Annotated in this window: 37 protein-coding genes; 31 read left to right on the forward strand and 6 right to left on the reverse strand. The window is 51.4% G+C overall.

Going from position 1 to position 49384, the window contains the following annotated elements; all coding sequences use genetic code 11:
• Positions 1–160 precede the first annotated feature (160 nt).
• The 14 genes from ispD (at position 161) to Q9292_RS00070 (ending at position 12761) form a co-directional block, all read left to right on the forward strand.
• On the forward strand, positions 161–853 hold the full coding sequence (gene ispD / locus Q9292_RS00005) for a 2-C-methyl-D-erythritol 4-phosphate cytidylyltransferase (protein WP_313983195.1): 693 nt from the start codon (positions 161–163) through the stop codon (positions 851–853).
• A gap of 13 nt (positions 854–866) precedes the next feature.
• Positions 867–1349 (forward strand): 2-C-methyl-D-erythritol 2,4-cyclodiphosphate synthase, encoded by a 483-nt coding sequence (ispF, locus tag Q9292_RS00010; protein ID WP_313983198.1) that lies wholly within the window; start codon positions 867–869, stop codon positions 1347–1349.
• Between the two features lie 6 nt (positions 1350–1355).
• Entirely contained in the window at positions 1356–3185 is a 1830-nt protein-coding gene (locus Q9292_RS00015; protein ID WP_313983201.1) for an ABC transporter ATP-binding protein, read from the forward strand.
• Positions 3186–3372: 187 nt separating this feature from the next.
• Entirely contained in the window at positions 3373–3795 is a 423-nt protein-coding gene (gspG, locus tag Q9292_RS00020) for a type II secretion system major pseudopilin GspG (protein ID WP_275357213.1), read from the forward strand.
• Between the two features lie 5 nt (positions 3796–3800).
• Complete coding sequence (locus tag Q9292_RS00025; RefSeq protein WP_313983208.1) at positions 3801–4973, forward strand: type II secretion system F family protein; 1173 nt, start codon at positions 3801–3803, stop codon at positions 4971–4973.
• The gene (locus tag Q9292_RS00030) at positions 4970–6682 is read left to right on the forward strand and encodes a GspE/PulE family protein (RefSeq protein WP_313983211.1); all 1713 of its coding nucleotides are present in this window, start codon (positions 4970–4972) and stop codon (positions 6680–6682) included. The genes Q9292_RS00025 and Q9292_RS00030 overlap by 4 nt, the downstream gene beginning before the upstream one ends.
• Positions 6663–7505: a hypothetical protein gene (locus tag Q9292_RS00035; RefSeq protein ID WP_313983214.1), complete on the forward strand. Its 843-nt coding sequence runs from the start codon at positions 6663–6665 to the stop codon at positions 7503–7505. Before Q9292_RS00030 ends, Q9292_RS00035 begins: the two co-directional genes overlap by 20 nt.
• The gene (locus tag Q9292_RS00040) at positions 7489–8067 is read left to right on the forward strand and encodes a hypothetical protein (RefSeq protein WP_194747444.1); all 579 of its coding nucleotides are present in this window, start codon (positions 7489–7491) and stop codon (positions 8065–8067) included. The genes Q9292_RS00035 and Q9292_RS00040 overlap by 17 nt, the downstream gene beginning before the upstream one ends.
• Positions 8064–8681 (forward strand): hypothetical protein, encoded by a 618-nt coding sequence (locus Q9292_RS00045; protein ID WP_194747442.1) that lies wholly within the window; start codon positions 8064–8066, stop codon positions 8679–8681. The genes Q9292_RS00040 and Q9292_RS00045 overlap by 4 nt, the downstream gene beginning before the upstream one ends.
• Positions 8671–9300: a hypothetical protein gene (locus tag Q9292_RS00050; RefSeq protein ID WP_313983221.1), complete on the forward strand. Its 630-nt coding sequence runs from the start codon at positions 8671–8673 to the stop codon at positions 9298–9300. The genes Q9292_RS00045 and Q9292_RS00050 overlap by 11 nt, the downstream gene beginning before the upstream one ends.
• Positions 9297–11324: a secretin N-terminal domain-containing protein gene (locus Q9292_RS00055; RefSeq protein WP_313983224.1), complete on the forward strand. Its 2028-nt coding sequence runs from the start codon at positions 9297–9299 to the stop codon at positions 11322–11324. Before Q9292_RS00050 ends, Q9292_RS00055 begins: the two co-directional genes overlap by 4 nt.
• On the forward strand, positions 11324–11830 hold the full coding sequence (locus Q9292_RS00060) for a type II secretion system protein (protein WP_194747436.1): 507 nt from the start codon (positions 11324–11326) through the stop codon (positions 11828–11830). Before Q9292_RS00055 ends, Q9292_RS00060 begins: the two co-directional genes overlap by 1 nt.
• Entirely contained in the window at positions 11817–12209 is a 393-nt protein-coding gene (locus Q9292_RS00065; RefSeq protein ID WP_313983229.1) for a type II secretion system protein, read from the forward strand. The genes Q9292_RS00060 and Q9292_RS00065 overlap by 14 nt, the downstream gene beginning before the upstream one ends.
• A 24-nt stretch (positions 12210–12233) precedes the next feature.
• Positions 12234–12761: a type II secretion system protein gene (locus Q9292_RS00070; RefSeq protein ID WP_313983232.1), complete on the forward strand. Its 528-nt coding sequence runs from the start codon at positions 12234–12236 to the stop codon at positions 12759–12761.
• On the opposite strand, the gene Q9292_RS00075 is transcribed toward Q9292_RS00070, so the two are convergent.
• Positions 12758–13405, reverse strand: coding sequence for a lytic transglycosylase domain-containing protein (locus Q9292_RS00075; RefSeq protein ID WP_313983236.1), 648 nt, complete (start codon positions 13403–13405; stop codon positions 12758–12760). The genes Q9292_RS00070 and Q9292_RS00075 overlap by 4 nt on opposite strands.
• Before the next feature lie 264 nt (positions 13406–13669).
• On the opposite strand from Q9292_RS00075, the gene epsA reads away from it, so the two are divergent.
• The 17 genes from epsA to Q9292_RS00160 all read left to right on the forward strand — a co-directional run bounded on the left by epsA (position 13670) and on the right by Q9292_RS00160 (position 44167).
• Positions 13670–14500: an XrtB/PEP-CTERM-associated transcriptional regulator EpsA gene (gene epsA, locus Q9292_RS00080; protein WP_313983239.1), complete on the forward strand. Its 831-nt coding sequence runs from the start codon at positions 13670–13672 to the stop codon at positions 14498–14500.
• 267 nt (positions 14501–14767) lie between these two features.
• Positions 14768–15595: a PEP-CTERM sorting domain-containing protein gene (locus Q9292_RS00085; RefSeq protein ID WP_275357194.1), complete on the forward strand. Its 828-nt coding sequence runs from the start codon at positions 14768–14770 to the stop codon at positions 15593–15595.
• Positions 15596–15675: 80 nt separating this feature from the next.
• A complete protein-coding gene (locus tag Q9292_RS00090; RefSeq protein WP_313983242.1) occupies positions 15676–17103 on the forward strand; it encodes a hypothetical protein in 1428 nt (475 codons plus the stop codon).
• Between the two features lie 242 nt (positions 17104–17345).
• Positions 17346–19046, forward strand: a complete 1701-nt coding sequence (locus Q9292_RS00095) for a ShlB/FhaC/HecB family hemolysin secretion/activation protein (RefSeq protein ID WP_313983245.1) — start codon at positions 17346–17348, stop codon at positions 19044–19046.
• A 37-nt stretch (positions 19047–19083) separates the two neighbouring features.
• Positions 19084–29424, forward strand: coding sequence for a filamentous haemagglutinin family protein (locus tag Q9292_RS00100; protein ID WP_313983248.1), 10341 nt, complete (start codon positions 19084–19086; stop codon positions 29422–29424).
• Between the two features lie 287 nt (positions 29425–29711).
• The gene (locus Q9292_RS00105) at positions 29712–32795 is read left to right on the forward strand and encodes an ExeM/NucH family extracellular endonuclease (RefSeq protein ID WP_313983251.1); all 3084 of its coding nucleotides are present in this window, start codon (positions 29712–29714) and stop codon (positions 32793–32795) included.
• Between the two features lie 57 nt (positions 32796–32852).
• Positions 32853–33620 (forward strand): PEP-CTERM sorting domain-containing protein, encoded by a 768-nt coding sequence (locus Q9292_RS00110; protein WP_313983254.1) that lies wholly within the window; start codon positions 32853–32855, stop codon positions 33618–33620.
• Positions 33621–33689: 69 nt separating this feature from the next.
• A complete protein-coding gene (locus Q9292_RS00115) occupies positions 33690–35987 on the forward strand; it encodes a 5'-nucleotidase C-terminal domain-containing protein (protein ID WP_313983256.1) in 2298 nt (765 codons plus the stop codon).
• A 70-nt stretch (positions 35988–36057) separates the two neighbouring features.
• Entirely contained in the window at positions 36058–36567 is a 510-nt protein-coding gene (locus Q9292_RS00120; protein WP_313983259.1) for a PEP-CTERM sorting domain-containing protein, read from the forward strand.
• Between the two features lie 156 nt (positions 36568–36723).
• Positions 36724–38400: a DUF2341 domain-containing protein gene (locus Q9292_RS00125; protein ID WP_313983262.1), complete on the forward strand. Its 1677-nt coding sequence runs from the start codon at positions 36724–36726 to the stop codon at positions 38398–38400.
• A gap of 10 nt (positions 38401–38410) precedes the next feature.
• Positions 38411–38821 (forward strand): ExbD/TolR family protein, encoded by a 411-nt coding sequence (locus tag Q9292_RS00130; RefSeq protein ID WP_018986307.1) that lies wholly within the window; start codon positions 38411–38413, stop codon positions 38819–38821.
• A gap of 3 nt (positions 38822–38824) precedes the next feature.
• A complete protein-coding gene (locus Q9292_RS00135; protein ID WP_194747416.1) occupies positions 38825–39229 on the forward strand; it encodes an ExbD/TolR family protein in 405 nt (134 codons plus the stop codon).
• Positions 39230–39238: 9 nt separating this feature from the next.
• The gene (locus Q9292_RS00140) at positions 39239–39943 is read left to right on the forward strand and encodes a TonB C-terminal domain-containing protein (protein ID WP_313983268.1); all 705 of its coding nucleotides are present in this window, start codon (positions 39239–39241) and stop codon (positions 39941–39943) included.
• 93 nt (positions 39944–40036) lie between these two features.
• Positions 40037–41668: a putative porin gene (locus Q9292_RS00145; RefSeq protein ID WP_313983271.1), complete on the forward strand. Its 1632-nt coding sequence runs from the start codon at positions 40037–40039 to the stop codon at positions 41666–41668.
• Between the two features lie 9 nt (positions 41669–41677).
• Entirely contained in the window at positions 41678–42352 is a 675-nt protein-coding gene (locus Q9292_RS00150) for a hypothetical protein (RefSeq protein ID WP_313983273.1), read from the forward strand.
• 49 nt (positions 42353–42401) lie between these two features.
• Positions 42402–43088, forward strand: a complete 687-nt coding sequence (locus Q9292_RS00155; RefSeq protein ID WP_313983275.1) for a CAAX prenyl protease-related protein — start codon at positions 42402–42404, stop codon at positions 43086–43088.
• Positions 43089–43207: 119 nt separating this feature from the next.
• Positions 43208–44167: an EpsD family peptidyl-prolyl cis-trans isomerase gene (locus tag Q9292_RS00160; protein ID WP_228518682.1), complete on the forward strand. Its 960-nt coding sequence runs from the start codon at positions 43208–43210 to the stop codon at positions 44165–44167.
• A gap of 513 nt (positions 44168–44680) precedes the next feature.
• Here the strand turns inward: Q9292_RS00160 and Q9292_RS00165 are convergent.
• From Q9292_RS00165 to Q9292_RS00185, 5 genes are read right to left on the reverse strand one after another with little or no spacing between them, the layout of a single operon-like run.
• A complete protein-coding gene (locus Q9292_RS00165; RefSeq protein ID WP_313983282.1) occupies positions 44681–46078 on the reverse strand; it encodes a DUF4350 domain-containing protein in 1398 nt (465 codons plus the stop codon).
• The gene (locus Q9292_RS00170) at positions 46071–46817 is read right to left on the reverse strand and encodes an ABC transporter permease (RefSeq protein WP_194747403.1); all 747 of its coding nucleotides are present in this window, start codon (positions 46815–46817) and stop codon (positions 46071–46073) included. The genes Q9292_RS00165 and Q9292_RS00170 overlap by 8 nt, the downstream gene beginning before the upstream one ends.
• 14 nt (positions 46818–46831) lie before the next feature.
• Entirely contained in the window at positions 46832–47464 is a 633-nt protein-coding gene (locus Q9292_RS00175; RefSeq protein WP_194747401.1) for a response regulator transcription factor, read from the reverse strand.
• Between the two features lie 15 nt (positions 47465–47479).
• Positions 47480–47833 carry a hypothetical protein gene (locus tag Q9292_RS00180; protein WP_194747399.1) on the reverse strand — a complete coding sequence of 118 codons (354 nt, stop codon included), beginning with the start codon at positions 47831–47833 and terminating at the stop codon, positions 47480–47482.
• A complete protein-coding gene (locus Q9292_RS00185) occupies positions 47820–49208 on the reverse strand; it encodes a sensor histidine kinase (RefSeq protein ID WP_228518681.1) in 1389 nt (462 codons plus the stop codon). The genes Q9292_RS00180 and Q9292_RS00185 overlap by 14 nt, the downstream gene beginning before the upstream one ends.
• Positions 49209–49384: the final 176 nt, after the last annotated feature.

Raw genomic sequence — 49384 nt, forward strand, 5'->3', positions numbered from 1 at the left:
GGTTGTTGATCTGTTGCTTCTCCCTCTTTTACACACATCTTAAAAAATACACAGGCGTATGTCATTGACCCAGGTGGGCTATCAAGAACTCTCGGCAAGAGTTTCAGCGGAATAGACGTGTGAGCATAAAGCCTTAAAAGAGACATGTTAAAATGACACGATGTCTCAATACCATGTCTTAATCCCAAGTGCTGGTCGTGGTTCGCGTATGCAATCATCACGACCGAAACAGTATTTACCATTACATGGTGAGCCGATGTTGAAGCATGTGATCCAGACATTTGAGTCGTTTGCAGCCATCGCTAGCATTTCGGTGGTTATCGCAGAGGATGATCAGGACTGGCAACCCGCTTTACTTGCGGGATGCCAGAAAACACGCGTGCTGCTGTGTGGTGGCGCGACCCGCGCTGAAAGTGTGCTAAACGGATTGCGTGCCCTGAATACTCAAGTTCAGGCGCGAGACTGGATTCTGGTGCATGATGCCGCGCGGCCTGGCATAGATCATGAGATGCTATTACGGTTAATAGACAGCGTAGGTGATGAGGATACGGGAGCGATTCTGGCTTTGCCGCTGGCCGATACGCTAAAGCGTGCCGGGACGCAGACCACGATTGCAGAGACCATCCCGCGTAATCATTTATGGCAGGCTCAAACGCCACAAATGTTCAGATATGCGGAGTTGCAATCTGCGCTCAGTCACTCGATCGAAAAACAACCTACCGATGAAGCGCAAGCCATGGAGTGGATGGGACATCACCCAAAACTAGTCCAAGGTAGCCTTAAAAACATGAAAGTCACTTATCCTGACGACCTGCAAGTGGTTGCTGCGTTGATGCAGATGAGTCAGTCATAGAAAGCAAAAAAGTATGATTCCTGTGAGAATTGGGCACGGTTTTGACGTGCACGCCCTGGTAACCGGGCGGGATTGCATTATCGGTGGCGTGAATATCCCGCACAGTCATGGACTGGATGGGCATTCGGATGCAGATGTCCTGTTACACGCTATTTGTGATGCCTTGTTAGGGGCTGTCGCGTTGGGAGATATCGGTAAGCATTTTCCACCAACAGATATGCGCTTTAAAGACATAGATTCACGCGAGCTTCTGCGGCATGTGGTGCGCTTGCTGCATGACAAGGGTTATCTGGTTGGTAACATTGATGCCACGGTGATATGTGAGGCGCCACGATTGGGTAAGCATACTTCGCAGATGTGTATGAACATTGCCAGTGATTGCGATGTGGCGATTGAACAGGTCAACGTCAAAGCGACGACGACTGAAAAGCTGGGCTTCACTGGCCGCAGTGAAGGTATTGCGGCAGAAGCCGTTTGTACTGTGTATTCCAAGTAGTTGATGATGCGATTGTTTAGCCGTTTTGAAGCACTGGTTTCGCCGTTTCCTGCCGAAATCCTGACGCGTTTACCTACCCGTTTCTGGCCTTTTATGTGGGCCTGTTCGTATGGGATGCGCCGTTATATTTTAATTATGACGCTGCTGACAGCCTGTATCGGCTCGTTTGAGGCTTTGCTGTTTGCCTTGATGGGCAAGGTGGTCGATAAGTTGACAGCCATCCAACCGTCACAATTATGGACGACGCATCAATCTACATTATGGCTAGTGGCGGCGGTATTGGTTGGCAGTACCGTGGTCATTCTGTTCCAGACCTTACTCAAGCATCAGACATTGGCTGGTAACTTCCCAATGCGTTTGCGCTGGCAGTTTCATCAGCATATGCTGAATCAAAGCATGGGGTTTTATCAGGACGAGTTTGCTGGCCGCGTGTCGGCGAAAGTGATGCAGACTGCATTGGCTGTGCGCGAGGTGTGGTTTATTCTGGCCGATATCATGGTGTATGTGTTGCTGTATTTCACTACCATCGTCACGGTGGTGGGCAGCTTTCATCCTTGGATGGTTTTGCCGTTTTTAGGCTGGTTAAGCTTGTATGCCTGCGCGCTGGTTTATTTTATTCCGCGTTTAGCCAAAGTCTCGCAGCATCAGGCAGATGCGCGTTCTCTGATGACCGGCCGGATTACGGATGCCTATACCAATATTTCCACGGTTAAACTGTTTTCGCATGCCGGGCGCGAGGCCAGCTATGCGCAATCTGCCATGCAAGAGTTTCTGGATACCGTGCATGGGCAAATGCGCATGGTGAGCTGTGTCGAGAGTATCAATCACTTTTTAAATATGTGTTTGATCATTGCCAGTGGCAGTATGGTGCTATGGCTGTGGTCACAGGGCCTGGTCGCTGCCGGTGCGGTTGCGGCCGTAATGGCGATGAGCTTGCGCTTAAATGGCATTTCACATTGGGTCATGTGGGAGCTGACCTCGTTGTACGAGCAAATTGGCACCGTACAAGATGGCATGAATACGCTGTCGATTGAAAACCGCGTGCTCGATCAGCCAGATGCCGTCGCGTTAAACGTCCCTAAGGGTGAAGTCGTATTTGAGAAAGTGGAGTTTGCTTATGACAAGCAACCACCCCTGTTGAAGCAGTTTGATTTGCATATCCGCCCCGGAGAGCGTGTCGGCCTGGTCGGCCGCTCTGGCGCGGGCAAGTCTAGCATCGTCAATTTGCTGATGCGGTTTTATGACATTCAGGCCGGGCATATTCGTATCGATGGGCAATTGATCGCCTCAGTGAAACAAAACTCCTTGCGGCAACAGATTGGCATGGTAACCCAGGATACTTCTCTATTACACCGCTCCGTCAGGGAAAATATTTTATATGGCCGCCCAGATGCAAGCGATGAAGAGATGATAGTGGCTGCCAAGCGGGCCGAGGCACATGACTTTATCCTCACCTTGCGCGACGCCAAAGGCCGTACCGGCTATGACGCCCATGTCGGTGAGCGCGGGGTTAAACTGTCTGGTGGCCAGCGGCAGCGCATTGCCATTGCCCGTGTCATGCTGAAAAATGCGCCTATTCTGGTGCTGGATGAGGCCACCAGTGCCCTGGATTCTGAAGTCGAGGTCGCTATTCAACATCATTTGTCGCAGTTGATGGAAGGTAAAACCGTCATTGCGATTGCGCACCGCTTGTCCACCATTGCAGCCATGGACCGGTTGATTGTGCTGGATCAGGGGCGGGTGGTCGAAACCGGCACCCATCAGGCCTTGTTGGCGCAAGATGGGATTTACGCCAAATTATGGACGCATCAGAGTGGTGGCTTTTTGGGCGAATAGCCCGTTCAACTCCCAGACGGTTCCTTTTCTAATATCACGCTTCAATTATCAGGCCATTCGGCCTGATTTTTTTATGTCTGTGTTTGGCATCGCCTCTGTTCAATTGTGACAGTCTGTCATATTACCGCCACTTTTCTGCAATCTAATCTGCTTAGTATTGTCATCAAATTTTCATGGAGTATTTTCGATGGCTAGTCTTGCTGTCCGTTGTAATCGCGGGTTTACCTTGCTGGAGTTATTGGTGGTGATGGTCATTATCGGCCTGTTGGCCGGCTATGTCGGCCCCAAATATTTCCAGCAGATTGGCAAGTCAGAAGTCAAAACGGCCAAAGCGCAGATCGCCGCGCTGGAGCAGGCTCTGGATCAGTTCCGTCTGGATGTCGGGCATTATCCGAGTACTGAACAAGGCTTGACGGCCCTGATGAATAACCCAGATAACCAGCCAAACTGGGCCGGCCCTTATTTGAAAAAAGAAGTGCCCAACGACCCTTGGGGCAAGCCTTACCAATACCGTATGCCCGGCCAGCACGGCGAGTATGATCTCTACAGCCTGGGTAAGGATGGTCAGGTCGGTGGCAGTGACGAAGCGCAGGATATCAGCAACTGGTAAATGCCATGCACTATCAGGCAAAAGTGTTGAATGGCAGCACCCTGACCATGGTGGAGCTGCAAGCCGATGATGAGCAGGATGCTTACGCCCAGTTAAAGGCGAAAGGCTTGTTGCTGGTCTCGCTGCAGGCACAAAAGCAGGGCAAAGTAGCCAAGCGCCAGGCGTTTCCGTTGGCTTTGTTCAGCCAGGAATTGCTGGCCTTGCTCGATTCCGGCTTGAACCTCGTCGAAGCCATTGATGCACTGGCTTTGCGGCAGGATCATACACGCGGTGTTTTACAAGGCATCTTGCAATCACTGCAGCAGGGTAAGTCTTTTTCTGCGGCTTTAGAGCGGCAGTCTGCTGTGTTTCCGCCTCTCTATATCGCCACGGTGAAAGCTGCCGAGCGCACGGGCGACCTGGGCAATGCCTTGTCTCGCTATATCGCTTATGACAATCAGGTGTCATTACTCAAAAAGAAAATCGTCAGCGCGTCAATTTACCCGCTGCTGCTCATCGTGGTTGGCGGCTTGGTCATTGCGTTTTTGATGGGCTTTGTTGTACCTAAATTCAGCAGTGTCTACGAAGGCACGGGGGCAGACTTGCCTTGGATGTCGCAGCTGATGCTGCAATGGGGCAGCCTGATTGCCCAGCATGGCGAGCTGATGTTGACGCTACTGGTCAGTGTGTTGGTCATGCTGGTCGTGTTATTGAAACATCCAGCCATGCGGCAGTGGATGTTACGCACCTTGTGGCGTATTCCTGCCATCGGTGAAAAGCTGCAACTCTATCAATTGGCACGCTTTTACCGCACGTTGGGGATGTTGCTGGCGGGAGGGACCCCAGTGATGGTGGCGCTTGATTCGCTGGAAGGATTGCTGGATAGCAGTCTTGCGCTGAGTCTCAAGCAGGCACAAACCATGATTAGCCAGGGCCAACCCCTGTCGCAAGCCTTCCAGGTCAACGGCATGACGACGCCGATAGGCGAGCGCATGTTGCTGGTGGGCGAGCGCGGGGGTAATGTGGCACAAATGATGGACCGCATCGCCAGCTTTTATGATGAAGAGCTGGCACGCTGGATAGACTGGTTTACCCGGCTGTTTGAGCCCTTGCTCATGCTGTTTATTGGCCTGGTGATCGGCGTGGTGGTGCTGTTGCTGTATATGCCCATTTTTGAACTGGCAGGACAAATTCAATGAACCAGCCTCTCCCCAATCAGCACGTGCCTGCTCAGCCACTACAGTCGCTCTCTGCAGAACTATTATCGCAAGCACAAACGCAGGCCTTGCAACAGCAACGGCGCGTGATCGAGGTGCTCGAAGACCTGCTCCCGCTGGACACTGAAATTCTGGTGAGCCAACTGGCTGACTTGCTGCATTACCCGGTCGCCACCATGCGCGATATGCGCGAGTGGCAGGTAGCTTTTGAGGTCATCAGTTATAACGAAGCGCAGCAAAAAGAGTGTCTGGCGTTTTATGACGCGCAAAAAACACTCATTCTGGTGTTTGCTGACCCGTTTAACCGCCAATTGCCTTTGTGGGTACAGCATGCCGTAAAACAGCCGTTTGTCTGGCAGTTGGCACATCGGCTGGAGATTAGCGCCTACCTCGCCGGCGAAGAAGAAACCATGCGCGCCATGGATGGCGTAGGTTTGCCCAGTGAGCAAATGCAAGAAGGCGAGGACGAGCTGGTCATGCAGCTCTCGCTCAAGTCCATTCACGAAGATGCCAACCCCATCGTCAAGTTGATTAACTCCACCTTATATGATGCCCTCAAAACAGGCGCCAGCGATATCCACCTCGAAACGCATGCAGGGGGGCTGGCCGTGAAATACCGGATTGACGGGGTGATGGCCAGTATCGCCAATAGCCCCGGTCTGGACAGTGCCGAGCAGGCTATTTCGCGGATCAAGGTCATGGCGCAACTCGATATTGCCGAACGCCGGATTCCGCAAGATGGCCGCTTTAAAGTGCATGCTATGGGCCGCCTGATTGATTTCCGTGTCTCTATCATGCCCAGTGCGTTTGGCGAGGATGCCGTACTGCGGGTACTGGACCGCAAGGCCTTGACCGAGCAGGCGCAAGGCTTGAGTTTGAAAGCGCTGGGCTTTGATGCCGATGTAATTGCCAGATTCCGCAAATTAGCCAGCGAGCCGTATGGCATGGTGCTGGTCACTGGCCCGACCGGCAGTGGTAAAACCACCTCCTTATATGCCGCCATCTCAGAGGTGAATACGGGGTTTGACAAGATCATCACCATTGAAGATCCGGTTGAGTACCAGTTGCCTGGCGTGTTGCAAATCCCGGTCAATGAGAAAAAAGGCCTGACCTTTGCGCGCGGCCTGCGGTCAATTCTGCGGCATGACCCGGACAAGATCATGGTGGGTGAAATCCGCGACGCCGAGACTGCGCAAATTGCCGTGCAAGCGGCGCTGACCGGCCACCTGGTGTTTTCTACCGTGCATGCCAACAGTGTGCTCGATGTCATCGGCCGCTTCATGCATATGGGCGTAGACCCTTACCACTTTGTGTCGGCCGTCAACGGCATTATTGCCCAGCGCCTGGTGCGCGCCTTGTGCCCGCATTGTGCCGAGCCGTTTGTGCCGGATGCTGATTTACTGAGTGCCTCTGGCTTAAGCGCTGAGCAGGCCGCCAGCATGCAGTTTATGCATGCCAAGGGCTGTGGCCATTGCCGCGGCACGGGGTACAAAGGCCGTAAAGCGGTGGCCGAAATACTGGTGCTTAATGACGAGTTGCGCGAGATGATTATTGCCCGCCAGCCGATCCGCCAGTTGAAAGAGGCGGCTGCCAGAAATGGCATGCGTACCATCCGCGAGGCGGCGATCAGCGCCGTGGCTGAAGGCATGACCAGTTTGCAGGAGGTTAACCGTGTCACGTTTGTTGCCTGAGTTCAGCTTACTTGGCCTGACGCGGATCCTGGTGTTGTCTGACCAGTTGCAGGCCGAACATATTCCGGCGGGCTTTGCTTCGTCCCCTGTCTTTGCGACGACTGCCTGGTCAGGCGCAGATGCGCTTGCGTTGCAGCCAGCATTACAGGCAGTGCTGGCACAGTTGCCAGCCACACGCTGGCAAAAGATAGAACTCTATCTCGCTGACCAGCATGTGCATCTGATGCGCTTGCCTGCCATGACCCAAGGTCTGCAGGCATTTGACTGGAGCGGGCAGGATCAGCAAGCCTATGCGCGCGCCATGCTTATGCAAACTTATGGTGAAGCCGCACGTAGCTGGCCTTTCCGCTTACAGGATGTTTGCCAACCACAAGATAGCCTGCTGGTGGCGATCCCGGTGTTGCAGACACTGGATTGGACTGCGTTGTTACGTCCGTATGCCCTGCAATGGCAGGTGCAAGCCTATGCTTGCGCCTTGTGGGCCAACACTAGGCTGCCCAAAACCGGCACCGTGCTAACCGCAGAGCCGCAAATGCTCAGACTGTTGCAGCTTGAGCAAGGTCGTATCATGCATGTGGCCGGGCTGGCGACCTCTCTGCAGGCAGTGGAAACCATGGCAGACTGGGTGTTGCGTGAGCGTACCTTGCTGGGCGTGCAGGCGTCAGCGTGTTACTGGGTAACCGAGCCCGGCAACCACAGGGCGTTAAATACCGGTCATCGCCTCAAACAAGCTTTGGCGGGCCAGGTCAACTGGCAGCTGTTGCCATCAGCGAGACCACTCACTCAGTTGCGTCAGGAGGTCAGTCATGTGGCCGCAGCCTGAGTATCATATGGATTTTGCGCGTCCGTTATTTGCCTGGCAACGTGTGCGTTGGCCAGGACTGGCGCTGGTGGCAGCATTATTGATGACGGTATGGCTCACCTATGCCGAAGAGGCCGAGCAAACCTCTCACTTGCAGTTACTCACAGCGCGGCAGCAGCAACTGACCGAGCAGCAGTCCGCAATGCAGGGCGCTGCACCGCGTACTGAGCAACACCCACTGAGTCAAGCTAACATCAAGCCGGTAGCGGTATTAAGCCAGCCGCAACAAAAGGCGGCGCAAAAAATTGTGCAGCAACTCAATGTGCGCTGGTTTGACTTGTTGCAGGCGCTAGAAGCGAGCCAGGTCGCCGATATCGCGTTGTTGCAATTGACCCCTGATGCCAATCGCGGCCAATTTGTGTTGTCGGGCGAGGCGAAGAGCTACGCGGCGTTATTGAATTATGTGAGTCACTTGCAAGGCCTGACGACGCTGCATGAGGTGCATTTGCAAAAACACCAGGTCAATGACAGCCATCCGCAGCGCCCGGTCAGCTTCGAAATTCAAGGGGGCTGGCAACCATGAAATCGGCACGTATGTTCTCGGCCCTGACTATGGTCTGGCTGCTACGGCGTGCGGCTTGGTATCTTGGCTGGCTGCCCATGCTGATGAGCGTCTTGTTGCTCATCTTATGGGGCGTGTTGTCGCAGCAGCAGTCTGCCACAACGGCGCAAATTGCCTTGCTCACGCAAGCCATCCAGCAGCTTGAGAGTCAAGCGGTAGCACCTGTGGCCCCGGTCTCAACCGTCATTGTCAAACCGGAGGTGAGCGAAAGTGCGCCGGAATACCTGGCCGCCTTATGGCAGCAATTACCAGAGTTTGCCGACCTGTCGCCACGCATGATGCAGATTGCGCGCCTGGCGCAAAAACGCCAGATGGCCTTGAATGTGGGCGATTACCAGTGGCAACTGCATGCCGCCAGTGACGCCACGCAGGAGATTCAGCAATATGACATGCGCTTCAATATTCAGACCGATTACCTGACTTGCCGGCAGTTTATTGTCGATGTGTTGCGGCAATATCCTGCCATGGCCTTGACTGGCCTCGAGTTGCGCAAAAACGAGACCATGCAGCCGATGCTGGACGCGACGCTGACGTTTTCAGTGTTTATCCGGGGAGGGCGCAAGCATGGCAGTTAGCGCCAAATCCTCGACTTCGCCCGTGATTTGGCTGGCCTTGCTGTTGACGTTGGGCCTGGTCTACTGGCAATGGTCGGCAGCGCCTCAAGCGGAGCTTGATCTGGTTGCGGTCAGACCTGCCAAGAAAGTAGCAGTGGCTGAGTCTGTGCCAGTCAGCGCGGATACGCATCAGCCGTCAGCGCGTGTGGCGAGCAGTCAAACTGCCAGCCCTCAAGTGGAAACCGCTGCCATGCCAGAGGCCGCGTATTTCAAGCGCCATTTACCCGCGGGCAAGCCTGCGCATGTGCTATTTGCGGCGCATGAATGGTTACCGCCCCCGGTCAAGCCGCCCCCACCGCCTCCGCCGCAGGCGCCGCCTTTGCCTTATAGCTATGTCGGTAGTCTCAAGGAGATGCCGGGGGGCGACTTGGTGATTTTAATGCAGCAGAAAAAGATGTTGATGCCCAAACTGGGCTCTCAGGTCGATACGCAATGGCGCTTGGACCGCGAGGATATGCAGGCGGTGTATTTCACCTACCTGCCATTAAACAAAGGGGTGGTGTTGAGTAAAAGCAAAGCCGCAACCACGCGTCAGGTTGAGCCAGAAAACAATCCAACAGAAGAAATGTTAAACCAATGAATGTTTTGAATCCAAGTCTGCGATCATGGTCAAGCGTGCCACGCAGTTTGTCTTTCGCTGCCTGTACGCTGGTACTGTCATCGTGCGGCCTGTTTCCGCCCAAACTGACGGCGACGACCCCGGAAGGCAAAGTCCAAGAGCTGGCCCAACAGGTGGCAGAGCATCCTGCGGATGTGACTTTGCGCAACCGCTGGTTTCGCGAGCGTGAGCTGGCAATCAACGCCTTGCTGGCGGACGCCGCTGCGGCAGATGCCAAAGGCGATATTGCCACGGCCAAGCAAGCTTATGCCCGCATCCTGACGCTGGATCCTTATCAACCTAAAGCGCTGGATTATGCGCGTGCCAGTGATCGTGAAATTGTGCTGCGCAAGCAGTTAGAGATTGCCAAGCAGCATATCAACCAGCCCAAGCAGGCACTCAAGGAAGTGCGGGATATTTTGTTGGAGCAACCGACCAATAGCGAAGCCCAGGCGCTGGAAAAGCAACTGATAGCCATGGAGCCGCGTGCACGTGCCAGCCTGCCGCAATTGCAAACCGCCATCAACAAACCGGTCACGCTGGAATTGCGGGATGCCAACATCAAGGTAGTGTTTGAGGCATTGTCCAAAGCCACCGGGATTAATTTTGTGCTGGATAAAGACATTAAAGCCGAGACCAAGGCCTCGGTGTTCGTCAAGAAAATGCCAATTGAAGAAGCGGTGGAAATGGTGCTGGCCAGCAACGGCTTGCAGAAAAAAGTGCTGTCCCCCACCAGTGTGTTGGTGTATCCGGCCACCCAGCAAAAAAACAAAGACTATCAGGACCTGTTGATCCGTAACTTTTATTTTGCCAACACCAGTGCCAAGCAGTGCGCGGATATGTTACGGACGATTCTAAAAATCCGTGATGTGTATGTCGATGAGCGTCTGAACATGCTGGTGTTGCGTGATCGGCCGGAAGTGTTGGCCTTGGCGGAAAAAATGATCAAGGCGCAGGATATTGCCGACCCTGAGGTCATGCTCGAAATTGAGGTGATGGAAGTCACGCGTGGCAAGTTGCAACAACTGGGCATCAGCTATCCCACCTCACTCACGGTGCTCAATAGCCCTTTGACACTGGAGGCGCTCAAGAGCATCAAGTCGAGTGATATTGGCGTAAGCCCTAACCCCGGCGTACAGTTCAAAACCACAGACAGTGATTTGAATCTGTTATCCAATCCGCGTATCCGCGTCAAAAATAACGAAAAAGCCAAGGTGCTGGTGGGTAACAAGGTACCAGTGATCACCACTAACACCACGGCCAATGTGGGGACCTCCGAGAGCGTGTCCTATGTCGATGTTGGCCTCAAGCTCGAGGTCGAGCCGCGCATCATGCTGGATGATTTTGTCAGCATCAAGGTGAACCTCGAAGTCAGCTCACTTGGGGAGGCTGTGACCTTGAGCAATAATTCCAAGGTTTACAATATTGGTACCCGTAATGCCAGCACCATCCTGCGGCTTAAGCATGGCGAAACGCAGATCCTGGCCGGCTTGATCCAGGATTCCGAGCGCAAGAACGCAACCAAATTACCTGGGCTGGGCGAAATCCCGATCTTGGGCCGCCTGTTCTCCAACAATACCGATGACAAGAGTAAAACAGAAATTGTGCTGGCGATTACGCCCAAGGTTATCAGTAATGTCACTTTGCCAGAAGCCACCTTCTCTGAGTACTGGAGTGGCACCGACAGCGTGATTTCAGACAAACCACTGATGAACAGCATGCCTGTTGCGCCTACCCTCACGCGTAGCCAGCAAATCCGTGAGCTGCAGTTACAGCGGCAAAATGAGTTGAATGAAGGCAGCAACACACCTGCCAATGAGCCCGCCAATGATACGCCTGACGCTGCGCCGCCGCCCGAACCGGCCTTACCCGCGCCAGACACGGCACCGGCGAATTCAAACGTCGCGCCACAAGCGACGCCCGCAGCGGATGGTCTTTCAAACAATATCAGGGACTTGCCCGAACAGGGCACGACCAGTTTGCCAGCGCCCAAGGAGATCCCCTGATGCGCCAACGCGCGTGCTTGCAGTCTAGTGCTTGCCCAGGCTGTGGATTCACGTTGATTGAGCTCATGGTGTCGCTGGCGATTATCGCCATCATGGCCAGCATTGCCACGCCCATGATACAAGTCACGGTGCAGCGGCAAAAAGAACAACAGTTGCGTACACATTTGCATGATATCCGCCGCGCGATTGATGCCTATAAAAAGGCTGCGGAGGATGGCCGGGTGAAAAAAAATTCAGATGCCAGCGGTTACCCGCCCAACTTGCAAGTGTTGGTCGAGGGCGTCGACGATCTCAAAGACCCCAAGCATAAAAAATTACGTTTTTTAAGGCGCATCCCTTTTGATCCCATGCTCAACAAGCGCGATGACACTGCGCCAGTGGCGGCTTGGGGCTTGCGTAGTTATGACAGTCCACCCGACCAGCCGCGCTATAACCAGGATGTCTATGATGTGTATTCACTGAGCCCGCGCATCGGCCTGAATGGAGTTCCCTATGCGCAGTGGTAATCGTTGGCGGCGGTGGCGTGGCTTCACGCTGGTGGAGTTATTGGTGGTGCTGTCGATTTTAGCCTTGCTACTGTCGCTGGCACTACCGCGCTATTTTTCTGGTGTACAACGCGCCAAAGAGCAGGCGCTCAAACAACAGTTAATCACCACGCGCAAGGCGCTGGATGAGTTTTATGCCGATCAGGGGCAATACCCGGAAAGCCTGCAGGAGCTAGTGGACAAGCGCTATCTGGACAAATTACCTTGGGACCCTATCTCGGAGCATAACGATACCTGGGTAATTACACCGCCAGAGCTGCCTTTGCTGGGTGGCGTTTATACCTTGCATAGCAGTGCGAACGGCCAGGCTTCGGATGGCAGCGCCTATGCCGACTGGTAATGGGCCAGGGCTATGTCGCTTGATATGAGGCCTGTTAAACCAGTAGTCATCTATCCACGTGGCGGCGTATTCCTGCGCGGCTTTTCGTATTTAGGCATCATGGTCACGCTGGCGATTGCCGCCATTGCCATGCAGGGCGCGGCCAGTCTTTGGCAGCAACAGTCCCAGCGTAGCAATGAGGCCCTCTTGCTTGAAGTGGGAGAGGCTTACCGGCTAGCAATCGGCCGCTATTATGAATCTACGCCGCAAGCCGTTAAACAATACCCGGCGAGTCTGGAAGAGCTGTTAGAAGACAAACGGTTTCCTGTGCCTAAAAGACATCTGCGCAAAGTGTACGTAGACCCTTTTGCGGTCAAGCAGGGCATGCGTCTGATCCTCAGGGATGGGCGCATCATCGGCGTTTACAGTCCGTCTACGCTTGTGCCCATCCGTCGCAATGGTTTTCAGGATGCGCAGGCCGACTTTCAGGCGGCCAAGCATTACAGTGACTGGAAGTTTGTATACGAGCCGAATAGTCTGGCCAGTTTGGAAGAGGCCTGGGCCAACCGCTAATGCAGCGGCTGGATGAGTTTGGACTTAAATACCTGATAGTAGCGCAATACTTTAGGCACATATTGCTGTGTCTCTGCATAAGGCGGCACCGTCCGCTGATGCGATTTGACCGCTTGCGGCCCGGCATTGTAAGCCGCCAGTGCCAGCACCACATCGCCTTCAAACAAGTCCATGAGTTGCTTTAAATAGCGGGATCCCCACAAGATTTGCTGTGAGGCTGACCAGGCACGCACCGGGGTAGGGGTCAGCGTTTTGGCAGTGGCAGGCATCACCTGCATCAGGCCATAAGCACCTTTGGGTGAGGTGGCTTTGGCATTGTAGCTAGACTCGGCAGCAATCACGGCATGAATCAGTGCAGGCTCCAGTTGTGTGACTTGTGCAGCGGCCTGTACTTCTGCCTGATAGGGCAAGTGCGCTGTCGACCAACGAGACCCCGTCAAGGTTTTGCGCCCGTCGTCTGCAATTACTGGCTCGGTTTCTGTGTCCGTCTCCCCGGTATTGCTGATCACAATTTCTGTGTCATCAGAAGGGTCCAGTACAATTTGTCCGGCCAGGTGTTCAATCGTTTCAGCCGCGTGTGCTGGAATGCACACCAGTAAGGTGAGCACAAAAAATACACGCAATTTGACTACGAGGTTTGGCATCTCTCAATAGTCTCATGCGCAAGTGACATTCTTAAGACACATAGACTGGTTATATTGTTAATGAGCACTCATTGCGTGAATGCTTCTATCACCATTGCTGTTGCTTGATGGCTGGTTCATCTAATGAATTTTTCTCTTCGTAAATAATAGTCCGCGTATTGATCCATTGTCATTAATTCATCAACAAACTGACGCTGTGCAATCATTTTTTTGTCACAAATTTTGAGCACACTTGCTGCACATTAATATCAATGTGTGCAACACATGGACACCACAATCACAGGGATCGATCAGGCCAATGATCAATGGACGTTGGCACTGAATGAGGAACAACGCACGCTATTTATGGAGGTGATCGAGGAATCACTTCGTCTGCAAAATCGTGCACATTTATTTAACTGGTTGCAGCGTGGTTTTCAATGCTTGCTTGCCCATGAGGTTGTCATTATTGCAGTCCGTGGCATGGAGCGCGCCAGTTATGATTACGAGTATCTGACCTCTAGCCGCTATTTCGGCGATAGCCAGTTTGATCTGGTATTACACGAGCAGGAAGGGCTGGTGAATCAGGCTTTTACACAATGGGCAAAGCTAGGTACACCATTGTTTTATACCACTGAGCATACCTCACAGGTGCATACGCACTATGCGATAGAGCAAGTGGCCGCCGAGCCTATGCTGTTGTCTGAGCTCAAGCGTTTCGTTGTGCATGGGTTTGGTAATGAACATAGCCGGATTGCCACCATGGTGATGTTTGGTCGTTTAAGTTCTCCGGCGAATGCGCGTAGTGCGCATCTGCTGGAATTGCTAATGCCGCATTTGCACTGTGCGATTGTCAAAGTCACTTCCAATAAGTCTCCTGCCATCATGTCAACCAGTAAGCATGGCAGGGTCAAACCGCTCAGTAAGCGCGAGGTGGAGGTGTTGGAGTGGTTACAGGCAGGCAAGACCAATTGGGAGATTGGCAATATTATGCAGGTCAGCCCGCTCACAATCAAAAATCATGTTCAGAACATCTTGCGTAAGCTAGATGTCGAAAACCGCAGTCAGGCCGCCAGTAAAGCGCTTAAGCTGGGGTTGATTAACCGCAAGCAATAAATCTCTCTTCTCTATTCTTTCTTCTAATACTCTTATTTCATAGTCCGATAGGACTAGTCCTTGTTCAATCGTTGTCATCTGCCTCTCTTAAAATTTTTAGGATGATTTGATCGGCATTTGTAGCGTTGGTCGCGACTAGTCTTGATGGACTACTAAGTTATCGCATCTCTGTCATGCCAGCCTGTCACCATTTTTATGTTGTGTTTTGAATCGCCATTAAGTGGTTTGTTCTTTCAGCTGTTTTAAATAATTTTTTAGGAGAGGTTTATGAAATTTCAATACAAAGCATTGGTTGCTGCCTTGGCATTATCCGCAGCAACTATTCCAGCGCAAGCGGCAATGACATTTGCAACAAGCGGCAGCTCTAGCATGATTCTGACTTTGCTGGACTTCAACAGCAACATGTCAGCAACATTCGATCTGGGCTACAGCTATGACACTTTCCAAACCATGGTGACTGACACACACAAAACTGGTGTGCTGTCTGCCGACGGTTTGACTAAGACCATGTCTTTTGATTTGGCTGGTGGTAATTACGCAAATGCCTGGAGTTCATTCTGGAGCGTAGCTTCTACATCAACAACCAAATGGGCTATTTACGCTGCCGATGGTACAGGTAGTGGCGCAGGTGCACGCGGTATTATCTCTACATACAAGTCTGGTGCTAACCTGACTAACTCTAATCAGTTGCAAACTTCAGTCGCTAACTTTAATAGCTACATGACCAATAACAACGCCTTGGATAACCACAATTCTGTTGAAGATGGTGCTAGCGTTGTGACTACAAATACTTCACAAGCTTACGCTGGTCGTGCAGTGGCTTACGGTGCAACAGGCCGTATCAATGCTCAAGGTCATGTTTCCATGAACAATATGGACCAGTCTATGACTGTGGTTCAACAGCTGACTGGTGCAACTGCTGCATCACCAGTTGCTTTTAACGTTTTGAGCGGTCCAAACGGTGATTACACATTCAAAATGACTTCAACTGGTTTGTTGGAGTTTGTGATCCCAGTGCCAGAAGCTGATAGCTACGCAATGTTGCTGGCTGGCTTGGGTGTGATTGGTTTGGTTGCCCGTCGTCGTAAGGCTTAACAATATCTAAACAAAAGCCATGAAAAACGGCTGGTGTGGTCACTGGCCGTCATTCAAACTTTTATCTAAGGAAGCGAAAAATGTTTAAGTTTAACAAAGTATTTCTGGCTGTGGCTGCAACCCTGTTTGCTGGTCAAGCATTGGCAGCCCCTGTGACTCAGGCACAAATCAATACTGCACGCACTGCAAATACATTGAAAGAAACCTGGATTTCCGGTAACTCTGCCCCTACCTATAACGTGTTCCAGGGCTTTGCAGCAGGTTGCGATGCAAACACGCTGTCAGTATTCAACAATGGTTCTTCAACAACAGCAGTAAGACCAGGTGCTTCTGCAGCCAGCAACTTTCTGGCTTATGCCTGCGTGCGCGGTGGCAATGTTTCAGTGGTTTACCATACCATCGACGGTGGTTCATTCAATGCATACGCACCACATATTCCAAACGATGTAGACGGTGATGGCGTATTCGGTACGACTAATCTGCGTCGTATTGCTAAGTTGGGTGCAAACTCTGCTTGTGTTGCACAAACTGGCACATTGTCTTTGCCTAACCAAACTGCGATTCCTTCCTACCGTTCTTGCGCTATCGTAACACCAGCCACTGCTCCAGATGGCGCAACCGCTTTGCCAGCAGGTGGTTTCTCCGACGTTGAAGCCGCGCTGTTCGGTATTTCAACCGATGGTTACGGTACTGAAGCCAATGCGAACGTTGGTCAAGTATTCGGTATTGCTACCTCTACTTCCCTGTACCGCGCAATGCAAGTTGCACAAGGGATTTACGCAAGCGTTGGTGCGGCAAATACGGCTGACCCAGACTATCTGCCAGCCAATGCACCAAGTATCTCCCACGCACAATATGCTTCTATCGTGAGTGGTACCGCCGCTGATGCAAGCATTGTTGTTCCAGGCTCAACAGCAGCTTTGAACTTGGCTCGTCGTGTTGCAACATCCGGTACACAAGCTTCTTCAAATGCAACCTTCTTGCGTAACCCATGTAACGGTGACGCAGTAATCGGTGGGATTTTGGCCCCAGTTCGTGCAGCTGATTCTACTTCTACCTTGATCATCACTGAGGGTTCAGGTACTGGTAACGCCAAATCAGCATTGTCTACCTCCGGTTTTGCTATCGGTGTATTGTCCCTGGAAAACAACTGGCGTACAGATACGTCTTCTAACGGTTACCGTTATATCAAGCTGGATAACGTACACCCAGAAGCCCCTATCGCTGGTTCTGGTCAAACTGTGGATGCCAATGCGCGTTACACAGCGGCTCAAGGTTTGTATGACTTCCACATGGAGATGAAATCTTTCGTGGCTAATTCAGCTGCCGGTACATTTGGCGAGACTGTGATCAACGAGATTGTTGGTGCATTTACAGGTTTGGATTGTGCTGAAGTTCCACGTGGCCTGACAGTCAACCCATTCGCAGGCTCTTCTTGCACAGTGGGCCAAGTAGTAGCAAAAGGCTCACGCAACGGTAACAACTGCCAAGCTCAGCAATTGTTCTAATTTCAGTAAATAGCAGCCAAAAGCTGCAAGTTCTGATTAAAAGCACACCCTAACCGGGTGTGCTTTTTTATTTTTTAACACAAAAACAGCAACACAATTTGTGCCTTGAAAGTCTCGCTGCAATGACCCATAAGGACTAATGAAAATAGGTAGTGGACTAGTCCGTATTTCATCTTTGTGACACGCAGTGCTTTCAAAATGGCAAGCCTCAGTAAGTGCCTCTGGCGATTAAAAGTAGAAAGGTGTTGCAATTGTTGCTTCGTGTGATGAGTTGTGTGTGTGTCTTGTGGTCTTTTGCAGTCTGTGCAGAGGAGGCCGAGTCATCTGCACCACAGCCCGTCAATGCCTGGGGGGCAGAAGTCAGTGATAAAACAAAGTTGGAAGAGACTGCAGCCAAGGATCAGTTTGATATTTTTGAATATGTCGTCAATGGTAATACGGTACTTAGTGTCACTGAGGTAGAAAAAGCGGTTTACCCCTATCTGGGTGAGCATCGTTCGATTGAGGATGTCGAGAAGGCGCGTAGTGCGCTTGAGCAGAGCTTTCATGAGGCGGGCTACCTGACGGTATTTGTGACCATCCCCGAGCAAGAGGTTAATGCCGGCGTCGTCAAGCTGGATGTGCTCGAGGGCAAGGTGGAGCGCTTGACTGTGGTTGGTTCCAAGTATTACTCACTGGGTAAAATCAAGCAGCGTGTGACCGAGTTTAAAGAAGGGACTGTGCCGCACTTCCCCACGGTGCAGAAGCAAATTGCTTCGGTCAATATTAATCCTGATCGCGTGGTCGCACCGGTGCTGCGTCCAGGCAAGTCCCCAGGCATGGTTGAAGTCGATTTAAAAGTGGACGACAAATTGCCTCTGCACGCCAGCCTCGAATATAACAACCGCTACACCCCTAACACCACCAAAACCCGTTTAGCGGGCAATCTCAGATACGACAACCTCTGGCAAAGCGATCATAGTGTGAGCTTCGGCTTTCAGGTGACGCCAGAAGATACCAATGAAGTCAAAGTGTTTTCAGGCACTTATGTGATCCCTTACGCTGGAGACTATTGGGCAGCATACGCCGTGATGTCAGAAAGTGATATCAGCGCCGTGGGCGACCTGAATGTGATTGGTAACGGTAACATTTATGGTTTGCGCTACATCCATCCTATGACGAGTCCCGTTAAGTCATACAACCATAATCTGACCCTCGGTGTGGACTACAAGGACTTTAAACAAAACACCCGTCGATTAGGCGCAGACTTAGATAGCAACCCTATCACTTATTTACCATTCTTGATTGGTTACACAGGTAGTCTGATTACGCCAGAGAGTACTACCAAGCTTGATCTGAACTTTATCTTCGCGACTAAAGGATTGGTGAGTGATGACAGAGAGTTTTTCGCCAGAAGATCCTTCGCGCGCCCAAATTATTCTTACTTGCGAGGCCAGTTTGAGCATACGCAAACTTTGCCGCAACAGTGGCAGTGGTATGGCTCTTTAGGCGGACAGGTAACAGGCGATGCGTTGATTTCAAATGAGCAATATTTCATCGGTGGTCTGGATACGGTACGCGGATTTCAAGAGTCTAGTGCTCTGGGCGATGTCGGTGCCAATTTCACGACTGAGCTGAGGTCGCCCCCTTTGCAAAAATATGCCGGTCCCTGGGTTAAAGAAATGCGCTTGTTGGCTTTTTATGATTACGGTCTGGCTAGAACCCGCAATCCTGATATCCAGCCAGATGACAGGTTCTCCCAAATCGAGCGCTACATTTTGTCTTCTTATGGTTTCGGGCTGGATATGAAAGCGGCTCAAGGCATATTCATGCGTCTGGATTTTGCCCGTGTTTTGCAGTCCAGCTGGATATTGGATAACGGACGTACTGCACCAACCAAGCCTGCTGGCATGGCTGAGAGTGGAGATACACGATTGCATTTTAAAGTCGGTTTTGATTGGTAGTAGCAGAGTAGTTAATTGAAGTTTCTGAGGTGAGCGTATGAACAAGTTACGATTTAAATTGGTATTTAGTAAACGCCTTGGCATGCTGGTGCCAATCGCCGAGATCGCGCGTACACATCAAAAATCAGTGACTTCAGTCTGTTCCGAAGGCAATGCTTGCGACAGTGAGACTGGTATTCCACTAACTGTTTGGAAAGTTTCAAGTGGCACCGTGGCATTGTTGTTGGCCGGTTGCTTGAGTATTTTATCTGCTCCGGTGTTGGCGATTGATGTCAACGCATTGCCAGTAAAAGACGCAAACTACACACTGCCGAGTGGGGTCCAAATTAACACCCCTGCCAATAACATCATGAACATTAATACAGCGATCCGTAATGCGATTATTCGCTGGAATAGTTTTAATATCGGCTCAAACGCGACTGTCAATTTCAATATGCCTGATGCACAATCCAGTGTGCTTAACCGCATCACAGGTAATTCTGCCAGCTATATTAACGGCATACTGAATTCCAATGGCCATGTTTATATTGTTAACCAAAACGGCATCTATTTTGGGGCAGGCTCGCAGGTGAATGTCGGCTCATTAACGGCAACAACACTGGATGGCAATAATATTGAGACCATTTATAAAAATGGTATTTTGTCTAATAAAAATGAGCCAGTGTTTTCTTTTGCTGACGCAGTCGGTGTGATTGAGGTTGCAGGTAAAGAGTACGACAAGGATGGCAATGTGGTCAAAGAAGAGGCAAAGATTACCGCAAAATCCGGTGGTCGTGTCATGCTGCTCGCCCCAGATGTCACCAATAGCGGGATTATTAAAACGCCTGAGGGTCAAACCATTCTCGCTGCAGGCAAAACCATTTATCTCAGTACACTAGACAAATTTGCCGGCTTGCTCGTCGAAGTGAGCTCAGGGGGTACAGCGACTAACCTGGGCCAGATTGTTGCTGATCATGGTAATGCCAGCTTGATTGGGTTGGCTGTCAACCAGCAAGGCACCATTTCTGCTTCGACTTCTGTGCGTGCGAATGGCTCGATTTTTCTAAAAGCTGAGCAAATTGGCAGCAAGAGTGATTCTGTTAATATCAATCCAGTATATGGCAAAGTGACGTTAGGCAAAAATAGTCAAACATCGGTGACTATTGACGTTAATGATAAAGAAGAAATTACTGATAAGCAGCCCCTGCCACAATCTCTATATAGGCTGAATGGTACGCAAACAACGACCACTTTAATTGATGGCTCTGTGATCAATATACAGGGTAAAGATATCAATATTGATGGGCTTGTCGCGGCTAAGAGTGGACATGTGTTTGTGACTGGAACAGATGTACAAAATAACAATAGCAGTATTTATCTTGGCGATAACGGTGTGATTGATGTTTCAGGGGTCAATGCCACCGCCCCTATGAGCCGTAATCAGTTGGCAATACAACTTTACTCTGATCAGTTACGGGATTCGCCTGTGCTAAGAGGCGGTAACTTGTTTAGCAAGATGTTATTTCTTGATGCACGCAAAGGCACCAAGCTATTAAGTCAGAGTGTGCTTGATGAGGCGAAGGCGGGTATTACCAGAACCATTGCAGAACGTTCTACAGACGGTGGCCAGGTCAATTTTTCAGCGGTTAATTTTGTTAGCAAAGCCGACTCTAAAATTGATCTTTCGGCGGGCAGCATCACTTATGATGAAGGGTCTATCCGTGAGAGCAGTTTGCTGATTAATGGCAAGTGGGTATTGGCGTCAGACGCTTTGCCAAATGTGAATTATCAAAGTATTCAAGATTATTACTCCCTCTCTAGCTTGCGCTCAGGGCAAACTAGAACATGGGCGTTGACCGCCAATGGCTTGAATGGGCGGTCTTCAGCAGGTATTGCGACAGATATATCTGCTGGCGGCTATTGGCAGCCCAGTTACCAAGAGGGAGGCAATGCCGGTAGTTTGAGTCTCACCGCCACCAATATGGCTTTGCAAGGAGCAGTGCAGGCTAGCACGGTTGCAGGGTTATATCAACGCGGTGAGACGGTTGATCATGCGAGCCCACAGGGCGGCCAGTTTAAGCTGGTTTATAACAACTCTGGTAGCTTGAATATTGTTTCTTCAACCAAAAAGCTTGCTGATGACTTTAACGAAGACAGCCAGCTGAGTACAGAGCAAACGCAAACTTCAGAGCTCAGCTCAGAAATGTTAGCGAATGGTGTCAATCGTGTAGTTATCAAAGCCACTGGCAAGGTCAATATCGATACCGACATCAATATGCAGGCGAATGGTAGCTTGTATGTGCAAGGCTCAGGTGGAATCAATGTCAACAACGATATTCGTTTACCTTCTGGTACAGTGACCCTGTCAGCTAGTCAAACTGCCGATGTGGAATTGGCTAACAATGTGAATATCAATGTTGCTGGCCTGTATACCAATGATTTGCCAGGGATCAGTGGTGCAATGCAGGGTAAGGTTGCGCTCAATGGCGGCAAAATAAATGTTGGTAGCATACGCCTTAATAAGGACACTGCTGAAATCCTCACAGATGACATTATCATTGATGCCGATAAAGTGACTACGCTATACAGTGGCCTGCGGATGGGTCAAGGTGCCACGCTGGATGCTTCAGCAGGTGCCTGGTTAAACAGTCTTGGTAAGGCGGCCGCTGGGAACGGCGGTGATATTACCGTCACGCTCGCTGACAACCAGATCACTGATAAAACTTTCAGTAGTTACGGCATGTTTATCAATGGACAGCAGACGTTGGGCGGGCATTTAACTGTCAATTTACAGGGGCAGCAATCAACCGGGCTGGTAGAGAATATCCAGCTGGGAGGAGCCAACCCACAGAAAAATGACACACTCTGGCTTTCTGAAAACTTCTTTAAACAAGGGGGCTTTTCTCAATTCACCGTGAGTAATGCCCTGCGGTGGAACGGGGATGTTTTAATTGGTGATCAAGCGAATAGTGCAGTCACTATTGCCCCTGAGCAACATTCAAGAACCTTGACCGCCGCTGCCAAAGTTGCACAAAGTGGTAGTGAGTTGAGTGGCTTGGTGAATACAACATCCATGGCTGGGCGCTTGCGCTCACCAACGAGTCTTGAGGTGAAGGCTGGTGATGATCTGATCATGCAGTCCAATTCAAGCATCGTGACCGATGCACCCACCAGCAAGACTGGCCCACGTGGCAATGTGACGCTGACCTCCAACGGTCAGATGACGATTCTGGGTGACATTGCTGCGCCAGGGGCGGATATTAATCTTTCCATTAGTAATATTCCAAATGAAGGTGATTTCACAAGGCCCAATTACAGTTTTGACCCTACACTGAGTTTGTATTTGGGCGAGACGGCTTCTCTGGTTGCTAAAGCACAATATGTGAGGCCTCCAGCCAGTGACGGTAATTTGCGTTCAGCGTTTGTTACCAAGGCGGGGAATATCTCTTTAACTGCTGGTAATGGTGTACTGATAGCTAAGGAAGGTTCTCGGATTGATGTTTCTGGAACCAGCGGTAACGTTGACTTGAGAGTGGTTGGGGGATACTCAAGGCAGTCTGTTGCGGGGAGTGCGGGGACGATTTCGCTCACTGGCCGTGACGGTATAGCACTGGATGGTACCTTAGTCGGTGCTGCTTCAGGAGTGGGAGAGGCGGGAACGCTGAATATCACCCTTGGTGGTGCGTCCGGTCCCGGTACAGAGGGGGGGGCCCCGCCATTGTATTTTGCAAATGGTCAACGTGTATTAAATGTGACCAATAGCAAAGTAATCATGGCTGCGAATAACACCGCTGGTGGAAATAATAGCAACCTTATCGACACTTCAAATTCCGCTCTGCCTTTGACTACCGCAAAAGGGATTGGCCAAATTTCAGCTGAACAAATTCGCCAGGGTGGGTTTGATAATGTGGCTTTGAAAGTGGCTAACGTCAGTACCACAGCCGGAGACGAAATCCACTTCGACAATACCACATTGAGTGTGCCATCGCTGTTAACCTTAGATGCCAGCTCATACTCAGGTTCGGCAAACTTGACTGCCTCTACATTGATATTAGCCAATAGCAGTGTGTCTATGCCAAGCACTCAACTGACAGCGGGTAGTGATACGTTTAAGGCGCAGGCAAACTTCATCGATATTCAGGGCAATATTGCCATCAATCAAGTGGCTTCTAGTCGCCTACAAAGTAAAACTGATATTCGGGCCCGCGCGATTGATTCTAGGTTAGGGGGTTCTGCGTCACTTTCTGCCCCTGGTTTGATTCAATTAGATGCCGGACAAGTTTATCCTTCAACGGCGACAGACTTTGTCGTAACAGCAACAGGCGCAGGTAGCACCATTGAGGTCACTAACCAGTCAAACACGTCAAGCGCTATGCCTTTATCTGCGGTTGGGACCCTAACCTTAAATGCTGACAACATTACCCAAGCAGGGGTATTGCGTGCGCCATTAGGCCAAATCACCCTCAATGCTGCTCAAAATCTCACATTGGCCTCTGGCAGCTTGACCTCAGTCTCTGCAGAGGGGAGTTTGATTCCTTATGCCGTCACAGCGCTTGGCGGAACTGAACTTGCTGATAGGCCTCGTGCAACCGACACATTCATGACAGCTATTGACAAGAAGAAAGTCACGCTCAATGCCAATAACATGAATTTGCAAGCGGGTTCCCGGATTGATATCTCTGGGAATGGCGATACGCTGGCGTATGAATGGATTCAAGGCATTGGCGGCTCATTGGATACCTTATCTCAATCAGGCTATTACGCTGTATTGCCATCATTGGGGAATCAATATGCGCCTTATGATTATTTAATGAGCGCCGGTTCTGATGTTGGCATTGGGCAGGCGATCTATCTGTCCGGCGGCAATGGTCTGGCGGCAGGAAAATATACACTACTTCCTGCACATTATGCACTTTTACCTGGCGCTTTCCTGATCAGCACCAACGGCACTAATCTGCAACTCAACACGCAGTTAACACAGTCAGACGGTAATGGGCTGTCTTCAGGCTATTTGACCAAGTTGGATGGCACCAGCCGAGGTCAATACACCAGCTTTAATATCATTAATGGCGATACTTTTTACAAGGATTATGGCAGCAAAAACTATAAAGGGGTTGCAGACTATCTGCTGACCTCCGGCAATACTTTATTGACCAAAAACGCATTGAGGGATGGCAAGGATATTCCGAGGCTGACAAAAGATGCTGGTCAACTTGTGCTGGCAGCTGGCAATAGCCTGAATATTGATGGGGCGATCAATACCAGTGCCGCTGCGGGCGGTAAAGGGGCGCTGGTCGATATTTCTTCGAATGATATTCGTGTTGTTTCAAGTGTTGATCCACAGCTGACAGGGGTGTTGCAGATTGCCGCAAATCAGCTCAACAATATTCGCGCTGACTCTATTCTGCTTGGCGGTAGCCGCTCAGTGACTGGTAATAAACAGACCATCACCACCACAGCCTCTAATGTCAGTTTCACTAACGATAATAATCATGCGGTGCAATCAGATGAACTCATCGTAGCGTCTAAAGATACGATTACCGTGAATCAAGGGGCAGTCATCCGCACAGGTGTAAGAGCTGATAAAACAGGTAAGACGACGCTGGTCACGAGTGGAGATGGTGCAGTCCTGGCCGTGTCGGCAAAAAATGATTTTGATTTTTCTAGAACCGATGTATCGGCTACGCCAACCACCGGCAATTTAACAATAGCGGATGGCGCCAGCGTTCAGGCGGCACGTTCACTGGTGCTGGATGCGACCAGCAATGCTGATTTATCCGGCACGACTGAGGTGGAAGAGGGGGGTACCGTCACGCTGGGCTCAAATCAATATTCCATTGGAGACAAGTCCGTGGCTGGCACTACTCGCATCAGCTCGGCTACTTTGGATGATTTTGGCCGCCTGTCGGCGATCACCTTCAACAGCTACAAAAATATTGATATTTTTGGTGCGGTGAACTTTGGCAACCGCAACCTGAACATTACCTTTAATACTGCGGGTATTGCACATCATGATGCAGGCGATGTGAGTATTTTTGCGAACAGCTTTAACCTTAAAAATACCAATAACAGCGTGTTTACAGCGCCTGGTGTTTCAACAGGGCAGTTGACTGTGAATGCCAATCAGATTTCATTTGCAGATACCGGCAAGGTTTCTAGCAACATTGATGGTTTTAATACTGTCACCCTTAATGCAAATAAAGACGTGCGCTTTTCAGGGGCGGGTACGCTCAATGTAAACGCTGGTCAGACGACTGTGAATAGCGCGGTGATCACTGCAGATTCCGGTAGCAACTATACATTTGCAAATACTGGCAGCTTGCAGACACAGGCAAATGGTCAATCCCCCACAGACACTTCTGGTATAGGTGCAACGCTTAATTTGTCTGCCAATGATATGCAATTGGGTGGAAAAATGGTCATGAAGGCGGGGGATGTGAATGCTGTGGCGCGGGCTGGCGATGTTAAAGTCGTCTCAGGCGGCGGCATTGATGTGTCGGCTGCAACCGTAGCGTTTGATGAAACACATTCAGCAACCACTGATGCAGGTAATATTCACCTGACTTCCCAGCAAGGTAATGTGCAGCTGGATAGCAACAGTTTACTCAACCTGTCTGGGGGTACAACCAAAGGCAACGCTGGCAAATTGCAGGTAGATGCGAAAAATGGACGTTTCATCACCGCTGATAATACCTTGCAAGGTCAAGCTGCCCAAGGCCAGAAAACGGCCTCACTCCAGCTTGATGTCTCCAATCTGGATAATTTCAGCGATGTGAACAAGGCGTTAGAAACCGGTAAGGTTAACGAAAGCCGGGATATCCGGGTACGTAATGGTGATGTCACTATCGCGAATGGCGATACGGTAACTACACGTGCATTTACGCTCGGTGTTGATAATGGCAATGCTACCGTGGCGGGTCATATCAATGCAGATGGTGATAAAGGTGGCGATGTAGCGATTTATGCCAATGGATTGGTGACGTTGACTAATACAGCCCAAATCACCGCGCGTGGTACACAAGCGAACCAGTCAACGGGAGATTTACAAACGGGTTCAGGCGGGACAGTCTTATTGTCTTCTGACAGTCTGGCTACTCAGAATGCCGTTTCTGCAGACGCTGGAGCACTCATTGATGTGAGTGGTTACGACAAATCAGCAAATAACAATATCGGTGTGGATGGCGCAGATGGTTCAGTGACCTTGCGTGGGCGTCGTGGCACCAATGGCACCGCCAATACTGTGAATGTTGCATTCAATACTACTTCGGCGATCAAAGGCGCTAACGAGGTGGTGGTTGAAGGTAGCCGTACCTACACATCGAATACATTCACTGCTGCAGCCATGGCTGGCATGATTACGGATACGAACAGTTTTTATAATGCCAATAACGGGGCGAGTGCTTATAGCGTGACGCAGGATGGTGTGGCTGCAAAAGTATTGCCGCACATAGAGGTACGCAGTACGGCGGGCAGCTCTCCTACCGGAATGACGGTTGGTCCTGCTGATATAAACTTGCGCTCTTTTGGTTCCTTGCTAGCAGGTCGCGGCGGTTCGCTAACTTTACGTTCAAACGGTAATCTTAACTTGACCGGATCTTTAAGTGATGGCTTCAGTACCGCTACGACTGCGGGGATATTGCAGTCAAATACCAGCACATTTAATTTTAATTTGATTGCCGGGGCCGACTATAACGCTGCAAATATCACCGAGACTCAGGCAGGGACAGGTGATTTCAAGCTCGAAAATAACAAACTCATCCGTACGGGTGAGGGCAATATCACAATTGCTGCGGGTGGCAATATGTCACTTGGAAATACAGGCTCCGTGATTTACACCGCCGGCAAACAGGTGCCTAATCTTACTGGTTTTACGCCAGCTTCTACTGGAACCAATGTGCCAACGGCAGCAAGCTATGTCAATAATGGCGGGGATATTGCCATTCAGGTTGCCGGGAACATTACCGGTGTAGCCACGACACAAAGCGTCAACCAGTGGCTGTTACGTCAGGGGGGTAATGGTGCAGATACCAGCTGGTGGGTTCGTCCAGACTTGTTCCAGCAGGGGATTGCTGCACTGGGCGGCGGCAATGTCAGCATTCAGGCTGGAGGTAATATCACTAACGTTTCCGCCTCCTCAGCAACCAATGCTCAATTTGTCAAAACGCTGGATGCGCAAGGCAATGAAGTCCGCACAAGTTTGGTGAACGGTGGCGGGGATGTGTCTGTGTCCGCTGGGGGCAATCTTGTGAATGGTGTCTACTATGCCGGTCGTGGGCAGCTTGATTTACAAGCGGGGGATAGCATTCCAGGACCAGCAGATGCAGCCCAGGCACCTGGTGCCAATGGCGTTGTGATTGCTCTGCAGGATGCCAGTGCAACAGTTACAGCCAAAAACAATATCAAAGTACAAACGGCTTTTAACCCAACGCTTTGGATGCAAGGCGTTTTAACAGCGGCGAGTCAAATTACAAATAGTACTTTCTTCAATACTTATGCTGAAGACTCTGCTTTAAACATGACTTCTTTGTCTGGCAATGTCGAGGTTGGCCAAAGTAACAGGACATCTATTTCGAGTACAGGGTTTAGTTCGCAAGCGTATGGTACTGTAACTGGTCTTGATATGTCAGCTATTCATCCTGGTACAGTAAATGCAACAGCTTTCAATGGCGATATCACAGCCTATAGAATGATTCTTGCACCTAGTAAGCTCGGTAATTTGAATTTGATGGCCGCGGGTAACGTCCTTGCTGGAGCTGGATTAATTGGAGGGACAAAGCCTACAGCGAACATTCTTATTTCGGATGCCGATTTAAGCACAGTGTTGAATGTGTTTAACCCGACCATAGGTAGCCCGAGCAATGGTACCATTACCAGCATTCTGGCCAGTATCAAAACCGGTGTTTCTGCAGTGCCTGTGCATCAAAATGATTCAACGCAAGCTACAATCATCGCCCGTGATGGTGATGTGAGACTGACCGGTTCGCCTTCAAGTGATGTCGACAATGTTTACGGTATCAAATCATCAAAACCGGTTTACATCAGCGCGGGTAATAACGTGACCTTACATGCCTCTATTCAGCACAATAATGTTGGTGATGTGTCTGAAATCCATGCGGGTAAAGACTTTGTGATGGATAACGGCGAACTAGGTTCGCGTGTCGATATTAATGGACCTGGTGAGGTACTGATTGAAGCTGGTCGCAATATTGATCTGGGCAATACCAGCGGCATTCTCTCGCTCGCAAATACTGTGAATCCCAATCTTTCCGATAAAAGTGCGAATGTCACCTTGCTGGCTGGCATGGGTCAATCTGGCGAAGATATAGAGGGTTTTGTGGGGACTTATATTAATCCAACTGGCGCCGGCCCTGCCTCTCTACAAGGCAATGCAGAGGCATTGGCGGAATATCGTCAGGGCACGGCAACGCGGGTGCAGGCTTATATGAACGAAATCACCGGTAGTAAAAATCCGGTGACGGGTCAACCCTATACGCAGCAAGAAGCAATGGCAGGCTTTTTAAGTCTGGATAAAACCCAGCAAAAGGTGTTTGCCTTGCGTGAGTTCCAGGTAGAGTTGTTGGCTGCTGGTAAAGAGTACGTGAAGAATAAGAGCACGGTAAGAAGTGATAATGTGATTGCCTCACTGTTCCCTGCCAAAGACTACAGCGGTGACATCTTGATGTATCAAAGTCAGATCAAAACCTCAAGAAATGGCAATATCAGCTTGTTTGCGCCTGGCGGCTTGGTGAATGCGGGTATCGCGGGTAATAGTTCTGTGGGTGATCGCATCGGTATTGTGACTGAAAAAGGCGGTAGCATTAATTCTTATTCTGATGGCAGTTTTATGGTGAACCAGTCTAAAGTGATTACACAGTACGGTAGTGACATTTTGATCTGGTCTAATCATGGCGATATTGATGCTGGTCGGGGTTCAAAAACCGCGATATCAGTGCCTGAGCGAGTGGTTACCCCCAATGCATATGGCGATATTACTGTTGAGGTGAAAGGGGTCGCTTCAGGTTCGGGTATTCGTGCCCAGAGTTATGATCCTGATGGCCCAAGCGGCAGCATTGTTGCACCTGATAAAGGCTCGGTCGCATTATTCGCGCCGCGCGGATTACTTGATGCAGGTGAGGCGGGGATTGAGGCGGGTAACTTGTTGATTGGGGCCCCCGTCATTTTGAATGCCTCCAATATTTCAGTGTCCGGTAGTTCGGCTGGTGTTCCTGCAGCAGATACAGGTAGCTTGGCAGGGTCATTGGCGAACTCAACCAACACCTCTGCGGGTGCAAGCAACGCGCTGACAGAAAACCTGGCTAGCCAGATGAGTAGCCAGAATACTGTTCCGCGTGACTTGCCACCGATTGTCACGGTTAAAACCATTCGACTCGAAGATTAGCCGGTGACGGTTCAGACTTTTACGCCCGCCTTTTGGTGGGCGTTTTTATTTCTGATCCCTACCTCTGCTGAGTCATGAAGAAGTGTCTTTCTATGGGCTGTTCTGACCACAGCCGGACTAGCAGTCCGTAGTCAAGCAAGACTAAAAAAGTACAAATCCCCCCTTATTTTTAGCAGTTTTCATAGTCCGAGCTACCTAGTGTTATGGCGCGAAAATTAATATTGGCAGCAATCTAAGTTGCTAAAGTATTCAGGATTTTACGTGAGCGGATAACGACGGAGTTCTGAATGAAACTAAAAAAAATGCATTGGTTGCTGGCTTGTCTGGGCTGGTCTTCTTTGAGTCTTCCTTTACATGCTGAGGTGGTGATTAGCCAGGTGTATGGCGGACAGGGCAGTGTGTATAACCAGGACTACGTTGAGTTATTCAACAACGGTAGCGCTGCGGTTGATATCAGTGGCTGGTCTGTGCAGTATGCCAGCGCGACAGGGACGGGGAATTTTTCAGCCAATGGGGTGACAACCCTGTCTGGCTTGTTGCAAGCGGGTCAATATTATTTGGTGGGTTTGCGTAGCGCGGCTAACGGTTCAGCCTTGCCAACGCCTGATGCCAGCAATAATGGCACTGATATGAGTGGCACCAATGGCAAGGTGGTGCTGGTTAAGAGCAGTACTGGCCTGACTTGTAATGGCAGCTCTAATCCATGTAGCAGCAGCCAGTTGGCGCAGGTTGCTGATCTGGTGGGCTATGGCACGGCCAATTTTGCTGAGGGTTCAGCAGCGCCGGCGATTAGCAGCAGCAAGGCCTTGTTGCGCAAAGGCGACGGTTGCCAGGATACCAACCAGAACAGCAGCGATTTTGTCGCTGGCACGCCTGCGCCACGCAATAGCAGCACGGCCGTGAATGTGTGCGGTGGCGGCAATAGTGGTGGCGGCAGCACAGGTAATCAACCGATTGTGACTTCCTGCCCGGCGATTACGCTGCAAGTGGGCGAGGCAGGTGCAGGCCAGGTGCAGGCGTCGGATGCTGACAGTGTAGTCAATGCAGCGACCTTGGCTTCTAATGCGCCCAATGGCGTGAGCCTGGTTAATTTTGCCGCAGCCAGCAATGATGGCCAGTCAGCCAGCGCCGCTTTGCAACTGGATGGCAGCCTGCCTGCCGGACAATATACGGCCGATATCCAGTTTGCCAATAACGAAGCGCAGACCGCGACTTGTACCGTCAATATCACGATCAAAAACAGCAATATCACGCGTATTTACCAGATTCAGGGCAGCGCCTTGGGCACCGCCTCTGTCAGCCCGCTGAATGGTCAAACCGTCACCACTGAGGGTGTGGTCACAGCCGTATTCCCAAGCCTGAACGGGTTTTATCTGCAAGATGCGAGCGGTGACGGCAACCCACAAACCTCAGACGGCGTGTTTGTTTATCTGGGAACCGGCGTTGCACCTACCGTCAGCAAAGGCCAAAAAATCCGCTTAACGGCCAACGTGACCGAGTTCAATACCATCACTGAGTTGGTGAACGTGAGTGGCTTGCAAGTATTAAGCAGCAACAATGTCATCTTGCCGACCGACATTAGCCTGCCTGAAGTGACCGAGGGTGATCTGGAAGCCTACGAGGGCATGCTGGTGCGTATCACCACCCCCATGACCGCCTCACAGAATTACTTTTTGGGCCGCTATGGTCAAGTCACGCTGTCTGCGGATGGCCGCATGCTCAAGCCTAGCAATCTGTATCCAGCCAATTCTGCGGCAGCAGCCCAGTTAGCGGATGAGAATGCCCGCCGCCGTTTGGTACTAGATGACGGCAGCAGTGCACAAAATCCTAACCCGATCCCGTTTATCGGGGAAGACAACACGCTACGCGCCGGCGATGTAGTGGAAAACCTGACCGGGGTGATTGATTATGGCCTGATCACGGCCTCCAGCACCGGCCCACGCGATTACAAGTTGAATCCTACCGAGCCCGTGCAGTTCCGGCGTGAAAACCCACGTACGGCAGCGCCTGCCAGCGTGCCGGGCAATCTCAAGATTGCCAGCTTTAACGTGCTGAATTACTTCACCACCTTTGCCAATGGCGCCACAGCGAGCGGCCAAACTGGCCAGGGCTGCAGCCTGGGCGGCAGTGTTTCTGCCTCTAACTGCCGCGGTGCCAACAACCTGGCTGAGTTTAACCGCCAGCGTAACAAAATCATCCGCGCTCTAAGTGCAATGAATGCGGACGTGGTGGGCCTGATGGAAATCCAGAATAACGGCAGCACCGCTGTCCAAAATCTGGTAGACGGCTTGAATGCCGCCGTTGGCGCCAATACTTATGCGGCGATTGCTGATCCAGTGACTGGCACAGGGACTGACGCGATCAAAGTGGCGATGATCTACAAGCCTGCCAAGCTGACCCCGGCTGCGGCGGCCTTGTCTGATAACGACAGCATCAACAACCGTCCAACCTTGGCACAAACCTTCAAGGCGGCCAATGGCGAAAAATTCACGGTGTTGGTCAACCACTTTAAATCCAAGAGCTGTTCAGATGCCTCCGGTAGCAATGCCGATCAGGGCGATGGTCAGGGTTGTTACAACACGCGCCGTGTGGCCCAGGCCGATCGTCTGTTGCAATTCATCAATACCGTACAAGCGCAAGCAGGTGATCAGGATGTGGTAGTGATTGGCGACCTGAATAGCTATGGCAAAGAAGATCCTATCCTGACCCTGACCTCAGGCGGCTTGCAGGACCAGATTGCCCGCTTTAGTGGCGACAGTGATTACTCCTACGTGTTTGATGGCGAGTCTGGCTATATCGACCACGCTCTGGCCAGCAGCAGCATGGCGGCACAAGTGACTGGCACGACCCACTGGCACATCAATGCCGACGAGCCCATGGTGATTGACTACAACACCGAGTTCAAACCGCAAGACCTGTATAGCGATAGTCCATACCGCTCATCAGACCATGACCCGGTGATTGTCGGCGTGCAATTGGTGAAAACAGTCAATGGCACGAATCAGCGCGATACGCTGACCGGCACCGCAGGCGATGACGTGCTCACCGGCGGCTTGGGTGCAGACACCCTCACTGGTCTGGCCGGGCGCGATACCTTTGTTTACCAGAGCATGCGTGATGCCACTGACACCATTACCGACTTTACGCCAGGTGAAGACCAGTTGCAGATCAGCGAATTGCTGCAAAGCCTGGGTTACAGCGGTAGCCAGCCGTTTGCCGATGGCTTCGCCCGCTGGGTGAGCGTATCAGGCGGCGTGCAATTGCAAATCGATGCCGATGGCACAGGAGGGACGGCCACCGCCAGACCACTGGTCACGCTGAAAGGATTAGCCATGAATCAACTGGATGCACAACGCGATGTGCGCTGGTAATCAACCATAACAAATCAATAAGTTGTTTTTAACAAACCGAGTGAGAGGATATTTAAGATGAAAAAAATCAGTTTAATGGCAGCTTTGTTGCTGTCTAGCCAAGCCAACGCGGCCCTGAATGCCGGTGACATCATGTTCACTGCGTTTAATGCCGATGAAGATGGTTTGTCATTTGTGACCTTTGTCGATATCGCCGCCAACACCACCATTTTCTTCAGCGATAACGAATGGACTGGCAGCGCTTTCAACAGTGGCGAAAGCTATAACCAGTGGGTTTCCAGCGACGTGGTTGCTGCAGGCACAGTGGTGCGTTTCTCTGCCTACGACAAAACCAGCCTGTCTGCTTCCACTGGCGTGCTGTCTCGTGTCAGCGTGAGCGGTAGTGCAAACTGGGGTATTTCGAATTCTGGCGAAACTGTTTATGCCTACCTGGGTACTGCTGCGACTGCACCAACCACATTCTTGAGCGCCATTACCAACGGGACGTTTGATGCCCATGGCCCTCTGAACAACACTGGTTTGACTGCAGGCGTGAACGCCATTGAATTGACGGCTAAAGCCGGTGCCTCCAGCAATCCTGACTACGCCGAGTATAACGGTGTACGTGGTGGCCTGAATCACTTTACTGATTACAAGGCACAAGTGGCTAACGTCAATAACTGGAATGTAGACACTGTAAACAACAGTGATTCTGCTGCATTGGTTCCCAATACCACAGCGTTTACCGTGGCTGCTGTGACGCCAGTGCCTGAAGCTGACAGCGTAGGCATGTTGCTGGCTGGTCTGGGTGTGTTGGCACTGGTACGTCGTCGCCAATCCCGTTAATCCCTAAAGCGTCTATTAATCATTTGTCAGGAGTGTCATGCAAATGCATGGCACTTTGTGGAGAAAAGCATGTTTAAACTGAAACAATTAGCGGCGTGTGTGGCTTTGGCCATGAGCGCCAGCAGTGTATGGGCTGAGGGCGTGACCCTGTTGCATGTGGGAGATCAGGAGAGCTGGTTGCTGTCTGCCCAGGGCAACCTGCGTGACACCAGTGCCCAGGCAATTTCATTTTATGGTGGCGTCGACCGTCTGGCGACCGTGATCAAGAATGCCGAAACGGCAGCCGTGGCCCAAGGCCGTACGGTACTCAAGCTCAATGCAGGCGATGCCTTTTTGCCTGGTCCACGTTTCACGGCCAGCCTGAACAACCTGTCTACCAGCTACAGCGATGGCGGTCAGGATTTTTATGACGCGATCGCCTTGCGCCAGATTGGCTTTGATGCCATGGTGTTTGGCAACCACGAGTTTGATCTGGGTCCACAAATGGCTGCGCGTTTTGCTAAAGTAACTGGCAGCACCTATCTCTCTAGCAACCTGGACTTTAACGCCACCGCTGAATTCAGTGCTTTAAAAGCCAGCGGTCAAGTGGCGCCTTCCAAAGTGATCACCACCGCAGCGGGTCATAAAATTGGTCTGGTCGGAGCGACTACTCCGCTGTTGCCTACCATTTCTTCACCGGGTGCAGTCAGCGTGATCGGCTACGATGCCAACCACACCGAGGCACAAAACCTGCAAGCCTTGATTCCCCTGATTCAGGCTGAAGTCAATCGTCTGCGTAACGAGCAAGGTGCGACCACCATCATCTTGATGAGCCATCTGCAAAATGCCGCTAACGAAATTGATGTCGTGGTCCCTGCATTGTCCGGGGTGGATCTGGTGTTGTCTGGCGGTGGTCATGAACTCATGGTGGATCCAGATGACCTGCTGATCAACGGCGGAGTCGGTGCCACTTATAATTCTGATCCGGTCTATGCCGTAGATGCCAATGGCCGCAATGTGCCAGTGATGACCAGCCATTTTGGTAACCGTTATGTCGGCCAGCTCAATTTTACGATTGATGATGCCAAAGGCACTTTTACAGCGGTTGAATCCAGCAAGATGATGCGCGTGTCTGGCGCGGCCGCCGATGCTGACCGCGTGACTGGGGATGCGACCTTGCAAAGCAAGGTGGTGACACCCGTGCAAAACTATATCAATGCGCTCAATGCACAAATCATCGGCACCACTGCGGTGAAATTAAACGGCCCCACACATACGAGCTGTTCTGCTTTGCCATGCACTTTTGTGGCAGGCGTGCGTAATGCTGAAACCGGTTTGGGTGATCTGGTGGCTGATGCCATGCGTTTTGCCGGTAAAACCGATGTGGCGGTTCAGAACGGTGGCGGCATCCGTACCAATATTGCTGCGGCTGGCAACGTGTCCGTCGGCGATACTTTTAATATTCTGCCGTTTACCAATCTGGTTAAACGCGCACCGTCCATGAACGCGACCCAGCTCAAAGACTTGCTGGAGCACGGTTATGGCGACACCAGCCCGACCGGTCGTGCCAATGGCCGCTATGCCCAGATTTCTGGCATGCAAGTGATCTACGACAGCCGCAACCCGGCCAGAACCACGCAAGGCACAGGTAGCCGCATTCAACGTGTGGTGCTGGATGACGGCACCGTACTGATTGATAACGGCGTGGTTGTCAACAATAGCCGCACTTTCTCCTTTACCACCATAGACTTTACGGCCGCCGGGGGGGATGGTTACCCGTTTGCAGCCAATGGCGTGGTGTTTGAAAACAGCCCATTCACGATTACCTATCAAGAGGCACTGGCTAATTACATCCAGACGCCTAAAGCTGAAGGTGGCCTGGGTCGCTTGAACAATGCCGATGGCGATGAAATCACCACCAACCTGTATGGCCTGGAAAACCAGTACGACAAAGGCGGCCGTTTGATTGACCTGGCGATTGCCAGCACAACCGCTGGCGTCACGCGCACGGGCACGGCGGGCCGTGATGTGCTGGTAGGCACTGCGGGGGATGATGTGATCAATGGTGGCCTCGGCGTGGATACGCTGACAGGTGGCGCCGGTAACGACGTGTTTGTCTACAGCAGTCTGCGTGAAGCGGGTGACACCATCACTGACTTTACCCCTTATGCCGACAAAGTGCAGTTAACTGCCTTGCTGGCTTCACTGGGTGTGTCTGCCAATACCGCATTGACTGGTGGCTATCTGCGCCTGGTGGATGTGACCGGCGGTGTACAGCTTTGGGTAGACAGTGACGGTGCTGCCGGTCCTGCCGCTGCCAGATCGCTGCTCACGCTCAAAGGCCTGACGGCGAAACAAGTGATACCTGCTCGCGATTTCACACTTTAACGCTCAAGTTTTCACAGTTTTACTAATGCATACTTTTACTATTTAAAAGTTTTACTAGAGGAATATTGCAATGAATATGATCAAAAAACTCACCTTGGTGGCCTTGCTGGCAGTGGTGATGCCTGCGCAAGCCGCTATTCAATCCCTGCAGTTTAATGGTCTGGTGGATTCCGGATATTACAATGGCACCAGCTACCAAGGCTTATTCAGCTTTGATGATGCTGGCCTGCTGTCCAGCGGCACTGAGTTAATTAACCTGAGCAGCTTGAACTTCAAATTTGGCAGCAGCCTGTTTGACTTGGGCACGCCGACTTTATCCAGTGCGACGGCTGTGTTTCAAGATGGCGTATTTACTGGCATTGAGTGGTCTGTGGATTCGAACAGCCCGGCGATTGGCTTTAGCTTTATCGCGGGCAGTGCCGATGCCTCTGATGCTTACTTTGCCTATGACACCACACTGGGTTTGTCCGGTGCTGGTAGCCTGACTTACGCAGCTGCAGTGCCTGAGCCTACCCAGTCTGGCCTGATGCTGCTGGGCTTGGGCGTGATTGGCTGGATCGCTACCCGCCGTCAGTCATAACCCTGTTTGCAGTTGCAGCAAAAAAAGCCCGGTTCGCCGGGCTTTTTTGCGCTCTGCCTATGTGTCAGAAAAAACTAGTCCGACTAGTCCTGTCTTAATGTGACTGCAACATTCACTCTTTAGACTTGCTGCTCAAATTCACTTGTCAGCAAAACTATGAAGAACACACTTGGTTTATTGGTTGCAATTTTAGGGCTTACACTCTCTGTTTCCGGCGAGGCTGCATGGAACAAAGACTGGGCTACCCAGCAAAAAATCAGCATAGACACTACCAATATCAAAGAGGCAGTCAACCAGGCGCCGATGCTGGTGCGTCTGCATTCCGGTAATTTTGATTTTACCGGCGCCAATGTGGATGGGGCTGATCTGCGCTTTATTGCGGCAGATGACAAAACCGAACTCAAGTTTACCCTGGAAAAATATGATGCCGTCAACGAATTGGCGGTGGCCTGGGTGGTGTTGCCGCAAGTATCTTCGGCCAACAAGGATTTGTTTATCAATCTGGCAGCAGGCAATGAGTCTGCCACAGCCGCTAGCGATGCGCAGGCACTGAATGATCCGGCCTTGCTGGCACGGTTTGCCTTCTCTGAAAATGCCTTGCTCAAGGATAGCGGCCCGAGCCAGCTGACGGCCAGCGGCAACGCGACTGTACAAAAAGCCGGGTTGATTGCAGAAAGCGCCGTACTGAATAACAGTCCATTGGCATTGACTTTGCCTGCCGTACCTGCGTTGGCCAATGGCAGCACCTGGTCAGTCTGGCTTAAGCCTGCCAGCTTGCCACAAACCGCCGTGTTGTTCAAAAGCGGCAATGTCAGCCTGCAGCTGGATGGCAGCGCCTTGTCCTTGCAGGCCGGTGGTGCAGCCACCAAAGCAGGCGAATTAAAGGCCGGTCAATGGCAGCATGTGGCGTTGGTGTTTCAGGCTGGCCAGGCTTTGGTTTACCTGAATGGCCAAGTCGCTGGTCAAGTAGCAGTGACCGATGCGCAAGCGGCTGCGACATTCACGCTGGGCGAAAACCTGAATGCTGAAGTCGATGAGTTGCAGTTGGCGAACACTGCCCGCAGTGCCGCCTGGCTGACCTTGGTTGCCCAATCACAAGGCGCGGATGCCAGCGTGGTGAAAGTGGCTGCCGCGGGCGGGGAGGAAGAAGCAGAAGGCGGCGAAGCCAACTACATGGGCATTCTGATCAACAGCTTGACCGTGGACGCCAAAGTGGTGATCGCGATTCTGGCGGTGATGTTCGCCATCAGCGCCTGGGTGATGGTGAGCAAAGCACGCCTGGTGAGCCGTACTGACAAAGACAATGACCTGTTTCTCAAGCGCTTTCAACAGTCTAATGCTGCTGACTTGCTGGCACTGGACAAAACCGGTAGCTACACCCACTCCAATCTGTTTGGCTTGTACAAAGCTGGCTTACGTGAAATAAAAAAACGTGAAGTGGATGGCAAAGTGGCTTTGGGCGGCGCCTCAATTGATGCGATCAAGGCCGCTGTGGATGCCGATCTGGTACGTGAAACCCAGCGCATGAACAGCATGATGGTGTTGCTGACCATTGCGATTTCCGGTGGACCTTTCCTGGGCCTGTTGGGGACTGTGGTGGGTGTGATGATCACCTTTGCTGCCATTGCCGCTGCCGGTGACGTTAACGTGAACGCGATTGCGCCGGGGATTGCAGCCGCCTTGCTGGCCACGGTGGCTGGCCTGGGCGTGGCGATTCCTGCCCTGTTTGGCTATAACTATCTGGCCAGCCGCGTCAAAAACATCACCATCGCCATGCAGATTTTTGTCGATGAGTTCATTACCCGTACCGCTGAACTGTACGGTAAGGAATAAGGCATAAGCGATGTCAGAAGGCGTCAAAGAAGAGAACCAGCTCTACGATGAGATCAACATTACGCCCATGCTGGATCTGGCGTATGTGCTGCTGGTGATTTTTATCATCATGACTACCGCGTCCGTGCAAGGCGTCAAAGTCGACATGCCGCACACGGTGAACTCTGCTGCCTTGGCCAAACCGCAAATGCGCGCGATTACCGTTACCAGTGATGGCAGTGTCTACCTTGATGCGTTCCCGGTGGATATGGCACAGCTGGAGCAGCGGCTGGCGCAATATAAAAGCAGCAATCCCGAGCTGCCGGTGGTGCTCAAGGGGGATGCCGCCGCGCATTATGAAAAGGTCTCTGAAGTGCTGGAAATCTGTAAACGGCTAGACATTACCGAAGTCGGCCTGGTGACCAAGAAAGTGGTGGAGTAAGCCATGCAAGTCCAGAACGACGCCCAACCTTACGACACCATCAACATTACGCCCATGCTGGACCTGGCCTATGTGCTGCTGGTGATTTTTATCCTGATGACCACGGCGGGGGTGCAAGGCTTGACCATGAATCTGCCCAAGCCTTCCAACAAGCCTAGCACTGAAAAACACGACATCAAAATCGTGCAGGTACAACAGGGCGGCACGCTCACCATCAATGGGGTTGGCGTGACCATGGCTGAACTGGAGACACAACTCAACCAGGCCAAGGCCATGGACCCTAAATTCAACGTCATGATCAAAGGCCAGCCGCAAGCGCCTTATGCCGGGGTCATTGGCGTGATTGATCTGGTTAACCGCTTGCAAATTGAAAATGTCGGCCTGGTGACCGGCAAAATTGGGACCTAGGGTATGGCGATGGAAGATAACCTTTCCAATGACACGCCGGTACATCCCGCACGGCTTTGGGCGACCCGCATCCTGATTGCTGTATTGGTGCTGGCCGTGTTGGCTGGCATCGCTTATGGCATCAAAAAACTGTTTTCGGGTGGGCCGACGCAGAAAAAGCAAATCACTACTGTGAAATTGCTGCCCGACACACCGCCGCCACCGCCTCCTCCTCCGCCTAAAGAGCCGCCCAAGGAAACGCCGAAGGAGCAGCCGAAAGAAGCGCCCAAAGAGCCTGAGCCCAAACCGGTTGAAGCACCGCCTGCCGAGAACCTCAAGATGGAAGGCGCTGCGGGTGATGGCCCAAGTCCCTTCCAGTCCGGTGCCGTGAATAATGAGTACAAGGGGGGCGACGTAACCACTGGTCCCAAAATTGGCGGCAAAAAGAATATGGCTGCGTTTGCCTGGTTTACCAACAAGGTTGATGCGCAAATCAAGAAAGCGCTGGATGCAGAAAGTGGACTGAGCAAAGTGAAGTATCAGGTCGATGTCAGGGTGTTTTTAAATGCCCAGGGCGACATTGATCATGCGGAGTTGATTGACTCCAGTGGTGATGCTGAAACCGATGCCTTGATCCGCAAAGTATTGAGCCGGATTCCGCCGTTGAAAGAGTCTGCGCCAGAGGATATGCCAAGAAAGGTCATCGTCAGAATGGCCTCGAAAAACATGTCATGAAGTACGGAACACACAACAGCGTTAATCACTATTGATCGCAAGCCTCGCAGTAAAGAGCCTCTTGCTAAAGAGCGAAAGTAACTAGGGAAAGATATGAAGATAAAAGCAAAGAACTGGATGATTCCATGGCTGGTGGCCGGCCTGTTTAGCACACAAGCCCAGGGTGTACTCGCCGGTGAGCGTGAATCACTGGAAGAGGTGCGAGCCACCACCATGAATTTGATCGAGTTGTTGGTACAAGAGGGTGTACTGTCTAAAGAAAAAGCGGATGCTTTGCTCAAGCAAGCGCAAGCGGCCAAACAAAAAGCACAAGAAGAAGCGGCCAGTGTCGCCGAATCTACAGCACCAGATGCGCCAGCTGCGGCGACGCAATCGAAAGCGATCCGCGTGCAATATGTGCCTGAGCATGTCAAAAACGAAATGCGTGCTGAGATTGAGCAAGAGGTGATGAAAAAACTCAATTACAAGGCAGGCGAGCGGTTAGGGATTCCAGAGTGGATTGATCGCGTCGAGTGGACGGGTGCATTACGTTTGCGCTACCAGGAAGATATGTTCAATGAGTTCAACACGGCCCCTGTGTTTTTGCAAACCAATGAAGTGCAAAACATGAAAACTGTGAACAACACCACTGAAGACCGTGATCGCCAGCGTATCCGGGCGTTATTCGGGGCTAATTTAAAGATCAATGAATGGTTGAACGGCGGCATCCGCTTCACCACCGGTATGCTGCAAACACCAGTCACGCCTAACCAGACGGAAGGGTTTTCACAAGGCAAGTTTGTATTTGGCCTGGATCGCGCTTTTCTTGAAGGCAAGCCCTATGATTGGCTAACATTGACTGGCGGGCGTTTTGCCAACCCATTCTTTACCGGTAACCCGACATTCAATACGGACTTGCTCTGGGACCCTGATCTGGCCTTTGATGGTTTTGTGGCACGAGCTAACCCAGCGATTAACAATCACTGGCGAGTATTCTCGACGGTTGGCGCTTTCCCAGTCGAAGAGATTGAGTCCTCGGATACGAACAAAGCCAGAGACAAATGGCTTTATGCTGCGCAAGGCGGCATCGAGTGGACTGCCAGCAATGACACCAAGGTTAAATTGGGTGTGGCCTACTATGATTTTAAAAACGTAGAGGGCGAGCGTAACCCGGTCAATGACAGTCTCAAGTATGCTGGTACCGTGCCGTTGTGGCGCCAAAAAGGTAATAGCACATTCAGTATTAATGACGGAACCACCAATGGAGTTTTGTGCAGCGACCCCAATGGACTCTGTGGATTGGCCTCTAAGTTTCAGTTGATCAACTTCACTGGCGAGGTTGATTTGGCCACGTTTGACCCGGTCCATGTGATCTTGCATGGGGCTTATGTACAAAACATCGGTTTTGATCAGCAAGAGATACTGCGCCGCACTGGTAACTTGTATAAAAAAGAAAATGAGGGCTATGAACTCTCACTCATGGTGGGTAATCCTTTGATTAAAAAGCTGCATGACTGGCAAGTGTTTGGTGGCTATCGTCGTCTGGAGCGTGACGCCATGATTGATGGGTTCACAGACTCCAACTTCCGCTTAGGTGGCACCGATGCCAAGGGCTTTTTTGTGGGTGGACAGTATGGTCTGGGCAAAAACGCCTGGTTATCTTCCAGATACGTCAGTGCCGATGAAATTTCTGGTTTGCCATTCTCTGTGGACACCTTCTTTCTTGACTTTAATGGCCGGTTTTAAAGGGACTGTATGAAACTCATCTCGTCACTCCTGCTGAGCCTGAGCTTGATTGGACTCTGTGTAGAGCCAACGGCTGCTGCAGAAAAGCAGGACAAATCGGCCAAACGTGCCGCCATCCTCATGCAAAAAATGAAGCAGGATTTGGAGGCTGAAAAATCTGCCCTGCAATCGCAGTTTGAGCAAGAAAAACAGGGCTTGTCGCAAGCCTTGGATCAGGCACAGTCTGCACAGCGCTCGCATTCGGCCAAATTACAGGGACAGCTCAAACGCAACCAGCAATTGCAGTCTGACAATCAGAAGCTCTTGCAGGAAAAAGACGCGTTATCTGCGCAACTCAAACAGTTGCAAACACAGCTCGCCGAAAAAAACCAGCAACTTGAGGCGGCCGAACAACAACTCAAGCTTGCACATGCGACGCAAGAGAGCAACGAGCAGCAACGCAAACAACTGCTTTCCAAAGTGAGTGACAACCACCAGAAGCTGACCAGCTGCGAAGAAAAAAATAGCCGTTTGTATGCGTATGGGCATGAGTTGGTGGATTTGTATGACAATGCCAGTTTTTATCAAAAAGTGCTGCGTTCAGAGCCGTTTTTTCAATTAAAGCGGGTTGAACTTGAGAATATCCTTCAAGAAAAGCACAGCCAGTTACTGGAAAACAAGGTCGACAAAGTTGCAACGCCTTAAGTGGCTTCCAGCATAGGCAGGTAGACGGTTTGATGATAGGCTTGCCTGCATGATGCGTTTAATTGATCACTGGTTCACGCGCGCAGAATGTGCGCGCATCTTTCCGTTTATCGGCTTTATTTTGCTGTTGGCCCTGCAGCCTTGGTTAGTGGATCTCTTCACTGCGCTGGGGGTGGCGGGGCAAGCGGCGTATTTGTGTCGCTGCTTGCTGGCCTTGTGGCTCCTGTTCTACTTTAAAGCCGATTATCGCGAGTTGACCGACAAGCCTGCGCGCGCTCAGATCGGGCTTGCCTTACTGGCGGGGGTGCTGGTGTTTTTGCTGTGGATTGCGCCTTACCCAGTCTGGTTGGGTGGGAGCGAGACACAAGCCATCGTGGCGATGCCTATGCAGACTGGGACGGACTTGTTCTGGTTAGCTTGCCGTTGGGCGGGTTCTGCATTGGTGGTGCCTGTAATTGAAGAATTGTTCTGGCGTTCGTATCTGATGCGCAGGCTGGATGCGAACGATTTTCTGACTGTGTCACCTGCCGCAGTCACGACTTATGCAATCCTGCTAAGTAGCGTATTATTCGCTGTGGAGCATCAACTCTGGTTTGCAGGGCTGTTGGCAGGATTGGTATATGCCTGGTTATACCGTCATTCCCAGGTGCTCTGGGTCGCAATCATTGCGCATGTCACCACCAATGCTCTCTTAGGGGCGTGGGTAGTGTTTGGTGACCATTGGCAATATTGGTGAACCGAGTGTGTAAGCGTTTGTCTTGAACAGCGCGTCTTGCTCAAGACGGCGGATTAAAAACCGTTATCAGGTTGCGAGTGATCGCAACAGAAGTTAAAAATAGCGAATATTAAAGGGTGATGATGAAAAAAATCGCATTGATCGTACCAGCACTGATGCTGGTAATGGCTGGTTGCAGCAAACATGATGAAGCCAGCAAAGGCGGCTCCCAGGTGGTTGCCAAGGTGAATGGCAGCGAAATTACCGTTCACCAGCTGAATTTTGCTTTGTCCAAACTGGGCAAGCTGGACCAGTCGCAAGTAAAAGCCGCGTCTGAAAAAGTGTTGCAGCAAATGGTAGACATGGAATTGCTCAAGCAAAAGTCTGTGGACGAAAAGCTTGACCGTGACCCGAATGTGTTACAAGTGCTTGAGGCCACCAAGCAGCAAGTGCTGGCGCAAGCCTATATGCAAAAAGTGGCTGCTAAACAGGGCACCCCTTCTGCAGCGGATATCCAGAAGTTTTATGACACGCATCCTGAATTATTCAGCGAGCGTAATGTGTATGTGATCCAGGAATTTGCCGTGAAAGATGGCACGCAACACGTCAGCGAAATTGAAGCAGGCATTAATGCTGCCAAGACGCCTGAGGAAATTGCGAAATGGCTGCAAGACAATAAATACGTCTTTAACGTGAATGCCAGCCGCAAAGCCGCCGAACAGTTGCCACTCGAGTTGCTCAAGCAGCTTAACGCATTGAAAGCCGGTGATACCTTGGTGGTCAAAAGCCCACAAGCGCTGGTTTTGCTGTATCTGGCCAAAGTCGATCGCCAACCGGTCAATTTTGACAATGCTAAACCAGTGATCCAGCAGTTCCTGGTCAACTCTGGGCAGCAAACACTGATCAAGAATGAGGTTGCGAGTTTGCGCAAAGAGGCCAAGGTCGAGTTTTATGGCGACTTCTCTAAAATGACCTTGAACGCTGACACCACTGCGCCTGCAGTCCCAGCAGCCAAACCAGAACCTGCAGCGGTTGCACCTACATCGCCAACAGATGCGACACATAATCAGGCGATTGAAAAAGGCTTGTCCGGCTTGTAAGCATCGACTTGCCAACGGAATGGCAGACCTGCCAAATCAACAAAAGCCCTGCATCTTGCGGGGCTTTTTTATGGGAGGATTTTCAGATGCAGACAAAAACCGTAATGCCGCTTTTGCAGTTGTGTAATTAGAAGGTGGGCATACAAAGCAAAATCAATGGTGTCAAAGATATTTATTTGCCAAAGGATAGCAGTCAATGAGAAAGCGAATTTACTTAAGCATCACTATGGCTGGACCATGAAGTGGTTTGTTTTTTTGTGTTCTGCTTATGCATTTTTAATCCTGATAAAGGTAATTCGTTTATTGCTGAGTCGCAGTAAATTTTGATCGTAGCAATCAACAATTAATTTAAACAAAATCAATTGATAGGCTATGAAGTCAAGCACGCTTAAGGGCACTCATTTACAGTCCGCAGTATGAAATAGACTCAATCATCAGCCTAAGCGAAGTGATGATCTTGCGGTTATCAATCGTCCTCTCAATCCTCTGAACGCACTAACCTTTAACCTTACCTCAAGCGCGCTGTTTTCTGCGCCAGGCCCAGCCGCCAGCGAGCAGCAAGGCCAATGGCAGCCCAAACTGAAACCCGTTAAACAGCAGCATAAGCCAGGTACGCTGCGTTGGTAATGCAATCACGGTGTCGCGTAACGGCGTCACGGGTAGGCTGACGCTAGGCTGGTTATTCACGACCCATTGCAGGCTTTGCAGGCTGAGTGCCAGGTTGCCGCCGCGCTGGATTTGCTGGTTAGAAAAAAAGTCTGGGCTCGCGATGACCAGAATGCGTTGTTTGTTGCCTGAGGCCAAGGGTTTTTCCAGCGCCAGCATCAACGTGGCCGGGCCGGGTGTATCTTTGGTGGCATTAAAGGTCATGGCGGAGGGCGCTGGATGTGCGGGCTGATAGCTTGCGCTTACCCAGCCTTGTTCTGCTGCTGCCACCAGAGGTAGGCTTTGCCACGGGTCATTCGGGATGCGCTGGTGCTCTATCGCGTGCGCCTGGTTGAAGAAGGTGCGCAAGCCAAATTCCTGCGTCGGTCCGCGGGCGCCATAGCGCTGGGTACTTAAATCATGCAGGGGAATATCAAACTGGCGATTGACTGGATCAATGACTATGCCTGGGCTAATGGTCAGGCGCAGGTCTTCTGCCAGTGCTTGCAAGCCCTGTGCCTGTGGCGAGGCGGTGAGCCAAACCAGGTTGCCGCCTTGTTGCACATGTTGGCGAATCGCCGCGATTTGTGTAGGCGAGTAGGGTTTGTCGCTCCCGGCCAGGACCAAGCTAGGTCGGGTTTTCGCTGGCGTGGCTGGCAGGTCTCCGGTCAAGACGGGAACGCCTGCATTTTGTAGGGCTTGTGCCAATTGGCTCAAGCCAGTGCCATGGGTGTCATGCAATGCATGGGCCGCGAGAAATTGCAGCGGGGCGCGTTCGCCATGCTGCAGGCTGAGTAAGGCATTGGTAAAGGCTTCTTCGGTGTAAGGCAAATACAGGCGCTGCTGCTGGCCGGCATAGCGGATCAGCATTTCGCCTTCTTTTTTAATCTGCCACTCTCTGGCCAGCGTAGGTGCGGTGGCCGGATCAATAAATTGCAGATGTATGCCGCGGTGTTGCTGCTGATAGCGCTGCACCAGCGCCACAATCGACTTGCGGAAATAGCGGCCCTTGAACGGGCTGTTGCTGCAAAAGGCGATAATCTCTATTTGCCCCGGCAGGTCATGGAGAACCTGCTGGCTGGCGGCAGATAAGGTGTTGCGATGATTGTGTGTCGTATCTGCCGCGGCATGAAACTGCCAGGCCAGCCAGCCCAGTCCCAGTGCCACAATCAGTAGCGCAGGCACCACCAGTTGATGCTGCCACCAGTGGGCAAGGCGCTGGTTGAAAGGAGGGACGGTGGAGGTGTCTTTGGGTGTATTAGCCATACAGTCGGTCCGCATGTAAACGCCGGATCGCCAGCAGCACAAAAAAGCCGGCAAACAAGACAAAAAACAGGATGTCGTAGCTATTGAGAATGCCCAATGCAAACTGGCGGTAATGTTGCATCAGTGAAAAATCATGAAACAGGGCCTGGTGGTCGTCGCTGAAAAACTTGTCCAGCAATAGCCAAAAAGTCAGCGCGGTCAGGCTACAAAATGCTGCCAGGATAGGGTTGGCGGTCAGGCAAGAAATATAGAGCCCGAGTGCACTGCTGGCTAGCATCAATAACCATAAGCCAAACGCATGCGTGAGCAGATAGGGCAGGTCAATTTCTGCCCAGGGCAGCAGCAGCGCGATCATCAGCACCATGCTGAGAATTAACAGACTCAAATAGCTGAGGATGCCAAGCAGCTTGCCCAGAATCAGTTCAGTCATGCTGAGTGGCGCGCTCATGAGCAAGGCCATGGTCTGGTTTTTGCGCTCTTCACTGATCAGCTTCATGCTCACCAGTGGCACCACAAACAGCATCAGCACGGCTGCCACACCAAACACACCTTCCGCCATAAACTGGGTGAGGCCGATACGCTGCACCTGCCAATGTGCGCTTTGCATGATCTCGAAATACTGGTTAAAACTCAGGCTGTAATAAGTGCCAACAATGGCCTGAAAGATGGCCAGCACCAGCCAGCCCATGGGTGTGGCAAACAGGCTGCGTAATTCTTTACGGGCAATGATCAGTATCATGGGCAACCCTGCGCTTACAAGCCCTTGATAATGCCGAAACGCACGGCAATATGTACCAGCTGGCCCGTGGTTTCGACGCCTAGCTTTTGCCGCACACTGGTCTGGATGTTGGCGACGGTTTTATAGCCAATATGCATGGCCTTGGCAATCGCTGCCAGCGCCTCCCCTTGGGCAATGCGTCTGAACACCTCAAACTCGCGTGGCGAGAGTTTCTGGATCGGGTTTTCCTGGCTTTCCAGGTGATACATTGACAAACTCTGCGCCAGTTCGTTATTGATATAGCGGCCGCCCTTGAGGATTTTCTGCACCGCTTCCAGCACTACTTCTGGCGGTTCGGTTTTGGTTACATAACCGCGAGCGCCTGCTTGAATCGCTCGCGTGGCATAGATGCAGTCATCATGCATGCTAAAAATCAACACGCGCATCTGCGGCTTGCGGTGCAAAATGCGTTTAAGCGTTTCCAGCCCCCCTATGCCAGGCATGTCCAGATCGAGGATTAGCAAGTCCGGGTGGTTTTTTTCCACCAGCAGGCAGGCTTCTTCGCCGCTCAATGCATCTTGCGTGACCTGGTGGTTGGCCTGCTCCAACATGGTCCGCAAGCCTTGTCTGAGCATGGCGTGGTCATCTGCGATCATTACTTTGGCCATGACGCGTACGACTCCTTACTTCTTGTTGGCAAAGGTGATGTTCACACATTTGTCGTTGGCAAATGTGAGTTCGGCGGTATTGAAATATTTATTCGGCGCATATTGAATCTTGCCCTGGTAATACCACATTTCAACGCTGTCACCTTCGCCTGCCGTCGCTTGACCTTTTTCCTGCAGGATCTGGTCAGCGTTATGGGGTTTAACGGCCACTTCCTTTTTCACCGGTTTGCCCAGTTGCTCTTCGACAAATTGGCGGGATTTTCCGCTATAAGCCTGCAAGAAGGGTTGCTCTAGCGTGTTGAGGTCTTTGGCTGCGAGCGAAAAAGGGAACAGCAGTACGATCAGGCCTTGCCATTTAGGATGTTGCATAGTCATTGACTCCCGGGTTGGTGGGTAAGGAAGAGGCAGGCAAAGCCTGCGGGTGTGCCTGCAAGGGCAATAGGCCGGTAATCAAGGTGCCTGCTTGCAAGCCACTCATGAGCTTGAAGCTGCCATGCAGGGATTCGATGCGTTCGCGCATGCCGACCAGGCCGACGCCTTCGGTGGCGAGTGAAGTATCCATGCCTTTGCCATTGTCACGTACTTCAATCTGCAACCACCATTTGTCCTGACGCTGGATCACCTGCAAATCGATCCAGACTTCGGTGGCCTGGGCGTGACGTGCAATATTGGTCAGCGCCTCTTGCGTCACGCGAAACGCCACGATATTGATATCTTCGTTTAAGGCATGCTCGCCGGTATCCAGCATCAAATGGCAATCCACGCGCGGATTGAGTTTTTTCCAGTCACTCACCAGTCGCTCGATGGCACCGACCAGGCCCAGTGAATCCAGCGCGGGTGGGCGCAGATGCTTGATCAGGGCGCGGATGGATTGCTGGACGTGTTGCGTATTGGAGGCGATTCTGACCGCAATCACATGCGCCTGCTCCGGCGTGCTTTTTTGCAGGGTGAGTGCATCCATACGGATCGCTGTCAGGTATTGCCCGGTTTCGTCATGAATCTCGCTGGCAATATATTTGCGCTCATGCTCCTGCACCTGCATGGCATGGCGCGCCAGCACACGGTTTTCTTTCAGAGTACGTTCCAGGTCCTGCTCGACTAGGCATTGCTCGGTCATATCTACCAGATACCCATGGATTTGTGCGGCCTGGTTGTCGCTGGGAGCCATGTAAACAAAGCGGGCACTCACATAACACGGCAGGCCATCCGGGCGGCGGATTTGCAGCTTGTTGAAATTGATTTCCTGCTGCTGTTGCAATTGCACAATAAATGGCAGCCAGTCAAAGCTGAACAACTCACGTGTATTGCGGTTGTGGCTCAGTGGGCGGCAAATACGCTCAAAGGCGCGGTTGTGCATGCCGATGTTGCCTTCCAGGTCCAGCACTACATTCCCGGTCAAATCTCCATCAAACAGGGTTTTATAGAGCTGCTGGCTGCTACTCAGACGCGCCTCGGTCTGTTTGCGGCGCTGGATTTCGGCATGAATCTCACGCCAGCGGCGCTGGCTGAACCACACACTGAGCAACACCAATACAAACAGGGTCAGTGGGACTTCGTCTAGTTGCGCATATTCATAGGTGAGTAGCCAGGCGTTCACACGTTCTGCCAGGTCGAATGCGGATGACAGCACAAAGGTGACGGCCACGCCTGCGATCACGATAAGCGTGTCACGACTGGCCCGACTGAGATGGCCGAGCTGATGAAATACCCTAAAGAATGGCATAGACCAATGATATGAATGCATGACTTGAAAGATCCACTCAGTCAGCGCAGAGCACATCTGCTATTGACGGTGTTGGCGGTCAATTTGCGCCAAGTGAATGTGCGCCACTATAGACCACATCCCTAAGCTGGCTGTAGTGAAAGATTCCCGTTGTGGGGTGTGATGCGATGATGAATTCTTGAATAGATGATAGGGAA

This window comes from Methylophilus sp. VKM B-3414 (genome assembly GCF_032248435.1).
Taxonomy (GTDB): domain Bacteria; phylum Pseudomonadota; class Gammaproteobacteria; order Burkholderiales; family Methylophilaceae; genus Methylophilus; species Methylophilus glucosoxydans.

What these genes read in the sequence shown, in the direction of transcription:
- ispD (WP_313983195.1), top strand. Translation starts at nt 161, where the DNA reads ATGTCTCAATACCATGTCTTAATCCCAAGTGCTGGTCGTGGTTCGCGT.
- ispF (WP_313983198.1), top strand. Translation starts at nt 867, where the DNA reads ATGATTCCTGTGAGAATTGGGCACGGTTTTGACGTGCACGCCCTGGTA.
- Q9292_RS00015 (WP_313983201.1), top strand. Translation starts at nt 1,356, where the DNA reads ATGCGATTGTTTAGCCGTTTTGAAGCACTGGTTTCGCCGTTTCCTGCC.
- gspG (WP_275357213.1), top strand. Translation starts at nt 3,373, where the DNA reads ATGGCTAGTCTTGCTGTCCGTTGTAATCGCGGGTTTACCTTGCTGGAG.
- Q9292_RS00025 (WP_313983208.1), top strand. Translation starts at nt 3,801, where the DNA reads ATGCACTATCAGGCAAAAGTGTTGAATGGCAGCACCCTGACCATGGTG.
- Q9292_RS00030 (WP_313983211.1), top strand. Translation starts at nt 4,970, where the DNA reads ATGAACCAGCCTCTCCCCAATCAGCACGTGCCTGCTCAGCCACTACAG.
- Q9292_RS00040 (WP_194747444.1), top strand. Translation starts at nt 7,489, where the DNA reads ATGTGGCCGCAGCCTGAGTATCATATGGATTTTGCGCGTCCGTTATTT.
- Q9292_RS00045 (WP_194747442.1), top strand. Translation starts at nt 8,064, where the DNA reads ATGAAATCGGCACGTATGTTCTCGGCCCTGACTATGGTCTGGCTGCTA.
- Q9292_RS00050 (WP_313983221.1), top strand. Translation starts at nt 8,671, where the DNA reads ATGGCAGTTAGCGCCAAATCCTCGACTTCGCCCGTGATTTGGCTGGCC.
- Q9292_RS00055 (WP_313983224.1), top strand. Translation starts at nt 9,297, where the DNA reads ATGAATGTTTTGAATCCAAGTCTGCGATCATGGTCAAGCGTGCCACGC.
- Q9292_RS00060 (WP_194747436.1), top strand. Translation starts at nt 11,324, where the DNA reads ATGCGCCAACGCGCGTGCTTGCAGTCTAGTGCTTGCCCAGGCTGTGGA.
- Q9292_RS00065 (WP_313983229.1), top strand. Translation starts at nt 11,817, where the DNA reads ATGCGCAGTGGTAATCGTTGGCGGCGGTGGCGTGGCTTCACGCTGGTG.
- Q9292_RS00070 (WP_313983232.1), top strand. Translation starts at nt 12,234, where the DNA reads ATGAGGCCTGTTAAACCAGTAGTCATCTATCCACGTGGCGGCGTATTC.
- Q9292_RS00075 (WP_313983236.1), bottom strand. Translation starts at nt 13,405, where the DNA reads ATGCCAAACCTCGTAGTCAAATTGCGTGTATTTTTTGTGCTCACCTTA.
- epsA (WP_313983239.1), top strand. Translation starts at nt 13,670, where the DNA reads ATGGACACCACAATCACAGGGATCGATCAGGCCAATGATCAATGGACG.
- Q9292_RS00085 (WP_275357194.1), top strand. Translation starts at nt 14,768, where the DNA reads ATGAAATTTCAATACAAAGCATTGGTTGCTGCCTTGGCATTATCCGCA.
- Q9292_RS00090 (WP_313983242.1), top strand. Translation starts at nt 15,676, where the DNA reads ATGTTTAAGTTTAACAAAGTATTTCTGGCTGTGGCTGCAACCCTGTTT.
- Q9292_RS00100 (WP_313983248.1), top strand. Translation starts at nt 19,084, where the DNA reads ATGAACAAGTTACGATTTAAATTGGTATTTAGTAAACGCCTTGGCATG.
- Q9292_RS00105 (WP_313983251.1), top strand. Translation starts at nt 29,712, where the DNA reads ATGAAACTAAAAAAAATGCATTGGTTGCTGGCTTGTCTGGGCTGGTCT.
- Q9292_RS00110 (WP_313983254.1), top strand. Translation starts at nt 32,853, where the DNA reads ATGAAAAAAATCAGTTTAATGGCAGCTTTGTTGCTGTCTAGCCAAGCC.
- Q9292_RS00115 (WP_313983256.1), top strand. Translation starts at nt 33,690, where the DNA reads ATGTTTAAACTGAAACAATTAGCGGCGTGTGTGGCTTTGGCCATGAGC.
- Q9292_RS00120 (WP_313983259.1), top strand. Translation starts at nt 36,058, where the DNA reads ATGAATATGATCAAAAAACTCACCTTGGTGGCCTTGCTGGCAGTGGTG.
- Q9292_RS00125 (WP_313983262.1), top strand. Translation starts at nt 36,724, where the DNA reads ATGAAGAACACACTTGGTTTATTGGTTGCAATTTTAGGGCTTACACTC.
- Q9292_RS00130 (WP_018986307.1), top strand. Translation starts at nt 38,411, where the DNA reads ATGTCAGAAGGCGTCAAAGAAGAGAACCAGCTCTACGATGAGATCAAC.
- Q9292_RS00135 (WP_194747416.1), top strand. Translation starts at nt 38,825, where the DNA reads ATGCAAGTCCAGAACGACGCCCAACCTTACGACACCATCAACATTACG.
- Q9292_RS00140 (WP_313983268.1), top strand. Translation starts at nt 39,239, where the DNA reads ATGGAAGATAACCTTTCCAATGACACGCCGGTACATCCCGCACGGCTT.
- Q9292_RS00145 (WP_313983271.1), top strand. Translation starts at nt 40,037, where the DNA reads ATGAAGATAAAAGCAAAGAACTGGATGATTCCATGGCTGGTGGCCGGC.
- Q9292_RS00150 (WP_313983273.1), top strand. Translation starts at nt 41,678, where the DNA reads ATGAAACTCATCTCGTCACTCCTGCTGAGCCTGAGCTTGATTGGACTC.
- Q9292_RS00155 (WP_313983275.1), top strand. Translation starts at nt 42,402, where the DNA reads ATGATGCGTTTAATTGATCACTGGTTCACGCGCGCAGAATGTGCGCGC.
- Q9292_RS00160 (WP_228518682.1), top strand. Translation starts at nt 43,208, where the DNA reads ATGATGAAAAAAATCGCATTGATCGTACCAGCACTGATGCTGGTAATG.
- Q9292_RS00165 (WP_313983282.1), bottom strand. Translation starts at nt 46,078, where the DNA reads ATGGCTAATACACCCAAAGACACCTCCACCGTCCCTCCTTTCAACCAG.
- Q9292_RS00170 (WP_194747403.1), bottom strand. Translation starts at nt 46,817, where the DNA reads ATGATACTGATCATTGCCCGTAAAGAATTACGCAGCCTGTTTGCCACA.
- Q9292_RS00175 (WP_194747401.1), bottom strand. Translation starts at nt 47,464, where the DNA reads ATGGCCAAAGTAATGATCGCAGATGACCACGCCATGCTCAGACAAGGC.
- Q9292_RS00180 (WP_194747399.1), bottom strand. Translation starts at nt 47,833, where the DNA reads ATGCAACATCCTAAATGGCAAGGCCTGATCGTACTGCTGTTCCCTTTT.
- Q9292_RS00185 (WP_228518681.1), bottom strand. Translation starts at nt 49,208, where the DNA reads ATGCATTCATATCATTGGTCTATGCCATTCTTTAGGGTATTTCATCAG.